Source organism: Parabacteroides leei (assembly GCF_023369805.1).
GTDB lineage: Bacteria > Bacteroidota > Bacteroidia > Bacteroidales > Tannerellaceae > Parabacteroides > Parabacteroides leei.
Genome location: NZ_JAMBQG010000025.1, coordinates 1 through 57,671, shown reverse-complemented (window position 1 = coordinate 57,671; position 57,671 = coordinate 1). Strand labels below are relative to the sequence as shown.

57 protein-coding genes (1 of these 57 running past the window's edge) are annotated in these 57,671 nt (G+C 49.6%); 14 read left to right on the top strand and 43 right to left on the bottom strand.

What is annotated here, in order from left to right; all coding sequences use genetic code 11:
- Positions 1-1,241 carry the 3' portion of an aminotransferase class I/II-fold pyridoxal phosphate-dependent enzyme gene (locus tag M1P97_RS23685; protein WP_151853715.1) on the top strand. It extends 1 nt beyond the left edge of the window, so the window shows 1,241 of its 1,242 coding nt (coding positions 2-1,242); only part of the start codon is in view: it crosses the left edge, with 2 bases visible at positions 1-2; its stop codon occupies positions 1,239-1,241.
- Positions 1,241-1,963, top strand: a complete 723-nt coding sequence (locus tag M1P97_RS23680; RefSeq protein WP_151853714.1) for a TetR/AcrR family transcriptional regulator — start codon at positions 1,241-1,243, stop codon at positions 1,961-1,963. The genes M1P97_RS23685 and M1P97_RS23680 overlap by 1 nt, the downstream gene beginning before the upstream one ends.
- Positions 1,964-2,075: 112 nt before the next feature.
- Here M1P97_RS23680 and M1P97_RS23675 read toward each other — a convergent pair whose 3' ends face one another.
- The 13 genes from M1P97_RS23675 to M1P97_RS23615 all read right to left on the bottom strand — a co-directional run bounded on the left by M1P97_RS23675 (position 2,076) and on the right by M1P97_RS23615 (position 12,193).
- Positions 2,076-2,579 (bottom strand): glycoside hydrolase family protein, encoded by a 504-nt coding sequence (locus tag M1P97_RS23675; RefSeq protein ID WP_374939043.1) that lies wholly within the window; start codon positions 2,577-2,579, stop codon positions 2,076-2,078.
- Positions 2,572-3,027: a DUF3872 domain-containing protein gene (locus M1P97_RS23670; protein WP_249390389.1), complete on the bottom strand. Its 456-nt coding sequence runs from the start codon at positions 3,025-3,027 to the stop codon at positions 2,572-2,574. The genes M1P97_RS23675 and M1P97_RS23670 overlap by 8 nt, the downstream gene beginning before the upstream one ends.
- A 22-nt stretch (positions 3,028-3,049) precedes the next feature.
- A complete protein-coding gene (locus M1P97_RS23665) occupies positions 3,050-3,628 on the bottom strand; it encodes a conjugal transfer protein TraO (protein WP_118171468.1) in 579 nt (192 codons plus the stop codon).
- Positions 3,625-4,539, bottom strand: a complete 915-nt coding sequence (gene traN / locus M1P97_RS23660; RefSeq protein ID WP_118171469.1) for a conjugative transposon protein TraN — start codon at positions 4,537-4,539, stop codon at positions 3,625-3,627. Before traN ends, M1P97_RS23665 begins: the two co-directional genes overlap by 4 nt.
- A gap of 64 nt (positions 4,540-4,603) precedes the next feature.
- Complete coding sequence (traM, locus tag M1P97_RS23655) at positions 4,604-5,890, bottom strand: conjugative transposon protein TraM (RefSeq protein ID WP_151853713.1); 1,287 nt, start codon at positions 5,888-5,890, stop codon at positions 4,604-4,606.
- Positions 5,887-6,141 carry a TraL conjugative transposon family protein gene (locus M1P97_RS23650; RefSeq protein WP_237475902.1) on the bottom strand — a complete coding sequence of 85 codons (255 nt, stop codon included), beginning with the start codon at positions 6,139-6,141 and terminating at the stop codon, positions 5,887-5,889. Before M1P97_RS23650 ends, traM begins: the two co-directional genes overlap by 4 nt.
- Complete coding sequence (gene traK, locus M1P97_RS23645) at positions 6,138-6,761, bottom strand: conjugative transposon protein TraK (RefSeq protein ID WP_118171472.1); 624 nt, start codon at positions 6,759-6,761, stop codon at positions 6,138-6,140. The genes M1P97_RS23650 and traK overlap by 4 nt, the downstream gene beginning before the upstream one ends.
- 190 nt (positions 6,762-6,951) lie before the next feature.
- Entirely contained in the window at positions 6,952-7,965 is a 1,014-nt protein-coding gene (traJ, locus tag M1P97_RS23640) for a conjugative transposon protein TraJ (protein WP_151853712.1), read from the bottom strand.
- 3 nt (positions 7,966-7,968) lie between these two features.
- A complete protein-coding gene (locus tag M1P97_RS23635; RefSeq protein WP_118171065.1) occupies positions 7,969-8,598 on the bottom strand; it encodes a DUF4141 domain-containing protein in 630 nt (209 codons plus the stop codon).
- Complete coding sequence (locus tag M1P97_RS23630) at positions 8,595-8,951, bottom strand: DUF3876 domain-containing protein (RefSeq protein WP_118171072.1); 357 nt, start codon at positions 8,949-8,951, stop codon at positions 8,595-8,597. Before M1P97_RS23630 ends, M1P97_RS23635 begins: the two co-directional genes overlap by 4 nt.
- 2 nt (positions 8,952-8,953) lie before the next feature.
- The gene (locus M1P97_RS23625; RefSeq protein ID WP_118171063.1) at positions 8,954-11,485 is read right to left on the bottom strand and encodes a TraG family conjugative transposon ATPase; all 2,532 of its coding nucleotides are present in this window, start codon (positions 11,483-11,485) and stop codon (positions 8,954-8,956) included.
- Positions 11,482-11,808, bottom strand: coding sequence for a DUF4133 domain-containing protein (locus tag M1P97_RS23620; protein WP_118171062.1), 327 nt, complete (start codon positions 11,806-11,808; stop codon positions 11,482-11,484). Before M1P97_RS23620 ends, M1P97_RS23625 begins: the two co-directional genes overlap by 4 nt.
- A 4-nt stretch (positions 11,809-11,812) precedes the next feature.
- On the bottom strand, positions 11,813-12,193 hold the full coding sequence (locus tag M1P97_RS23615) for a DUF4134 domain-containing protein (RefSeq protein ID WP_171029021.1): 381 nt from the start codon (positions 12,191-12,193) through the stop codon (positions 11,813-11,815).
- Positions 12,194-12,436: 243 nt separating this feature from the next.
- On the opposite strand from M1P97_RS23615, the gene M1P97_RS23610 reads away from it, so the two are divergent.
- The 3 genes from M1P97_RS23610 to M1P97_RS23600 are packed head-to-tail and all read left to right on the top strand — an operon-like array spanning position 12,437 to position 15,542.
- Positions 12,437-13,495, top strand: coding sequence for a DUF262 domain-containing protein (locus M1P97_RS23610; protein WP_118171060.1), 1,059 nt, complete (start codon positions 12,437-12,439; stop codon positions 13,493-13,495).
- A 6-nt stretch (positions 13,496-13,501) separates the two neighbouring features.
- Complete coding sequence (locus tag M1P97_RS23605; protein WP_118171058.1) at positions 13,502-14,626, top strand: DUF3696 domain-containing protein; 1,125 nt, start codon at positions 13,502-13,504, stop codon at positions 14,624-14,626.
- Positions 14,627-14,630: 4 nt separating this feature from the next.
- Positions 14,631-15,542, top strand: coding sequence for a hypothetical protein (locus M1P97_RS23600; RefSeq protein WP_118171057.1), 912 nt, complete (start codon positions 14,631-14,633; stop codon positions 15,540-15,542).
- Positions 15,543-15,637: 95 nt separating this feature from the next.
- Here the strand turns inward: M1P97_RS23600 and M1P97_RS23595 are convergent, their stop codons facing one another.
- From M1P97_RS23595 to M1P97_RS23565, 8 genes are all read right to left on the bottom strand, one after another.
- Positions 15,638-17,815, bottom strand: coding sequence for a peptidase domain-containing ABC transporter (locus M1P97_RS23595; RefSeq protein WP_118171055.1), 2,178 nt, complete (start codon positions 17,813-17,815; stop codon positions 15,638-15,640).
- A complete protein-coding gene (locus tag M1P97_RS23590) occupies positions 17,812-19,446 on the bottom strand; it encodes a radical SAM protein (RefSeq protein WP_151853710.1) in 1,635 nt (544 codons plus the stop codon). The genes M1P97_RS23595 and M1P97_RS23590 overlap by 4 nt, the downstream gene beginning before the upstream one ends.
- Positions 19,447-19,485: 39 nt before the next feature.
- Positions 19,486-19,680 (bottom strand): hypothetical protein, encoded by a 195-nt coding sequence (locus M1P97_RS23585; RefSeq protein ID WP_005682935.1) that lies wholly within the window; start codon positions 19,678-19,680, stop codon positions 19,486-19,488.
- A 312-nt stretch (positions 19,681-19,992) separates the two neighbouring features.
- Complete coding sequence (locus M1P97_RS26320; protein ID WP_262914231.1) at positions 19,993-20,121, bottom strand: hypothetical protein; 129 nt, start codon at positions 20,119-20,121, stop codon at positions 19,993-19,995.
- Entirely contained in the window at positions 20,103-20,768 is a 666-nt protein-coding gene (locus M1P97_RS23580) for a DUF4122 family protein (RefSeq protein WP_118171052.1), read from the bottom strand. Before M1P97_RS23580 ends, M1P97_RS26320 begins: the two co-directional genes overlap by 19 nt.
- Positions 20,756-21,208, bottom strand: a complete 453-nt coding sequence (locus M1P97_RS23575; RefSeq protein WP_118171051.1) for a DUF3408 domain-containing protein — start codon at positions 21,206-21,208, stop codon at positions 20,756-20,758. Before M1P97_RS23575 ends, M1P97_RS23580 begins: the two co-directional genes overlap by 13 nt.
- 8 nt (positions 21,209-21,216) lie before the next feature.
- On the bottom strand, positions 21,217-21,978 hold the full coding sequence (locus tag M1P97_RS23570) for a ParA family protein (protein WP_118171049.1): 762 nt from the start codon (positions 21,976-21,978) through the stop codon (positions 21,217-21,219).
- Positions 21,979-22,041: 63 nt separating this feature from the next.
- Positions 22,042-22,362: a hypothetical protein gene (locus M1P97_RS23565; RefSeq protein WP_237475903.1), complete on the bottom strand. Its 321-nt coding sequence runs from the start codon at positions 22,360-22,362 to the stop codon at positions 22,042-22,044.
- Positions 22,363-22,742: 380 nt separating this feature from the next.
- Here M1P97_RS23565 and mobA point away from each other — a divergent pair, with 380 nt between their 5' ends.
- Genes mobA through mobC form a run of 3 tightly spaced genes read left to right on the top strand, consistent with a single transcriptional unit; the run spans position 22,743 to position 26,470 of the window.
- Entirely contained in the window at positions 22,743-23,165 is a 423-nt protein-coding gene (gene mobA, locus M1P97_RS23560; protein WP_151853709.1) for a conjugal transfer protein MobA, read from the top strand.
- Positions 23,150-24,406: a conjugal transfer protein MobB gene (gene mobB, locus M1P97_RS23555; RefSeq protein ID WP_151853708.1), complete on the top strand. Its 1,257-nt coding sequence runs from the start codon at positions 23,150-23,152 to the stop codon at positions 24,404-24,406. The genes mobA and mobB overlap by 16 nt, the downstream gene beginning before the upstream one ends.
- Before the next feature lie 39 nt (positions 24,407-24,445).
- Positions 24,446-26,470, top strand: a complete 2,025-nt coding sequence (gene mobC / locus M1P97_RS23550) for a conjugal transfer protein MobC (RefSeq protein WP_237475904.1) — start codon at positions 24,446-24,448, stop codon at positions 26,468-26,470.
- 118 nt (positions 26,471-26,588) lie between these two features.
- Here the strand turns inward: mobC and M1P97_RS23545 are convergent, their stop codons facing one another.
- The 22 genes from M1P97_RS23545 to M1P97_RS23440 all read right to left on the bottom strand — a co-directional run bounded on the left by M1P97_RS23545 (position 26,589) and on the right by M1P97_RS23440 (position 47,775).
- Entirely contained in the window at positions 26,589-27,155 is a 567-nt protein-coding gene (locus M1P97_RS23545) for a hypothetical protein (RefSeq protein ID WP_151853731.1), read from the bottom strand.
- 61 nt (positions 27,156-27,216) lie between these two features.
- Positions 27,217-29,205, bottom strand: coding sequence for a DUF4209 domain-containing protein (locus M1P97_RS23540; RefSeq protein WP_151853730.1), 1,989 nt, complete (start codon positions 29,203-29,205; stop codon positions 27,217-27,219).
- Positions 29,206-29,224: 19 nt separating this feature from the next.
- Positions 29,225-29,590, bottom strand: a complete 366-nt coding sequence (locus tag M1P97_RS23535) for a hypothetical protein (protein WP_151853732.1) — start codon at positions 29,588-29,590, stop codon at positions 29,225-29,227.
- A 6-nt stretch (positions 29,591-29,596) separates the two neighbouring features.
- Positions 29,597-30,499 (bottom strand): translation initiation factor 2, encoded by a 903-nt coding sequence (locus tag M1P97_RS23530; protein WP_151853729.1) that lies wholly within the window; start codon positions 30,497-30,499, stop codon positions 29,597-29,599.
- A gap of 23 nt (positions 30,500-30,522) precedes the next feature.
- Entirely contained in the window at positions 30,523-31,116 is a 594-nt protein-coding gene (locus tag M1P97_RS23525; RefSeq protein ID WP_151853728.1) for a T6SS immunity protein Tdi1 domain-containing protein, read from the bottom strand.
- Between the two features lie 7 nt (positions 31,117-31,123).
- Positions 31,124-32,203, bottom strand: a complete 1,080-nt coding sequence (gene tssD / locus M1P97_RS23520; RefSeq protein WP_151853727.1) for a type VI secretion system tube protein TssD — start codon at positions 32,201-32,203, stop codon at positions 31,124-31,126.
- A gap of 24 nt (positions 32,204-32,227) precedes the next feature.
- Entirely contained in the window at positions 32,228-34,720 is a 2,493-nt protein-coding gene (gene tssR / locus M1P97_RS23515) for a type VI secretion system protein TssR domain-containing protein (protein WP_151853726.1), read from the bottom strand.
- Positions 34,721-34,728: 8 nt separating this feature from the next.
- On the bottom strand, positions 34,729-35,634 hold the full coding sequence (locus tag M1P97_RS23510; RefSeq protein WP_151853725.1) for a PKD domain-containing protein: 906 nt from the start codon (positions 35,632-35,634) through the stop codon (positions 34,729-34,731).
- A gap of 4 nt (positions 35,635-35,638) precedes the next feature.
- Entirely contained in the window at positions 35,639-36,151 is a 513-nt protein-coding gene (locus tag M1P97_RS23505) for a type VI secretion system transmembrane protein TssO (RefSeq protein WP_032838688.1), read from the bottom strand.
- Between the two features lie 10 nt (positions 36,152-36,161).
- A complete protein-coding gene (locus tag M1P97_RS23500; RefSeq protein ID WP_005682914.1) occupies positions 36,162-36,662 on the bottom strand; it encodes a type VI secretion system TssO in 501 nt (166 codons plus the stop codon).
- A gap of 21 nt (positions 36,663-36,683) precedes the next feature.
- Positions 36,684-37,646: a type VI secretion system baseplate subunit TssG gene (locus M1P97_RS23495; RefSeq protein ID WP_057279548.1), complete on the bottom strand. Its 963-nt coding sequence runs from the start codon at positions 37,644-37,646 to the stop codon at positions 36,684-36,686.
- A 20-nt stretch (positions 37,647-37,666) separates the two neighbouring features.
- A complete protein-coding gene (locus M1P97_RS23490; RefSeq protein WP_117741597.1) occupies positions 37,667-38,830 on the bottom strand; it encodes a hypothetical protein in 1,164 nt (387 codons plus the stop codon).
- Between the two features lie 13 nt (positions 38,831-38,843).
- The gene (locus tag M1P97_RS23485; protein ID WP_249390388.1) at positions 38,844-39,722 is read right to left on the bottom strand and encodes a TssN family type VI secretion system protein; all 879 of its coding nucleotides are present in this window, start codon (positions 39,720-39,722) and stop codon (positions 38,844-38,846) included.
- Positions 39,723-39,733: 11 nt separating this feature from the next.
- Positions 39,734-41,578, bottom strand: a complete 1,845-nt coding sequence (locus M1P97_RS23480) for a type VI secretion system baseplate subunit TssF (RefSeq protein WP_151853723.1) — start codon at positions 41,576-41,578, stop codon at positions 39,734-39,736.
- A gap of 7 nt (positions 41,579-41,585) precedes the next feature.
- Positions 41,586-42,050, bottom strand: a complete 465-nt coding sequence (locus M1P97_RS23475; RefSeq protein ID WP_005682909.1) for a GPW/gp25 family protein — start codon at positions 42,048-42,050, stop codon at positions 41,586-41,588.
- Entirely contained in the window at positions 42,041-42,484 is a 444-nt protein-coding gene (gene tssD, locus M1P97_RS23470; RefSeq protein ID WP_151853722.1) for a type VI secretion system tube protein TssD, read from the bottom strand. Before tssD (M1P97_RS23470) ends, M1P97_RS23475 begins: the two co-directional genes overlap by 10 nt.
- A gap of 4 nt (positions 42,485-42,488) precedes the next feature.
- Entirely contained in the window at positions 42,489-42,890 is a 402-nt protein-coding gene (gene tssD, locus M1P97_RS23465; protein WP_151853721.1) for a type VI secretion system tube protein TssD, read from the bottom strand.
- Positions 42,891-42,905: 15 nt separating this feature from the next.
- Entirely contained in the window at positions 42,906-43,199 is a 294-nt protein-coding gene (locus M1P97_RS23460) for a hypothetical protein (protein ID WP_135036013.1), read from the bottom strand.
- 367 nt (positions 43,200-43,566) lie between these two features.
- A complete protein-coding gene (locus tag M1P97_RS23455) occupies positions 43,567-44,442 on the bottom strand; it encodes a hypothetical protein (RefSeq protein ID WP_147341695.1) in 876 nt (291 codons plus the stop codon).
- On the bottom strand, positions 44,430-44,846 hold the full coding sequence (gene tssD / locus M1P97_RS23450) for a type VI secretion system tube protein TssD (protein WP_249390387.1): 417 nt from the start codon (positions 44,844-44,846) through the stop codon (positions 44,430-44,432). The genes M1P97_RS23455 and tssD (M1P97_RS23450) overlap by 13 nt, the downstream gene beginning before the upstream one ends.
- Positions 44,847-44,860: 14 nt before the next feature.
- Positions 44,861-45,283 (bottom strand): type VI secretion system tube protein TssD, encoded by a 423-nt coding sequence (gene tssD, locus M1P97_RS23445; RefSeq protein WP_016271573.1) that lies wholly within the window; start codon positions 45,281-45,283, stop codon positions 44,861-44,863.
- Between the two features lie 11 nt (positions 45,284-45,294).
- A complete protein-coding gene (locus tag M1P97_RS23440; RefSeq protein WP_249390386.1) occupies positions 45,295-47,775 on the bottom strand; it encodes an ATP-dependent Clp protease ATP-binding subunit in 2,481 nt (826 codons plus the stop codon).
- Positions 47,776-48,057: 282 nt separating this feature from the next.
- On the opposite strand from M1P97_RS23440, the gene tssD (M1P97_RS23435) reads away from it, so the two are divergent.
- The 6 genes from tssD (M1P97_RS23435) to M1P97_RS23410 form a co-directional block, all read left to right on the top strand.
- Positions 48,058-48,456 carry a type VI secretion system tube protein TssD gene (gene tssD, locus M1P97_RS23435; protein ID WP_117966044.1) on the top strand — a complete coding sequence of 133 codons (399 nt, stop codon included), beginning with the start codon at positions 48,058-48,060 and terminating at the stop codon, positions 48,454-48,456.
- A gap of 119 nt (positions 48,457-48,575) precedes the next feature.
- Entirely contained in the window at positions 48,576-50,384 is a 1,809-nt protein-coding gene (locus M1P97_RS23430) for a type VI secretion system Vgr family protein (protein WP_151853679.1), read from the top strand.
- An 11-nt stretch (positions 50,385-50,395) separates the two neighbouring features.
- Positions 50,396-51,754 carry a hypothetical protein gene (locus tag M1P97_RS23425; protein ID WP_151853678.1) on the top strand — a complete coding sequence of 453 codons (1,359 nt, stop codon included), beginning with the start codon at positions 50,396-50,398 and terminating at the stop codon, positions 51,752-51,754.
- A 45-nt stretch (positions 51,755-51,799) separates the two neighbouring features.
- Entirely contained in the window at positions 51,800-52,273 is a 474-nt protein-coding gene (locus M1P97_RS23420) for a hypothetical protein (protein WP_005682896.1), read from the top strand.
- An 8-nt stretch (positions 52,274-52,281) separates the two neighbouring features.
- A complete protein-coding gene (locus M1P97_RS23415) occupies positions 52,282-53,649 on the top strand; it encodes a DUF5458 family protein (RefSeq protein ID WP_054349576.1) in 1,368 nt (455 codons plus the stop codon).
- 85 nt (positions 53,650-53,734) lie between these two features.
- Positions 53,735-57,671: DUF6531 domain-containing protein (locus tag M1P97_RS23410; RefSeq protein ID WP_249390385.1), on the top strand; the 3,937-nt coding region annotated here is incomplete at its 3' end.

The window sequence follows — 57,671 nt, the reverse complement described above, 5'->3', positions numbered from 1 at the left end:
TGGAAAATGTTTATTACTCATTAAAAGACTTTGAACTTTCTTTAAAGAAGAACGCTATCGAGAGAGCTGACGACTTCCAGCAGTACATCAATCAATTAAATGAATTTGGTTGCAAAAGCTATTGGATAACTTCCCAGACAGGAGTCGGGTCAACAATGACCATTGAAGGCTTTGACCGACCTGTCACTGCATTTATCTCCAATGACTATTTGGGAATGTCACAACGAGAGGAAACTAAACAGGCTGGAATAGACGCTATTATTAAATATGGAACAGGTGCTTGTGCCGCACAGGTTATAGGTGGATATCTCGATATACATCAACAATTGGAACAAGAAATCGCATCTTTTGTAGGACAGGAGGACGCAATACTGTTTTCTTCCGGTTTCGGGGCAAATGCAGGGATATTAAGAGCCTTATTAGGTCAAAATGACATTGCGTTAGTGGATCCTTATATCCATACAAGCGCAATGGCAGGATTAAAAGGGACAAATGTAAAGCGGATAGGGCACAATGATTTGGAATATTTAGAGAAAACGCTGAAAGAAACCAAAGACCAATACCAGACCAGGCTTGTAATAATAGATGGGGTATATTCACAAGATGGGGATTTGTCCTTGCTTCCCGAAATAATTTCTCTTTGCAAAACCCATGAAGCTATGTTGATGCTGGATGATGCACACGGAATAGGTGTAATGGGAGCCAACGGTAAGGGAACGGCAGAACATTTCAATTGTTTAGGGCAAGTGGATATCATCACCGGAACATTCAGCAAATCATTTGGTTGTGTAGGAGGATTTGCTGCCGCCTCAAAAAAGATAATACAATACCTGAAATTTTATGCGGACAGCAATGTCTTCTCGGCAGCCCCTACACCACAAGTAACCGCATCCATTTTGAAAGCTTTGGAAATAATAAAGAAAGAACCGGCAATAAGAGCCAGACTTTGGGAAAATACCGATTACCTTAGGAGCCGGCTGACAACCGAAGGGTTTGACATAGGCAAATCCGTGTCACCTATTTTCCCCATTATGATAAGAGATAATAAAAAAGTTTATGAAATAGCTAAAATGTTACAGGAAAAAGGTATCTTTACAATTGGAATTGTATATCCGGCAGTAAGAACCAAAGAGGCCAGATTAAGGGTCAGTGTTCTTGCCACGCATGAACATGAACAGTTGGATGCTTTAATCAACGCTCTTAATGATATAAATAAAGATATAAAAATAAAAAAGGAATAATGAAAGAAAGGAGAAAGCGAAGAAGTGCAAAGGACATAGAAGAAAGTATACTTGATGCGGCAAATCAATTGATTGAAAATGATGGATTTTCAAAATTGACAGTTACCGGTATCATACATCTGGCAGAAATCGAACCTGTCCAATTCTACCATAGATATGAGGATTTGAACAAGTTTATTGATGAGTATGTCAAAAAATACGATTACTGGTTCAATGATATCATAAAGTCCCAGAAACAATCAAGCAATGATAAAGAATTGTACACGAACATTCTGACAGGATTGTTCCATTCTTTATCGGAGAACAAAGCAATGCAAGAGCTTCTGAAATGGGAACTGGCTAATAATAATGAAACCAGTCAGCGTACCGCCTGGTTACGAGAACTACATACATTGCCTCTATGCCAAAAATATTCAAGACTGTTCTCAGATACGGATATTGACATTGTAACCATATCCGCACTGATAATAGGCGGAATATACTATCTCATTTTGCATGATGAACTTTCTACTTTCAGTGGTATAAATTTAAAAGTGGAATCAGACAGGCAAAGAGTTATTAAAGCCATAAATAAACTGTCAGATATTCTGTTCACTCCTATACCATCTTCTCTTACCAGAGAAACCATTGATATAATAATAAAAATGAAGGAAGATAATATACCAGTGGAAAAAATAGCATATTATACGGGAATACCACAAGACATTATCATTTCAATCTAAAGCACAAATTGGAATAACCAGTCGTATATACTGATTTGAAAATGAGTAAAAATTGCAGTAAAAAAAACGTGAACATCGATCTTCCCATCGTTGTTCACGGCTTTTTTATAATCTAAGGTATATAGAAAAGCGCAAACTCAGCTTTCCTTCTCCTCTCTATGCTCGGAATTACTTTCCCCTTATAGCACCTAAAGGAAACATACTCCTCATAGATGTCACGCTCCCCTTTTTCCAGCTTCCGTATCAACCGGCTTTTCGGTATCCTGCCATGGCCCTTCAATCTGAAAATGCCCACATTATAGCTCAAAACGCCCAAAAGCAATGCATCATTGTCAAACTCCCGGAACGCATCACAACACTTCCTAAGGTCACTCCTCAGCAGCGAATCGGCCTGTGCCTTGCTCAGGTTCTCGGTCAATGTCTCCCCCGGAAGCAAGCGGTGCCCGTAACCTATGTAAGGCATCTGCCCCCGATGCCAGCCTTCCGCCCGTTTGATGAATTCCACGGCCTTGTCAAACAGCGAATCCGGCACTTCCCCCTTTCCTTGGGCAAAAGCGGAGGAGACCACAAACGCCATAAACACTCCGGCCGTCAGCCTGAGCCATGCCCTACTCATTGTCCGGAACGTTGTTTTCCGCATCATTCACATTGAAACCGTAGGTCAGTTGCCGCATATTCCCCCAGTTGTCCTCAAAATAGAGGTCGATGGTCTGCAAGTCATCCGCGCTTTGCGAAGTGTAATACAACCGGAATCTCCGTTCATTCAGCAGGTAGCGGTCATTGGGCTTCAGCACCGTGCCGTCCTCCATCTTCAGGCTGCCCTTGCCGTCCGGCTGGAAGTACCTCAGCGTATAGACCGTTCCGGCAAAGTTACCTTCCGGTCTGATTTCCAGACGGATTTCCACCGTTTCGCCGTTTGCTATACCGTCCGCTACCGGCATGGTTTCCACCGTGAACGGGTATTCCTGCCGGACATCCAGCCCGCAGTCACAAGAGACAAGACAAAAAAGGGCGGCAGCCAGGCAGCAGGCCGCCATCATACAATCAAGGATTTTTCTTTTCATGGGTATATATCTGTTTTTGAGGTTAGAAAATGTATTTTAGACCGACTCCATACTGGCAGTGGCAGCGGCCCGAGGCGCCGCCCCACACAAACCGCTCACGCAGCCGAAGCAGCAGGACAACCCTGTCCGACAAGTAACCTTCCGCCTCCAGTGTCGCCGCACCGCCGTAAATGAACGATTCACACCTGTGCAGGGCGGCACCGTCATCCAGCAATCTCTTGCCGCCGTTTACCGTCTCATACCCCAGCAGGGCCGAGACACCGAGGTTCAGGAACAGCACCTTGCCCGGCGAGGAAAAGAACGTATGGTAATAGCCGCCCTCGCCCGTGTATTGCGCCGTCGGGATATGCGTGTTCCTGTATGGGATGTTGCGCCGGAGCGTCTCCCCGCCGAACACCCACTGGTTTCCTTTTTTCGTGTAGGTGGAAACGGCCAGCGAGAAGGCGTAACCGGCATCGTGCCGGTTCGCTCCGCAGTAAAAGCCGTCCGCCATTTCCGCCGTGAGACGGACACCCTTCATTCCCGGCAGACAGCGTTGCGCATGGGCCTGCCCCGCCATAAGGGCAAGCAGCGCAAGGGTGATATACACATACCTTTTCATCGCACTTTCAGTTCATTGATGGTCTCGGCACGCACCAGGTCCTCATTCTCTATCTCAAAGGCCTGGTGGCGTCCCCCTTGTTTCTCATACATCTCCACCACCAGTTTCTTGTCATCGGGGAGGGTGAACTTGGGCAGGGCAAACACCGTTCTCCCGCTCTTTTTCCCGTCCACACGGGTCAGGTAATTGAAGGCACGCAGCGGACAGATGACCTGTTCCTGCATGGCGGTACGTTTCACTATCTTCTTGTCCACGATCTTGAAGGTCACGAAGTCCACATCGAAAGGCACGTGGGTGGAATTTCTTACCTCGGTATGGAAATAGAGCAGGTCACCGTGCGCATAGAGCCCTTTGAGCAGGTATTGCACGCCGAACCGTTTGCAACCGATGTGCTTCACTCTCCGCTTGTCCTGTCCGTGCACGGACTTCATGACCAGGCGCACCAGCCTGGGCGACTCGTTGCCCAGCTCCTGCAAATAAATCTCCATCGCGTTGTTGGGACGGTTCACCGCCTCCCCGTCGTGGATGAAGTCGCACATCTCCACATTCAGCAGCAGCGGCTCGTCGGCGTACTTGACATTGAACGTGTAAAAGTTACCGTCCTCGGTAATCACGCTCATGTTCGTCTCGTTGCGGAAATGCTTCCTCGTGGCCTTCACCCTGATCACGTTCTCCGCGCCGTCCGCCTTGCCGGCTATCAGGTTGGGGGAACCGAGGTCCACGTACTTGACGGATGAGGGGAAAATCACATGCACCGTCTTGTCGTAGGTGATTTCCAGGCCATGCGGAGGTATCATTTGGCTGAAGCCTATCTTGCGGCTCAGTCCTTCAAAATAATCTCCGCTACTCTGCTGCGCATGGGCAGCTACAAAGCCCGTCAGAAGGGCAAACATCATCAGAATCTTCTTCATGTCCGATTGTTGTTGGTTGGTTGTTGAATAATTGTGTTTTCTCTTTTTCCACCCGGACCGGTTCTTACCGCTCCGGGGTATGGAGCAGCAGCCTGTGCCCGGCCTTCAGCGTGATTTTCACCGCCCGCATCCTCTTGGTGACGTACTGTGACACGCCCTGTATCACGCCTTTCCCCACGTCCGAGGCTATCTGCGCGCCGGCGTCCGTCGAGATGCTGATGCTGCTCCCCATCGAGGTCCCCATGTTGGCGGCTATCTCACGCACGGCATCGTATTCCAGCGAGTTCGGGACAAGTATTCCCTGCCCGCCGTCGGCGTCATACACTTCCAGTTCCACCGGAATGACCGCCCCTTTGTATTCCACCGTCTCGACGAGCACGTCCAGCCGTTCCCCCCGGATACGCGTGCTTCCGGTCAGCAGGGTGCCTTTGGGTATGAGGCGGTCGTCCACCGCCATCGGTTCCAGCAGCCGGAGGCGCAAGGCCTGCCCGTCCGATACGGTCTGCGTCCCGTGCACGCAGGCGGCGATGGTATTCCTGTCTGGGGAGAGCGTCTTGCCGACAGGGGTATGGAATCCCGTATTCCGCTCTCCGGCAATCCCCTCTTCGTCATTCACCGGACGGGACAGGGAGGACACCACCTGCTGCCGCACCTGCTTCACCGGTCGGGCGGCGGTCCGTTCTTTCCGGTCGGCTGCTGGAGCGGCGGTCGTCTGCTTCCCGTTGTAGCGGGCCGCCAGCTCGTATGACTTCTCCATCAGTGCCATCTTCTCTTCCAGTGACTGCCCGCCGCCGTCAGGGTGCTCCCCGGACTGCCTCTTTTCCAGGCTCTCGATGCGCCGCAGCAGCTCCTTGTCCTGCGGATGGTCGCGCGGCTCATGGATGGTATGGAGCGAACGGTTCATGTTGCGGTAGGCCTCCGTGGACGAACGCACCGGACTGCGGGGTGTCATGGCTTCCGGTTCCGGGGGAAGCTCCACGTTCGCCCCGCCCTGCGCGACGCGCAGGGTGTCGTTCCTTTTCCGGTTGAACAGTTCCGACATTTCCTGAAAGGTGTCCTTGCGCTTTCTCTCCTTTTTTGCCAGGGCATCCCGTTCGTAGGCGCTGACTTTGTTGCCCTCCATGCGGGCCTCCTCGGGCGAGGGAATTTCCGTATTGAAGCCCAGGCCTTTTCCGGCTTCCTCCCTTTCCTTCTGTGTCGGGGCGTATATCAGCAGAATGGCCCCCGCGAACATCAGGAAAAAAAGCGGGTAGATGACAAACTTCGCACGCCGGCGTTTCTCTTCGGGTGTCAGCGGCCCGTCATCCGACAGCCCCAGCAGTTTCTTTATCTTCTGTATATCCGTTTTCATCGTAGCAGTTGTTTGGATGGATTTGTATTGTCTTCCGGCCACAAGTCGAGCCGCCGGATATGTTCTATTCTCATCGTCCCGCCGCTCTTTCCCGGACCGGAGAGCGCGGAGACAATCGTGTACAGGCAGGCGGCCAGGAACAGAAGGGAGGCGGTGATTGCCACCAGGCTCCGTTGCCTTCTTGTCAGGCGGCGGCAGAACAGCCGTATCCGGCCGTCTGCCCGTCTCAGGCAGGCATATCCTCTTTTCATCGTTCCGCGCTCCTTATGTCCTTGTTCTCCAGGATGATGAACTGCTCGATGATGAACCCGTTCGGATTGTCGTCCGAGCGCCCCGTGTTCTGGAGCGAGCAGGAGGTGACAAGGCTGCGCTCGGTCACGTTGCTCTCCCTGATAATCATCTGGCGGGCATACGTCGTTGCCTTGTAAGGATAAACGGCGAAATCACACACCACGCTGTCCACATGCACCACCTGGTTGATGTTGCCCGAAATCAGCCGGTTGTAATAACCCTTCTCGGCAAAGTCCACATAATAGTGGTAGGCGCTCTTGTCCGCCAGTTGCAGGGCGCGGTTGATGTTGTGCCCGATGGCGTCCTTCTGGGGCGAGAGCGAGAAGAACAGCTCGTGAAAGCGCCTTACGTGCTCCCTCGCCTCGGCGGGACGGTTCTGTGAAAGGTCCTGCGAGAGGGCCATCATGAGCGACTTGCCGCCGTCCAGCACGTAGATTTTCTCACGCTGCCTCTCGGCGAAGCGGTACGAGCTCCACAGCGCATAGCCGGTGACGAGCGCACAGCAGCCGGTGAAGACCGCCAGCATCAGCCGGATGCGGCGGAAGCTGCTTTCAATGTTGGTCAATGACTTGAATTCCATGTATGAATCGTTTCTTTGGATTGATTGATTTTTTCTTTCTTCCGGCGGGATACGTATGGTGCTCCTGGCGACATACGTTAGTGACGGCTCGTTACATACGTTAGTCGTGCATGGTTACTAATGTTAGTCGTATCGGGCTGCATACGTTAGTAGCCGTATGCGGCGTACGCATCCCGTAAACCGGTCTCTGTTATTTTCCTCTCAGTCGTCCTCCGATATTCCCCAGTACGGAACCGCCCACCCCGGCAGCAAAACTGCCCGCTTTCGTGGCGGTCCGGTTCAGGTTGCGGCTGAAATTCCCGGCACCGCCCGCCTGTACGATCCAGCCCGCCACCGTCGGAACGGTGAAGTACCCGATAATCCCTATTAGCATAAAAATTATGTACACGCTGTTGGAGTTGTCTATCGAGTAGTCGGGATTGCCCTGCAACTCCTGGATGTCGTTCCGGAGCATCAGCACCTGGAGCTTGGCGAGCAGGGTGCTGAACAGGTCGCTCACCGGAAGCCACAGATAGACGGAGATATAGCGCGTGAACCACTGCCCGAGCGTGGACTGGAAGCCGTCCCACACGCTGAAGGCGAACGCCACAGGGCCCAGTATGGAGAGCACGACCAGGAAAAAGGTCCTCACAGTATCTATCAGCAGCGATGCCGCCGCGAATATCAGCTCCAGCAGGCTGCGGAACGCATCACGGATTTTTTTCTCCAGATTGTACATCCCTACCTCAACGTACATGCCCAGCCGCGAGGCGGCGTCCGTGGGTGACCAGCCCAGCTCGTCCAGCTGCCGGTCAAACTCCTCGTCACTCACCAGATGGGCGGTCTCGGGATTGCGCAGCATGGCTTCCCGTTCCAGCTCCTCCTTCTGGGCACGGTACTGTTCCATGTCCATCGTCTGCCCCTCAAGCATCTTGTGCGTGCCCTGCACGATGGGGCTGAGCACACTGTTCAGCGTGCCGAGCACCAGTGTGGGAAAGAGCAGGATGCAGATGCCGATGGCGAAGGGACGGAGCAGCGGATACACGTCCACCGGCTCGGCGCGCGCCATCGACTGCCACACGCGGACGGCGACATAGAAGAGCGCCCCCAGCCCGGCAAGCCCCTTGCCCACGTCCATCATGTCCTTGCAGAGGGGCATCATTTCTCCATACAGGGTTTCCAGTATGGTATGCAGGTTGGCGAAATCTATCGACAAAAGTACCATAGGCTACCAGTATTTGGAGGTTTCATCCCCGTAGAGCCGCATCACGCGCTCCAGGTCGTTCTTCTTCCTGGCCCTGAGATAGCTCACGGCGATGTTCTTGTTCGTATAGTAGCTCACCAGGTTGCGGTAGCGGCGCATCTCGTAGTAGCAGCGGTCCACCACGTCCATACGGTCCTTGTCGGTCATGGAGAGCGTGCTCACGTTGATGACCTGCCTGAGGTCCTGCAACACGCCGTTGCTCTCCTCCAGCAGCCGGGCGTAACCGAAGGCGATGGCGTCCAGCTCGCGGGGCGAGAAGTTCCCGTCGTTCATCATCTTCCCGAAGTTGGTCACGTAGATGTCCGACACGTCGCCCACCATCAGGATGATGTCGCGCACCTTGCGGGCGTCCTGTATCAGGTTGTTCACCGCTTTGAGCTGGTCGTAATACCTCTTCGCCTGCTCGTAGATTTTCACCGTCTCGGCGAAGCTCTCGGCCGTATTCACGGCGGTCTTGGAGGTGTGGGCGATGTTGTCCGACATGTTGATGATGCTCTGGGCAAGGTTGCCGGGGTCGGTCACCACCCATTGGGCGTCCACAGCGGTACCGCACAAGGCGAGCACGGTTCCTATCAGGAGTGACTTCGCTCTCATGGGCGTTCCTCCTTGCGTACATAGTCCCCGTTGGGGGAGAAAGTCAGTACGTCTGTCGCCTCGTTGTAGGACACATCGATGCGGTAGCCCGTGTTGATAAACAGGTTGCCGTTCTCTTCCACCAGCAGGTAGGTCTTCGGTTTCAGCACACGCATCCTGCCGCTACGGGCAAATACCGTCACCTTGTAGGCTTCTCCTTCCTTATATACCAGCACGTCCGGCTTGCCTTCCACGCTGGTCCACGAGCCGCAGAGCTTGTCACGGTCAATACCGCTCTCCGAGCAGCTCTGCAATATCAGGGCGGCCATGCTTATCAGGCACACCGCCAGTTTCACAAAGGGTCTGTTTCTCATAATCATTCTTGTTTGAAGGTTGATGTTTGTCTCTGTTCTTCCCGTCTCTTCTCCGCCATCCGCCTGACGGCAGCCTCCAGGTCTCCTCCGGATTCTTCTGCCAGCCGTTGCACTTCCAGCTTCTCGGACTCTTCCGTCGAGAACGTGAAATACTCTTCCTCGCTCACTTCCGTGGCATATACCGCCGAATGGGTGCCGCCCAGCCCGATCCACACCTCCCGGTAGGAACGTCCGGGATGGTTCGCCTGGTTGATGGAGAGAATCTGCCCCTTCTCCTTGTCGGTCAGGCCGAGCAGCCGTTGGATGTGCTCGAACTTGTTCATGTATTTCCGCTGGTCCAGCAGTATCTTGCAGTCGGAGTTGTTGATGATGGCCTCCTTCACGATCGGGGACGAGATGATGTCGTCCACCTCCTGCGTCACCACCACCGCCTCGCCGAAATATTTCCGGACGGTCTTGAAAAGGTACTTGATATACTCGCTCATGTTGGCGGACATCAGCGCTTTCCAGCATTCTTCTATCAGTATCATCTTACGGACACCTTTCAGCCTGCGCATCTTGGCGATGAAGGTTTCCATGATGATCAGCGTCACCACCGGAAGCAGCACCTTGTTACTGCCGATGTTGTCCAGCTCGAACACGATGAACCGCTTGTTTGTCAGGTCCAGCTCCTTGTCGGAGTTCAGCAGGAAGTCGTAGTCGCCTCCCCGGTAGAAAGGTTCCAGCACGTTCAGGAAGCCGTCAATGTCGAAATCCTTCTCACGCACCCTCTTCCCCTCAATCATCCGGCGGTAGTCAACCGACACGAACTCGTAGAACCCGTTGAAGTCCGGCCTGACGCTCCGGTCCCCCGATATTTTCCGGATATAGGCGTTCACCGCGCCCGACAGCGCCACCTCCTCCGCACGTGTGGGAGCCTCGTCCTCCCGTTTCCACAAGGTCAGTATCAGGGTCTTGATGCTCTCGCGCTTCTCCACGTCGAACTGCCCGGAGTCGGTGTAGAACGGGTTGAAGGATATCGGGTTGTCCTCCTCGTACGTGATGTATATCCCGTCCTCTCCCCGGGTGCGGTCATGGATCATGCGGCACAGCCCCTGGTAGCTGTTTCCTGTGTCCACCAGCAGGATATGCGTGCCCTGCTCGTAATAGTTGCGCACCAGGTGGTTGGTAAAAAAGGACTTGCCGCTGCCGCTTGGCCCCAGGATAAATTTGTTGCGGTTGGTGATGATGCCGCGCTTCATCGGAAGGTCGGAAATGTCCACATGCACCGGGATGCCGTTCTGCCGGTCCGCCATGCGGATACCGAACGGGCTGGGCGAGTTCCGGTAATTGGTCTCCCCGGCAAAGAGGCAGACCGCCTGCTCCAGAAAGGTGTAGAACGACTCTTCGGCGGGAAAGTCGCCCGCATTGCCGGGGATGCCCGCCCAGTAGAGCACCGGGGTATCGACGGTGTTGTACCTCGGCGTGCATTCCATCATGGCGAGCTGGCTGCCCGTATCGTTCCTGATACGGCGGAACTCGTCCGCATCCTCGGCCCAGGCGATGACGTTGCAGTGGCACCTGACGGGCAGCAGCCCTTTGGCGTGCGCCTCATCCAGGTACATTTCCGTCCACTCCTGGTTCACCGCGTTGCTCCGGCTGTATTTCGACAGCGAGAGCATGTTGCGCGAGTTCTTCTCCATCATTTGCAGGATCTCCTGCGCGCTGTCGATGAACACATATTGCGAATAGATATGGTTGCACGACAGCAGCAGCCCCACGGGGGCGGCAAAGGACAGCCGGCAGTCGCTCCGGTCCGTGGACATACGCTCGTAGCGCATGTCGGTGGAGAGCTTGCCCGGCAGGTCCTCCGTGTCCGAAAGTGTGTGCAGGCAGAGCCGCTTGTCACCGATACGCATCCGTCCGGGTTTGAGGCAGATGTCCTGGAGCACGGCGGTCCCATCCTCCAGCGAGAGGGAGAAATACTTCTCCACCAGTCCGGGATGTTCTTTCGTCCCGGTCACCTCGTCCGTATCCAGGCGGCGCAGCCTTACGTGCCCGGAGTCGTTCATGATGCGTTCGAACTGTTCCACCGCTTCAAGGAAACGCTCCGCCGTCTCCTTGTCGGTTATCTCCCTGGGCAGCAGGAAGCCGCGGCAGAGGGTGCTGAAGTCACTCTGCCGGCGGTTGCGCTCACGGGTGGTCTTCGTCAGGTACAGGTAGCATCTGTGGTTCAGGAAGGGCCTTTCGTTGAAGTGCCGCTCATAGCTGCGCGCAAGGAAGCTCTGTTCCTCCCCGCCGGTTTTCGGGCGGTAGGTCTCCTTGACGAACCAGTCCTGTTTGCACACGATGCTGTGTTCGGGCAGTACCTTTATGGCTTTTATCCAGGAGGCGTGCATGGCCTCGTACTCGTCCGTCGTCACCGTGTACAGTTCGGGCAACTCCACCTCGAAAGCCACGGTCAGGTCGGCATCCTTGCTCACGATGCAGCCGTTCTCCACCGACAGCAGGGGGAACTTGCGTTCCAGCGTTTCCGCTTTCAATACATTTCTCATGGTTGTTTCCTCTTTCTTTTCGTGAATAATCTGAAAACTCTTTTGCGGTGAATCAGGTAGCGCGGGTGCCGTTTTCCGGCCAGCAGCTTCATCAGCCCGTGTTCACCGTAACGGGCGTTCAGCCGGAACGTCACCCATACCAGCAGGCTGCCGGATATGACTCCCGAGAGAATGCATACCCACTGGCCCGCACCTGCCAGATAGAGGATGACCACCGCAAGGAGCACTGCCGTCAGCCCGCCCGCGAAGACGAACAGGTATTGCGACTTGAGCCCCTTGAACTCGACGGAATTGCCCGCGCCTTTGTTTACCGGATACTCCATGCCTTTAGAGGAAGAAGGAACGCAGGATGGTGGCGGCCACGATCAGGAAGATACACGCGAAGAACCAGCTGGCGGCGGTCTTCGAGGTGTCGGGGTCTCCGCTGGAGAACTTGCCGTAGGTCTTGATACCTCCCACCAGTCCCAGCACGGCACCGATGGCGTAACACAACTTGGTGGCGGGGTCGAAATACGAGGTCATGAGGCTGGTCGCCTCGTTGATACCGGCAAGGCCCTGGCCCTGCGCGAAAGCGTGGGCGGCAATCACCGCGCACACCATGGAAAAAAGGATTCTTCTCTTCATTGTCGAATCGTTTGGGTAAGACATAAATTTGAATTCGACGGCGAAGATAAACGGAGTTAACAGACTATGGTTCAGAGGTTTCATCAGATGGCGCTATATGTCATCAGATGTCATAGCAATAACATATTTGCCTAATTCATACTACATTTTGTATGATACAAGATTTATCTGCGTGATTGCTCACTTTTCTTTGAAAATTAAGAAGACTAATGTTCTTACCTTTGCAAATAAAATCAGAATATTACCAAGACAAGGTGGCAATCATGATTTTTTGTTGTATTTTTGCCCGGACAGGTATATATAGGCTAATTGATAATTAGGATTATAATGAAAATGGAGTATGTTTTCCCGCAATTGTTCAGCCCTGATGACGTAGATATCAGGTTGCAATACATATCCGTCAGTCAACTGGAAAAAATGATTGAAACGGGTAAACTATGTATACCTGAAACGGAGGAACTGCAAAGAATGTCAAATGCCTGGAATGACAAAGAAAGAAGTTCGTTTATAGAATCCGTTATGGCAAATTTACCCATCCAGTTAATATACCTGGATGGAAGCAAAACCCCATGGACAGTAATCGATGGGGTACAGCGGATCAGTTCACTCCATAAGTTCCTCCAAAATGAATTCGTGTTAGAGGGATTGGAATATTTCAGCAAAGAATGCGAGGGAATGTCTTTTTCCTCCATCCCCTTTTACTTACGAAGCCGGATTGAATCAACAAACATAGTAGCTTATGTTATCAACCCCGGCACTCCAGATGCTGTAAAGTTCAATATTTTCAAGAGAATAAACAAGATAGGGAAACAACGCAACAGGGAGGAGCTAAGAAATGCTTTCTTTCAAGGTTCCGTGTCAAAGTGCATTGCCGAATTGGCGGAATCTCACGAATTTCTGCAAGCCACCCATAAAATGATGAGCAAAAAAGGGATGCCCGACCGGGAACTTGTATGCAGATATTTCGCCTTCAGGCTTCTTCGGCCATTCTTTGATACCACAGAAACCATGGACGATTTCCTGGATAAAGGGATGGATGCTCTTTCCGCATTGCCTGAAAATGATTTTGAGAGGGAGACAGCCCGGTTTAAAACTGTAATGCAACGCTGCTACGACGTACTGGGAGACATTACATTCATCAATATCAAAGCCACACGGAAGCGGATAAACAAGAATTTATTTGACGCCTTTTCTTATACAATATCCCGGTTGGATGATAATGAATATCAGAGTTTGCTTCGGCAGTCGGATCGGTTTGAAGAGGAATACAAACGGCTATTTGAGGAAAAAGGATTTTTATGCGGAAAGGAACTGCGGAAGACTTCAACAGAAGCCGTCCGCAAACGATTTGATACAATGGATAGATTTATCAGGAAATTTACTTAGTTTAGTATGATAAAGGAAATAAGACTTAAGAACTTTAAGGTTTTTGAAGAGGAATCTTTCAACATAAAACCTCTGACTTTGATAACAGGTGTCAATGGCATGGGGAAATCCACCCTTATACAGTCATTGCTGTTCCTCAAACAGAACTATGAATTGGGGTATTTATCCAACCCGAAGAAAAAATTACGTTTGAAGCATGACTTTGTCAACCTGGAATCTGCCGGAGATATATGTTACACATTCGCCGAAGAAAAAAGTGTATGCATATCCATCAAAGAAGACAACGGGAACGAATATCAATGGGTACTGGACACCAGTGAAGCCGGAAGCGAGGAAGTCGGCTATACATATACCGGCAGCGATATTCACGGGCTTTCTTTATTTGATGACAGATTCATATTTCTGGAAGCGGAGCGGTGGGGACCCAAAGCCCAATATAACAAATCGGAGGCCAGGGCATACAATACCTCATTAGGCATACAGGGGGAACTTACACCGGCTTACCTGAACAACGCCCTGTCGGTTAATGAGGAGATCGGCATAAAAGGAATGAGACATCCCAACCTGAAAGAAGAGCGGATACAACTGACGGAAAATGTGAATGCATGGATGGCCCAAATCATGCAGGTTCCTTCGTTGAAAGCAAATACGACTGAAATAGACAAAGATAAAATCAGGCTTGAATATGGCATGGCGGGAACCAAAGGCAAGAAGTACTCGGCTTTACAAGTCGGTTTTGGCTTCACCTATTGCTTGCCTGTCATTGTAGCCCTGCTCAGGGCAAAGGCGGGCGACCTGCTTGTTTTTGAGAATCCGGAAGCACACCTGCATCCGGCTGCACAAGTGGAACTGGGCAAACTGATGGCACTGGCTGCCGGCAAGGGGGTACAGATCATAATAGAATCACACAGTGACCATATATTGAACAGTTTAAGGCTGGCAAGGAAAGAAAAAGTCATTTCACAGGAGGATTTGAATGTTATCTTTGTCCAAAGAGACTTTGGAGCAGGCGATGATATGGAGGTTACCTATATTGATGAAATTCAAATCACGGATGAAGGGAAATTGAACAAGCGTCCTAAAAATTTCTTTGACAGTTGGGATGATGTACTGACCAGGCTAATTGACTGAAAACATGGAAGCATATCTTAATGAATTGAGTGTAAAAGCATTCTCAAACAACAAGGACGCCCAAGACGCTTTCTCGTTATTGGGCAGATGCTTGTCTAAAATGTCGGAATTAGGCGTTTCAAACGTGCGTATGACAAATGAAGCAATGGGAAAAGGAATGCTTCCCGGACAGACATGGAACAGGATCCTGAATAATGAAACTGTGATTGACAAGGATTTAAAATCCGTATTGATTGCCAAATTGTGCACTTTAGAGCCTGTTGACAGCCTTGAAGACAAGTACAACGTATTGGGTTTCTCTTATAATGGGATACCATGTAAAGGTTTGGGATGGGCCTCGGAAGCAATGGAAAATACGCTTGCTTTAGGATTCAGGCAAAAAGACGCTTGGGACAATGGAAGTTACGACGTGGATATAAGCCTGCTGGATGAGGATGGAAATGAACTGCCGCTCACATCCGGATGTAAGCATGTGGTTTCTCCGGATGGAGTCGAAACGCATAGGGATTTTCTCCTAAAGAAGATTAATATACCAACCAACGGGAAGGTATTGGCGAAACGATCTGCCAAATTGTTTCCGCATCTTAGATTTGCAGAACAGGCATCGAATCAGCTCGATAAAATCAAAGATCCGGCTGTTGTACAACAAATCTATTGGAGATTATCGGATTTGGAAAGAGTGGCGGCTAACTCCACCTCACCTGTCTCACCGGAAAAGTTCAAATATAAAACGACACCGGAATCAGAGACACGCAGCAGGTTGCCACAATTGAAAATCTTATTTTCGGATGGAGAGACCAGGCTCTGCTCCTGGCATTCACGCTTTACACCCGGTGCGGGACGAATACATTTCTGTCCAAATGAATCTGAACAGATCTTTTATATAGGATATATCGGCGAGAAAATCGCAGACTAAAACCGCCGGAAGCTTGTTCAGGTTGGAAAGTGACGGACTATAATCGGTATATTGTGTCTGTTGATCGTATTCCGCCCGTTGATAAAAATGCAATTTCACCCCATAGCAATCAACTGATTATTAATCAACTCATAATAATACCCATGGCGGGCGCACAATTCGTCATGGGTACCCTCTTCGACAATCCTGCCTTTATGCAGAACGACTATCTTGTCAGCATGACGGATGGTGCTTAACCGGTGGGCCACTATCAGGACTGTCCTTCCTTTGCAAAAATCCAGCAGATTCCCGGTAATGATTCTCTCATTGTTGGCATCCAGCGAGTTGGTAGCCTCATCAAGAAACACGAACGAAGGGTCCTTATAGAGCGCACGGGCGATAAAGATACGCTGCTCCTGTCCCCGGCTCAGCCCCACGCCTTCAGCCCCCACCATCGTCTGGTATTTCAAGGGCAGTTTCTCTATGAACTCTTCCAGGTTGGACTGGCGGGCGGCAATCCGGAGACGTGTACGGTCTATATGCTTGTCCTCCACCGCTATATTCCTTGCCAGAGATTCGGAAAACACATGGCTGTCTTGCAGCACTACGCCGCAGCTATGCCTCCACGATGTCATATCATAATCCTGCAAGGGAGTGTCTCCCAGAAAGATATTTCCGCTTGTAGGAGCAAAATAGCCCAGCAACAGTTTGACAAGGGTGGTCTTTCCGCTTCCGCTTGCGCCCACGATGGCGGTGGTACGTTGTGCCGGAATGGTCAGCGTCATGTCATCCAGCACCTTGGCTTTGCCATGCAGGTTATATTTAAAATCCAGGTGTTCAATCCGGATATCCTTTCGGGAAATCTCCGGCTGTTCCGGTATCTTTTTCCCCGTTCTTTCCTCCGCCTTCCCATGAATCGCGCTGATACGCTCGATGCTTAGCCGCACATTCTGGAAATTATAGATAAACTGCATCAGCTGTTCAATCGGGATGTTCAACTGCCCGATGATGAATTGCACGGCAAGCAGCATACCCAAAGTCATCTCCCCTTCAATGACAGAAACGGCGGCAATGACCGTCACAACCAGGTTCTTGGACTGGCTGATAAATATCCCGCCCGTCTGCTGGAACTGTTGCAGGCTCAAAGACCTCATCTGGATGTCAAGAAGCTCCTTTTGCAACGCCTCCCATTCCCCGGCGCGCCTTCCCTCGCCGCCTTGCAGCTTTATCTCCTGCATGAAAGTAAGGAGCTGGTATACCTTGTTGTTGCTGGCCGACTGTTTCTCGAAAATCATATAGTCGAACAACTTGCGCTTATGCAGGAAACACAGGGTCCACAGGCCGTAGCCGACACTTCCCGCCAGAAAGACAAGGAACAGGAAGCTGTTATATGAAAACAGGACTCCCATGAATATGCACAAGACCATTACCGAGAACAAGACGGAGAGAACCTGTCCGGTAAGAAAATCCTGCACCCTGCGGTGATCGACGATACGCTGCAAAAGATCCCCGGTGGTCCTTGTCTCGAAGAATGAAATCGGCAGGCGGAACAGTTTGGCGAAGAAGTCGGTTATCAATGATATATTGACATGCATCCCCACAAACAGCAGAAGACGGTTGCGGACAAACTCCATGGCGGCAGAACCAAGCACAAGCACCAGCTGGCCGCCGAGAATCAGATAGACAAGCGGGATATTTTTATGACCGATACCTTTGTCGACCATCATTTGCGCAAGCAGCGGAAGCACCAGCTGTACGAGACTGCCGACAAGCAGGGTCAAGGCGACCGATGCAAATGCTTTTTTATAAGAAGCTATGTACCTCCATAAAAAACGGAAAGGGGACGGGACTTTTGGTTCCATGCCCGAAGAGAAGTCATAAAAAGCCTGTGTGGGTTCAAGCAACAAGGCGATTCCCTGTTCCCCGTCTCCCGCCCAACGCTTCAGGAAATCTTCTTTCCGGTATATGACCGTCCCTTTGGCCGGATCGGCAACATGATACTTATCCTTATGAATCCTGTACAGGACGACAAAGTGATTATGCTCCCAATGAAGGATACAGGGACACCATCCGGCCTGCAATTCGGACAGACCGACCGATACGGCGAATGTCCGGAATCCCAGGTCCTCCGCCGTCTCGCGGATGGCCTGCAAGGAAACCCCGTCAATCATGCAGCCGCATTGCTCGGAAAGGAAGTCAAGGGCATATTCCTTTCCGTAATGCTTGCAGACCATCCGGAGACACGCCGCACCGCACTGCATGGAGTCATGCTGGTAGGACACCCTGAACCTCATGGGGCGACGTCGTGTTGTTCCTTGACATAGGCATGGAAAGCACCGAGCGTTATGTCATTCGCCTGGAAATACATACGTTCCATCTGTTCCAGAATTTCCGGATAATACTCCTTGATATACAGCAAGTCCTCTATCTGTTTCTCCTGTGCGTGCCGCAAGCTCCTGCAAATGGAACGGTCAGGTTCCTGAACCGCACCGTTCTTGATAAGCGCGGCGGTGCAGAGGGTACAGAAGCGGCCGGCCCAGCAGGAACGGCAGGACGGACTGTCTGTCTTCTCAAAAAAATCACGGTACATTTGCCGGATGGCGGTACGGTTGATGCCCGAGTTCACCTCACCGACAGGCATGGAGAAATCCGACCGTTCGCAGAGATGCAGGTTGCCGTATGTGTCAAGCAACAGATTGGTACGCCCGATATAGCATGAATTGAAATATCTGGCTTTGTGCGAGGGTGCGTCACCGACCTTGGTCAGAATGGCGTACACATACCGCAGCCACGCGCTGATCAGGGGGTCACGAAGAATATACTGGTACCGTTCCTCCGGAGAGAGGTCCTTTTCATAAAGTTCCTTGATCCGCTCCCGGATATTGAACTGCGCCAGTTGCTTGTCCGTCTTCTTGCTTTCACTGTAATCACTGAATTCCAGGTAGGAAAACTGGCGGACCCCGCCATAACAACCGTTCAGGCTACGTCCCTCAAAGTATCTGCCGACCTTGTCATGATCATATTCGGGAGCCAGCACGGCCTGTATGTGTACATGGTTCAGCAGGTACTCTTCCGAAACTTCACGGATCATGTCAAGGGCACGCTCCACAACCGTTCCCGTACCCTGCCCGTTTTTGAACACGCGGTACTTGTCATTCTCCTCCGGCGGACCGTCGAAGCTGATGGCGAGGGTGAAATGATACCGTATAAAGAATTCCACCATCTCCCGTGTCAGCAGGGTGGCATTGGTCGTTATGTGGAATACGACCTTCTCCGCAGGTATATGGTGTTCCTCCCAAGGAAGCGAGAGTACATATTTCACCAACGGTTCCAGCAGTGAAAAACGCAGAAGCGCCTCTCCACCGTAGAAACTGACGGCGGGAGGATTCCGTTTCAGGAACAGCGTCCTGTGTTCCGGTTCCACCTTGCGGAAAACACGTGTGTATTCATGGAAATAATCCGAAATGGCTTTCCGGGCATCCTCCTCTTTCAAGTGATGGGAGGCGTGCATTTTTCCTTGGCCGCGTTGCTCGTTGATTGTATAGGGGCAATACCTGCAACGCAGATTGCAGGTATTGGTCATTTCCAGTGTCAGTTTTTTAGGAATGGCTTCCTCCTCCCATTGTTGCCATAACTCTTCCTCACCGCGCATTCCGGAAGGCGTCCTCGCTTCCAGGGGTCCCGGAAGCAGGATGCCGTTTCCGTTAAGACGGGCGATGAAAGCGGCGGCATCGGAAGGGAAGGAGGCCGGGCAAGGCTCTCCTTCAGAAGTTCCATACGACGCCATGTATTCACAGACAAGGTTCTTCTCAGTCTCGGACAGCGACAGGAACATGTTCGCTCTGCCGTCATATAAATAACAGGACGCCCCGTCAACTGTGAACAATTTGACCAGGGGAAACTTATTTGCTTTTTGTTTTTCCATAGTGGCTATCTGTTTACAAAGCATCGTATAATGCAGGAATCAATCCCAGTCTCTTGACCACCAGTTGAAATCTACACCGAAAGCGGAGTCATCGGTATAGCAACCGCAGTAGCATACACACTCTTCAGACCCGGCGGCTTTCCCGCCTTTCGTCTTTTCCAACTGTTCCGAAGTGACCGTCTTGTCTTTCAGGTCTTCCGGACGGATACCTAGTTTGGCAATCTGTTTTCCCATAGCCTTTAAAATTGGAGTTAGTTCATACTTGCAACATTTCACTCCTTTAAAATATTGCAATGCCGATATGGCTTACCGGTTATTCAAATCCCACAGCCGCGATACATACATTCGTTTTTCCTGATAAATCACAGCTCTATAATTCATTTTTGCAATCTGTTTTCAAATATACAGATTCCATTCAAGAATACAATATTTTTCTTAAAAAAAGATAGGATAAACGTAATGAATTATTTTTCATTAACATCTTCGCCTCTATATAATTCCGGAAAGGAATCTGCCACTAACCACATAATCAAAATATCTGTACATTTAAAGTGCCAGGTATGACAAAGAAACCGGGAACAGGCAACCATGATAGCGGTACAAGGCAAGTTCTTCCAAAGCCTCTTCCTTTCGTATCGGACCGACTGCCGCCGGGTTCAGAGAAACTGTCTCCAAGCATGTTCCGGCTGTCCTTCGTTTTTCTTTCTTTTCACCGGCAATACATTTCCGTCATTACCGATATATTGGTCTATCAGCTCCTCAATCAGGTTTTTATTCTCCACCTGGGATGAAATCAGTTCAAACATGTCCGTTTCCCGGATGGCATGCAAGGTGACGGCAGCCCGGCGTTTTTTCTCCTCGTTCATTTGGGCGCCATCCAGATTAAGCAGCACATCGCCGGCATTGAGCAGGTCATCGGACGTGATTACCGGAGCGATACCTTCCGTGCCGGGAGTCTGTTCATCCAGTCTTTCCTGTTCCTCTTTCAACAGTCTCATCTCTTCCAGGGGAAGCCCGCACTCCACCTCATTCTCCGGCACCGCCTCTTCTTCTCCGAGATAATCGTTCCCGGTTTCCAACGGTTGGCTCATGTAGGGAGCCGCAAACATGCCCGCGTTTTCGTCCAGATAGACAAATCGGGTAGCTCCCATCACATCGCCAGGTCCTGTACCGCACGATGTTCCCTCTTCCTCCTTCTCTTTTTTCCCGGGGGTATAGAGCAGCCCGCAGATTTTACGGACCCGTTTTTTCTGATTCCATAACTTGTATAACAAGTAGCCGGCACAGCCGATCCTTACTGACAAATAAACTATTTCTTCCATTCCAAAGGGTTTTGATTTGCTTCCTGGTTATATATTTCATTGATAACATCCTGATATCTTTCCAGGTGGTCCGACAGGACACTGCCTAAAAACATGGGAACTGACATGTCCGGTGCAATGACAGGCAATAATTTGGCAACAGTCCTGTACAAAGCATCGTGAATATAGGTCTGCCTTCTTGAACCGGACAGTCTCTCTTTCAGAAACCGTCGCCGGTATTCATCCGGGCCGGATGCCTCATCCGTGGATTTTCTTACCTGCTGTTTGGGAGAACCGGCAGAGTTCTTCTCCTGCTTCTCTTGGGAAGGGGCAGGCCGGCTTTTTGTTTCCGGAGCCTCAGCGGGGGAAGCCATTTTGTCCAATGCTGTTACATCCCCGGCCATCATACGTTTCAGTGCCTCCTCATCCACCTGGTAATCCGTTCTTCTTTTGGTAGCCATGATTGTTCTTATTGAAGTTTCAGTATGGTTTCTATCTCTGTTGCCAGCAAGTCCAGATTGCTGCCCCTCAATGCGGAAGGGGTTGGAGGGAACAAGGTGCTGCGAAAGAAAAATCCCTTTATCCCGAAGTCTTTATTGTAGCGTTCCGCACTGGGAATGACGGTTTCCATCGCCGGCAATTTCAGCGAACGGAAAATTTCAGTGTAGCTGTTATACAGGTCTTTGGACACACGTTTGTCCATCCGGTTCCAGAACATATAGATGCCACGCAAGGGCACATCCTTATGACGGTGCATGTATTCCCGGATGGCAAGGACAAAAGCCATGCTGCTCCGCATAACCATTCTTTCCTGTGTGACGGGAGTGAATACATAGTCCATATTGATTACGGACCGGAAGACACCGGGCACATTCACAGTTCCGGGGAGGTCAAAAAGGACAAGGTCATAGTCCAGTCCCGATTTTTCAAGGAAACGGCCGGCAGTTTCCCGGGCTTCCTCCGGAGTGGAGTTCAGGATGCTGTAGGCTTTCCTTCCGCTTGTCCCGAACTGTTCCACCAGCTGGTTTTGCAGATGCACGTTCTTTTCAATGGCCCCCACTTCCCAGTCCCGCATGGTGCTGATACTATGCTGCGGATAATCGCAATCCACCACAAGCACGTTATATCCCTTCAGGTAATGGAAGTAACTGGCGAGCAATACGGTGAACGTGGATTTTCCCACACCGCCCTTCTGGTTGCTCAAAGCGACAAATAAAGGTTCTTTCTTCATAGGCTTGAATTTAGAGTGTATAATTTGGTTTCATATCTGTCCGGATATGTTTTTTCTGTTTCATTACATGACAATGCATCCGTCGGTACATGGCAATGACGCACTGCCTGCCTGCTTGCATGAATACATTGCGTACCCTATTGCACCAACGTCTTGCCGGTTACCAGAGGGTATTGCCATATAAGGTGCATTGCATTCATATAATACGGAGTCCAATGTAACCCGTACTGTATTGCATTCATGCAATGTATCCCGCCATGCAGGAATGCAATGCAACATATATGGCATTGCACCTACAGGGATGATATCGCATCCGTGCCATGTACCGCCTGTGGCAGGCAAGTAATACACCTTGCAGGACAATGTTCCAATGTATGCCCTCATGCACTGTGCCAAAAGTAGCGGCTATTTTTGAGACTTCCGCCAACATTTCCCCGACCTGACATCAGATGTCGTCAGATGTCATCAAATATCATATAAAATACTATTTACCAAACGGTTAGCTGTATCTAATTTTGCAAAATCAAAATCCGTCAATGGAGAGGAACACGCTTCGCCGGACCACAGCACGCCGTGAACGTTGCGCAGCAATCCGACGAAGGAGGATTCTCTGTTCAAGCGAACAGAGCAAGTTGTGTCCTTGTCCGACAAAAAGTCTTTTGTCCGACAAGGACCAACTTGCCCGCCCCTGGGGCGGGGGAATCCGCTCCAAAGTCGCGGATTCTGGAAAAGAAAAAAAGTACAAACCAACAATCTCATGCATTATGGAGAAAACAACAGGGACAAGGACAGGCAGGAAACCCAAGAATGACCCGGCGGACCGCAAGTACAGCTTCCGCCTGAACGCCGAGGAGAACACCAGATTTGAAAGGTTGCTGGCGGATTCCGGGGCCAGGGACCGCACGCTGTTCATCAAGAAATCCATCTTCTCGGGACAGATAAAGGTAGTGAGAATCGACAAGGCGACCATGGATTACTACATCAAGCTGACCGAATTCCACAAGCAGTTCCAGGCAATAGGCAACAACTACAACCAGATGGTGCGTGCCTTGAAGAACAACTTCGGGGAGAAACGGGCGATGTCACTGCTCTACAAGCTGGAGAAACTGAGCGTCGAGCTGATGCTTCTCTGCAAGAAAATCACGGCACTCACCCAGGAATACGAGCGGAAATGGTTGCAAAGATAAGTCATGGCGCCAGTCTGTACGGGGCACTGGCCTACAACCATAACAAGGTGGCGACCGGAGCGGCGGGGATTCTTTCGGGGAACCGCATGATTTCCGACCGGCTGGGATTGCCAAGCGAAGACATGCGCCTGGCATTGCTCTCTTTCGAGAACTACCTGCTGGCAAACCGCAACACGGAGAAGCCCGTCCTGCATATCTCGCTCTCCCCGGCACCGGAAGACAGGCTGACCGACGACCAACTGGCGGTACTGGCTGACCTATATATGCGGAAGATGGGTTATGGAGACCAGCCTTATATCGCCTACAAACATGGTGATACCCACAATGCCCATATCCATATTGTCAGTGTCTGTGTGGACGAACAAGGGAAAAAAATCAGTGACTCCTACGAGCACCGCCGTTCCATGACCGCCTGCCGGGAGCTGGAAGCGGACTTCGGCCTGCGCAACGGTGCGGACACGGAGGAACGGAATCCGAAAGCGGAACTGAAAAAAGTGGATGCTTCCCTGGGGGATGTCCGCCATCAGATTGGCAACACCCTCAAGGCGGTGCTGGAAAGCTACCGTTTCCAGACCTTCGGGGAGTATAGCGCCCTGCTTTCCACCTTCAATATCGAGGCGAAACAGGTCAGGGGAGAATACCACGGCGTGCCTTACACTGGCATTGTCTATGCGGCCACGGATGATGCCGGCAAGGTGGTCAGCCCTCCGTTCAAGAGCTCCCGCTTTGGAAAACGCTTTGGCAACGAACAGCTGGAAAAACGGATGCTTCTCAACCTGAAGGCGCTCAAGGAAGGGAAATGGGCTCCCTCCATACAAGCGAACATTGCCCGCGCCTTGCAACAGGCTGACTCACGGCAACGGTTTGTGGAACTGCTCGGACAGAAACGTATCGGCGTGGTGTTCCGTGAGAATGAGCAGGGACGAATCTACGGCGTCACCTTCATTGACCACGACCGCAGGGAGGTGTTCAACGGCTCACGCATGGGCAAGGAGTTTTCCGCAAACGTGTTCAACGACTATTTCAGGTGGCTGGACGGCATCCCCGAAAACGACCGGAACGGACATACGGCAACGGAACTCTGGCAGCATCACCGGCACAAGGCGGGTCCGGAAAGCGCGCTCGAACAGGCGGCAGGTATTCTCTCCCTGGAAACCAACCCGAGGGATTACGAGGAGGAGGCTTTCGCACGCCGTATGAAGAAAAAGAAGAAAGCCAAACGCAAGTCGCGCGGCATTTAAACGGAAGACAATTTTCAAAACCCATTTATCCCCATCCCTATGCAACAGGAAGACGATTTGAGGGCACTTGCCAAAATCATGGAATTTGGCAGGGCAGTGAGTATTTTTCTTTTGGTGGTGCACGTCTATGTGTACTGCTATCCGAGTATCACCGCATGGAACCTGAACCTGGAGGTGACAGACCGGATTCTGGTGAATTTCAACAACACGACCGGCATTTTCAACTGCATCCTCTGGACCAAGCTGCTGGCTGTGACCTTACTGGCAATATCCTGCCTGGGTACACATGGAGTCAAGGGTGAAAAAATCACCTGGCCCAAAATCTACGCGGCGCTGGTAGCCGGATGCGTGCTGTTTTTTCTGAACTGGTGGCTACTTGACCTGTCCTTGCCCCACATGACAAGCACCATACTGTACGTCATAACACTTACCGCAGGTTACCTCGGCCTGCTGATGGCGGGGTTGTGGATGAGCCGGCTTTACAGACATAACCTGATGGATGATGTGTTCAATATCGAAAACGAATCCTTCCGGCAGGAAACCCGGTTGTTGGAGAACGAGTATTCCGTCAACCTACCCACCAGTTTCCGCTTTCAGGGAAAACAGCATGACGGATGGATCAACGTGGTAAATCCCTTCCGTGCCACCATCGTGCTGGGCACGCCCGGTTCGGGCAAGTCGTATGCCGTGGTAAACAATTACATACGCCAGATGATTTCCAAAGGATACAGTTGTTACATCTACGATTACAAGTTCGACGACCTCTCCACCATCGCTTACAACACATTGTTGAACAACATGGACAAGTACAAGGTCAAGCCCCGGTTCTATGTCATCAATTTCGACGATCCGCGCAGGTCACACCGCTGCAATCCCATCAATCCGGAATTCATGACGGATATCTCCGATGCGTATGAGGCGAGTTACACGATAATGCTCAACCTCAATCGCACCTGGATTGAAAAGCAGGGCGATTTCTTCGTGGAGTCACCCATTATTTTGCTTGCTGCAATCATCTGGTACCTAAAGATTTACAAAAACGGCATTTATTGTTCCTTTCCGCACGCGGTAGAGCTGCTCAACAAGCCTTATTCGGATTTGTTTACCATCCTGACCTCGTATCCGGAGCTGGAAAACTACCTTTCCCCCTTCATGGATGCCTGGAAAGGGGGCGCCCAGGACCAGCTCCAAGGCCAGATCGCTTCGGCAAAAATCCCCCTTACGCGCATGATTTCCCCACAGTTGTATTGGGTGATGACAGGTAACGATTTTTCGTTGGACATAAACAACCCGAAAGAGCCCAAGCTGCTTTGCGTGGGCAACAATCCGGACAGGCAGAACATCTACTCGGCGGCACTCGGGTTATACAATTCCCGCATCGTCAAACTTATCAACAAGAAAGGACAGCTTAAGAGCACTGTCATCATAGACGAGCTGCCGACCATCTATTTCCGTGGATTGGACAACCTCATCGCTACCGCCCGAAGCAACAAGGTGGCGGTCTGTCTCGGCTTTCAGGATTTCAGTCAGTTGAACCGCGATTACGGTGAAAAAGAGTCGAAGGTCATCCAAAATACGGTAGGCAATATTTTCAGCGGCCAAGTGGTTGGAGAAACCGCGAAGACGCTTTCCGAACGTTTCGGCAAAGTGCTCCAGCAGCGGCAGTCCGTTTCCATCAACCGCCAGGATGTATCCACTTCCATCAGCACACAGCTTGACTCGCTCATCCCGGCTTCCAAGATTGCCAACCTGTCCCAGGGCACATTTGTCGGAGCCGTTTCCGACAATTTTGGTGAAAAGATAGACCAGAAAATATTCCATGCTGAAATCATTGTGGATCATGCCAAAGTCAGCGAGGAGGAAAAGGCTTACCGGAAAATCCCTGTCATCAACGAGTTCAAGGACAAGGAGGGTAACGATATCATGATGCAGCAGATACAGCGCAACTACGACCAGATTAAATTGGATGCTCAAGCAATTATCAATGAGGAAATGAACCGGATCAAAAGTAATCCGGAATTATGTGAAAGGTTGGGGTTGAAAGATGATGCCTCACACAAGTAAAATCTATCTAATTCAAAATAAACATAACATCTGAAAAGATTATTCTCCTTTAAGTACTGTTGTTCTTCTTTTCAGATGTTAGTATACCTTTCTTTATGACAATGATATTAGGATATTTCTAAGGTTTATTAATATCCCTGATGCGATTTTCTCGATCAATCAATTTATTAATATCAATATCTTGAATATTAATTATGGTTATAAGTCCAAACATAGAAATGCTTTCGTTACGTACAAACTCATTCAATTTCTTAGCCTCTTGATAAACTTTATCTATCCAATGATATGACGCTATTGTCTCATAATATTTACTCCCCAATGAGCCGTTTTCTCTGAATTTAATATTGGCTTCAAGAGTATAACGAACCCCCACGGATATATCATCTAAATTTTCATCAAGGATAAAACTAGCAATATCTTGAAATTTAGCTGTGTCTATTTTTGACAAGAGATTGCTTAAATTGTGAGTCCGAATAATTTTATACGTTGATTTTTCATCATAATTACTTCTCAAAAAAATCAGAGATTTCAAACTACACTCAAAAGAAAATAATAAATCCACCAATATTTTGCTACGTGTACTTATATTTGTAAACACATTTATTAAAGCCCTGTATCGTGCTAAATAGTCAGAGCTATCTGTCAAGAAAAAATCTGATATTTCTTTTCTTAAATCATCGTCCATAATCAAAATATTAAATCAGTTAATCCGTATTAATAAATTGCACTTTATTCCTTTTGCGATTTTAACTTTCACGTTGTTCTATAAACACATATTTGCTCAATTTAAGAATTAAGCAGAACAAGACAACAATTTTGTCTAACGAATAATCTTCGATTTGAAGTAAAGAATGTGCTACTTCATTTCTCAAATTCCAGCCTATTTTCTCTGACATTACATACTTGAGCATGGTAAGATGATCTTTGACAAAACTAGAAGGTTTCTCTGGAGTTCCCTTAAGATCTGCAATAATATCATCAAAAAGTTTTTCCATTATGACATCTCCATCTTTTGAACGTCTCTTGGCAAAAGTGGGTATTTTAAGTTTCTCAATAAAAAATCTCAAAAGACCTTCTATCTTAAGTGTTAAGCTATCTACAATAGTAACATAATCAGGAATATAATTTTCATCTGTTTGTTTAAGTTCATCAAATATCCTCTTTAATCCAGGCTTGACAGTATCTAAAGGAACAACACGAACTTTCTTACCATTATAGTTTCTCTCAACAGGTTCATTTAACCATGTCTTTTCCAAATAGGTTAAAACTAAATCGTATGATAACTTTTGAGATTCAATGGCTAACATAAATAGTTTGAACATTTTTAATGTACCAAAATTGAAGAAGAAACTATATGTGGACCAAAATTTTCCTTCTGCCGGTGTGTATGTTTTAACGGTGTTGCCATATCTGTCAAAGCATGACAAAGGAAGGGTACCTATAAGTCCATTGTCCACAGCATCAGATAAGGCTTGGATAGAATCATCTGTTTCATACCAAGGAGTCCCTGCAAATTGATCTAACAACTCATCTACAGAACAAGTTTCTATAGTCCGTTTTACAGCTTCATCAATTGTTTTTATATAATCATCTGGAATTGGAATGGAAGTTTCTGTCAATTGGAAAGTATTTCTCTTTTCAGAGTATAACTCTTCCATCTCTTTTATTTTTCCATCGTCCTTTATTTTAAGATAAATATCCAAAGCTAATTTTATAAAATGCATTGAAGCTATATCTTCCTGCCTGCTCTTGGCAATCTGTTCATATACCTCAGCTCTCTGTCTTAAAGAATCTTCTATCGAAAGATTTATTTTTTGTTTTAACTTATCCGTAAATTCAATAGCATCTGCAGCCATATAAAGATTATCTTTTTCTATCAAGCTGATAGCATATTTATTACGCTCTATAACTTTTTCAAAGTCTATGTATTTTTTACAAATGCTATAATGCTCTAACATGAACCTTGAATAATTTAAAGGAACATGTTTTGTGTTATCATTTACACTCCAATATTGCTGTATATCAAAAACTTGTTCAATGATTGCCTTTTGACAATCTTCAAACTTACTATTTATTGCAATTTGTAAAGCCAATTCCAAACGATTAAGAACATATCCCAATTTGAAATATTCTCCTTTTTGAGCTTCACCATAATATTCTTGAGCTAAGGAGATTAATTCGTTGCATAACTGAAACTTGAAACTGTTATTTTTCGACCAGTCTGTTTTTTGTCCGAAATATACCATCAAACCATATTCGGTTTTTGCATAGAGATTATTCGTTTTTTTATAACGCTGCTCAAAGAACTCGAAGTTTTCTTTAGTAAGATTTCTAACATCAGGCCAATAAAAAGGTATTTTGTCTCCATTTGCCATATCTTGTGTTCCTGCCATTTGCCACGATAATCCTTTAATTGTCCCCTTTGTTTCATCATCTTGAAACTCAAAAGACTTTCTTATTAAAAAAACTTGTCGATCTAATTCTGCTTGCAAAGCAACATTAATCATATCTTTTTCACAAAGTTCACTTATTACTTTTTGAAATTCATTATTAATTATAGATGAGTCCTTATTCTTATAATTTACAGAATCAAAATTCTTTAAGAACTCTTCATATATACCACATTCACTCTTATTTTCCATCTTTCCAGTATTTAATTGTTTTTTTTGAGAATACTTCCGTGGAGAACGCATAAATCGCTTTCCTTTCTTTGTTCTACTGTCACCTTTTCCCATATTAACATTTACAATGTTATCATCCAAATTTCACTACAATCTCCACAACCTCTCCACGCACCCTCCGCACATCCAACACCCGTGCAGGAATCCCATGTCCGAAGCAGCATTGGATAAACTCCATCCCGATAAACACTCCCATATCTGAGTTTCCGGTATTATGTTTTTCCTTATTACTAAACGTGACGGTTCCTTTCATCTCCTCATTCCTTCGTTTACGGTATTGCATCTCCTTTTGGAACATCATAGTAACTTCGCCTCTGACGATTTGCACCTGTTGCCCTCCGGTTTGTAAGAATTGCAAATAACTCTCCAGCAAATCTTCTGGACATCCGCTATGAGACAACACGTTTTTTACACTATGTATCAGAATCAAATTTTCCATCATTTTTTATTTGGCAATGATTACTTTTTTATCCTTGATAACAAGCGTATCCTTTCCACCATTATTCATCAAATTAACATTCTTCAAGTCTATTCGGCTATTAGAAATGGAGAACTCCTGATGAATCGTATCATTCCGCAAAAAGTGAATGTCCTGCTTATACAGGTTCGGAATGGAAAAGAACAGGGTGATAATTCCGATGAAACACAGCACCATCAATACCGTAAAGGTCACAAACCACCGCTGATATTTACGGTCTTCCACAACCTTCACTTCAATGGGCAATGGAGATTCCTGATAGCTCACCCGTTTCTGTTTCCATGTTACTCTGCAACGTAGGTTCGGGAATTCATGCAGGCTGAACAACTCCGGCAGCTCCTGCAAGAAATGCAGGTATTGTTTGGTTTCCATCAGTACTTCCAATTCCACGGTTACACGGATAACACTTCGTTTCATTATCTTGGGTTTTCCCGATGCACCTGTAGGTTTGGCTACATTGACAGGACGGATATCCGAAGCCCCGTTATCCATGCTCATGGCAAGTTCCACTCCGGTACTACCCAAAGAAGGAGCGTCCGTAGGATGATTGCCGAAAGGTGAAGAACTATTTCGTTCTCCTTCTATCCCCTCATATTCTGCTATCAAGTCCGCTATCTCCCGTACTTCGGTCACAGCTACGTTCTTTGCCTCTGCATTGGCAAAGGTTCCCACTTTAGCTTTGACCATATCAGTCAAAAAAGCTTTTATTTTCTCTTCGCTTTTTTTATGGATAAGGTAGCTGGGATACTTCTTGGTGAAGTTCCGAGCTACGTTTTCCATATAATCCATTGCATAGTCATAATTATGCCTAATAGATAAAAGGAACACGAATGACAAAGTAAAATGATTTATATTTTGCTTTTCGCTCATATAAAATATATTTTTATTTCAAGTTAGAATTTATCAGCTCGTTCGAATACATCTATCATTTGAACATTCATATCAATATAAGGAATCATTTTTACAATGCTAATATTATCTATACTTTCATTGCCCCCCATTGATAATGTAGGGAAATATCCATAACATTCATCAAAATCTATTTCGCCAATTTTTTCTTTTACAAAGGCATAGTTCTCTAAATCAAACCATCCTTTTAAAAAACTTTGATTGGGAATTACCTTATTAAAAATAGCTACAAAATTGTCAGGAATAATCAAAGATGTCCCATATCTAATATTTAAAAATACTACATAGTTCCCAAATCTTTTATTCTTAACATAAGCAAAAACATCACCGAAAGCAGTACACATAAAAGGCAATAAGGATTCATCATCATCCATTATATAACATTGATTTATTATATCTTTTAAATCATCAGGTTCTATAATTTTAAAAAGTCCATTATAATAGCTACCCAATCCTACCTCTTTCCACAAAGAATTTAATTGTTCACAGCTATAGTCACTATATTTCAAAATGAATTCTTCATTCACATTCTGTGTTATCTTTGAATTAACACTATTAAATAAAAACATTTCATACATAACTTTATTATTTTATGATTTCTAAATCTTCTGCAAAAATAACATTCATCTTTATATATTTCTGTTGTTCTTCATCTATTTTAGGAGGACCTTCTAATACCTTTAGTAATTCATCTTCTAAATTTTGGGCTCGTCCCTTGTCTTTAGTACCCCATTGAGAACCAATAGATGAATTTATTCTTTTATCTCCCATTTCAGTCACATCATCAAAATTTCCACCCGCAATTTGATCTGGATTATGCAAAGCTGCTAATGAACTTAATTCATCTTCAACTTTCTTTGTAATTTCATCATATTTAAAATTTTCAGCTGATAACAACATATAATCAAACATTTTACGTCTTTTATATGCATCTCGAGCATCATTTTGAGCAGTTTGACTAGACAAACGTCCTTTTTCTTTAAATGTCTTTCGATTAGTTAACCATTCAAAAACTGTCAGTTTATTAATCCCATCTTCTTGCATTTTTAGTTGTCTCCTCATTTCTTTTTCATAATGAGGATTATTTTGGAATTTCCTTTTCAATTTAAACGGAGGTTTCACATGTATAACAGAAAGTGTAAAAATTGTTACAGAAGATGAAGATTTTTCTGATATATAATCATTTTCTTCTTGTATAGAAGAGGAATTTCCATTAGAAACATCCGACACCTTCCAAACCTTCTCCCTCACCTCCAGATTATTCCTCTTGATAATCCCCGGCGACAAATACACCACCATCATCATCGGAGCGTTCCCGACACTCATGTATTCCTCTATTTTCACGCAATAGCAATCCCAGAACCGCAAAATATCCGCAACCTCCACCTCATTATAGATAAAATGGATTTCCCCGTCCTGCATCGTTCCTCCATTCAGCCAGTCATAAAAAAACGCCTCGTCTCCGCTGCATTCAAACGCAAGCGTAATCAAATCCCCCTCGACCGGCAGATTCTCCCTGTTTCCGATTTCTTCACAAACTTGTATATGCAACTGAATAATTCTTCTCAGGTTCGAATCATCATGGTGTTGGATATGGCAGCGATAATTGTAATAAAGTATCGGAATTTCTTTGCCACGAATTTTCAATATAGCTTGATAAATCATGATAATAAAATTTCAAGTAAGCAACTATGGTAATAAATCACGACTAATCCAATAATAAGTCTGTCCGTTGGACCGGAACGCCTTGCCGGCAGCCTCATCCAGCAGTTTTTTCTTTTCCTTGAAATACTCAATCAGCCCGTCCAGTTCCACATCCGTAATCATCTCCTTTTTCCGCAAGTCCTTGACCCGGTAAACCTCGAAGAACGGATAATCCACAGGACACGACGTGAACCGTTGCAACGCTTCCGACAGAGGCATGTTCAGGAAATCCCTTCTTCCCGTCTTGCAGTACTTGTCCCTGTTGCGTTCCGAAAGCAGATGCCTTACCAGTTGCCTTCTCACACGGCGCGTCGGGGCATATTCCGGTATGTTCAGGCTGTCCGTCTTCACACGTATGGTAGCCTCCTCTGTATCTGCCGGCAGATAATCGTCCGGACAGTTGCAGATATCCGTCTTCGCCTGCTTTTTCTTTCTGACCGCCTCATATTTATAGTCCAGGACCAGTTTGGCGGGCACTTCCACATACTTTCTCAGCCGCTTGAACTCCTCTTCATTGACGAGCAGGTAATAGTCCGTTACGGACGAAAGCGAGTCGGGCAATACGACAGGCTCTGCCGGCAGTTTCCATCCCGGTTCGATACCCGGCAGGACAGACAATATCGGTTGCACGCCTGACCTGCGGATATGATAGTAGTCCACCAGCGTCGAGTCAAGTTTATACCGGTGGGTTCCCACCTCCTCAAACGCCCTTGTCAGGCTGTTGCCCAACAGCGTATTGTCAAACTTCACCTGCAACAGCATGGAGTCCACGGCGGTAGTCAGCCCCTCCAGCTCCAGCGACTCGTTTTTCTGCGGAAAGACAAGCCATCCCAGTGTCATGCTCCGGTTCGGAAAGTCCAGGCAATACGTATTGTGGTTCACCTCCGCATATTCGTTTCCGTTCCGCAGCTGTTCGGGATACACAATCAGTTCCCGTTTCTTCCGGCTGATGCGTGGAGCCGAGCAGTCTATCATGTTCCCGATTTGCAGCACGAAATTGTTGAAGTTGTCCGGTTCTCCTCCGTAAAGCTGGAATCCCAGCAACCGGCAGTTGTTTTCCACCAGTCGGTCCACCAGAGTGGAATCCGCCCATTCGCTGTTGAACCCCTTGTCACCTACCACCACCAGGACATTGCTCTCGTCCCGGCATTTGTTGAACAGTTCCACCCCTGTGCGGACACCCGACCAACTGCCGAATCTACCGTACACAGGTTTCAGTTTTTCCGCATTCCGTGCCTTGTCCGACAAAAAGTCCAGAAATTCCATATAGTCGGGAGTCAGTTTGCAGATGGGATCTTCTTGGCTGTCCGGCTCGTTGAAAGTGAGCACGGCGCCGAACTTGAAGGAGAAACTCTCATCGTTCGCCAGCTGGGACTGCAACCCTTGGATGGCATTCACCACGGCAGGAAACTGTTCGATGGCCTTATCCTTTCCTTCCAGGACAAACACGAGGTTTATTTTTTGCAGGTCCTTTTCTATCTTGTTCTTGAAGGTTCCGTAATAAATCGGATGGCCGTTCACGTTCAGCACATAGCTTTCCCGTTTGTCAATGACCGGCATCGGCACATGCGTTCTGAAACAGAACGCCATATCATTGTGCCGGTAAGACAACACCGGACTGTACCGGATAACGGGATGCCGCCCGGCAAACTCCCGTACCTGCCGCATATCATCGGATGCCAGCGTCAGGGTATCCTTTCGTTCGCTGTCCTTAAACAGCAGTGCGCTGTCGGGCAGCGAGGCGATATCCACATGCAGTTGCTGCCCTATTTCGGTCAGCAGCCGCCGGTCTATCCACCCGACAGGCATCCCCCCGATACTGTCGGCGTCGAGTTTGGGCCGGTCCGCCACAAGCACGCATTCTTTGTCCGCCGATGCCTGATAAGGATACACAATGCCGTAGAACGGGATTCTGCCCGCTTCCTGTGTCAGGTCGGTATCTTTGAACAGTTTTACGGAATCATGGACGAAATACGTTTCCGGTTCAGCCAGTGCCGCGCTGTCGGCCGGCATCACCACCTGCTTGTTCTTGAAGCCCGTAGCTATGTCGGTCACACCGCTTCGGGTCAGCAACAGGTTGTCCCGGTTGATCCATCCGCAATACCGGGCCTGCTTCCACTCTTTCAGTCTTCCGTTTTTCAGGATAGCGGGGTCATACTGGATTACCTGAAGCCAGTCGCCTTTGCGCTTGATGACCAGAAACGCATCCATATAGTTCACGGGGCGCATTTCATTCTTCCCGCTCGGGCTCAGGTAGGTTGTCCCCGGCTCGTTGGCAAAGACAATCCACGGGTCATGCTTGAACAGCGACAGGCTGCGGGGGACTTTCACGCCTTCGACGGAATAGTTCCGTACATATTCGCGGGGGACATTCTTCACGCGTGTAAAACGGTGTACCGGTCCGCAGGCCGCCAGACAGATAATGCTTCCGCAAATCCATCCTCTTTTCAACAGGATTGACAAACAGTTCTTTTTCATGCCTCACATTACTTTTTTGATTCGGAAAAACGTTCGTGCTGCGTCACCATCAGTTGCATCACGCATTCATTGTTCAGGTTGTCACCCATATCCACAAACACCTCGTCAATGAGGGTCTTCCGACGGGCAATGATTTTCAAACCCTGGCAATAGGAGTAGAAGTCATTCTTTTTGTTATTGTTGACCGTCACCGCAATGTCCGGATTTCCGCAGAGATACTTCTTGAGGATATAATTGTAATGGACATTGAACGGCTTTCCGTCCACGATGGCCTGCAAATGCTCGCGGATGTCGTTGCCGATAACGACAAGCACGTCCGTCGAGTCGTTCTCCGCATACTGCGGAAGAACCTCAATGGTGTGCCGGACCGGATACTGGGTCTCTTCCGTGGTCAGCAGCACCTCGTACCTGCCCGGCTCGGAGTAGGCATAGAGCGGATTCTGCTCCCGTGAATCCACAATGCCCGATTCGCCGAACTGCCAGCGCCATTCCCTCGACGGTCCGTACCCCTTGAATGAAATGATTTCACCCTGGAAGGCGGTCGCCGGCGCCTCTATCTTGACCAGCTGGTCGCTTCCGTAATTATTGGCCCGTCTGTTCACCTTGACGATTTGCTTCTTCTCCAGCGAATGGTCCACCTGAAGGCGGACCTGGTAACGCCCCGGTTCCTTGAACACGTACTGGCCGCTCCGTTCATGCGAGACATCCCCGTTGCCGAACTCCCACAGCCAGGAACCCGCGTTGCGGGTGCTGTCCGCATAATGAACGGCTTCCCCGACTTCCACCTCGATGGGCGTCAGGGTCATCCGTACGATACGGTTGGAAAAAAACAGCCGGATCAGCACGGCGACAAGCACACACAGCAGCATCGCTGCAACTACAAACAGAATCTTTCTGGTACGAATCTTTCCCATGGCGTCATTTGTTTTTAGTTCCCGAGCGCAGGTCTTCCTCTTTCTTCCGCAAGCCTATCTCGCACTCCTCCAGATTGGCTTTGAACAGGCGTATGTTTTGTTCGATGCTCCACAGCTGTTTCTTGTCCGACAGCCACATGGCATAAAAATCGGCGATATGCATGAACAGCTTGTACCGTTTGTCCCAGCTGTTCCTTTCGTAGGTGTTCCGCAGGTTGTTTATCAGGTAGTGGATGTCGTCCTCCTCGTATTGGGCATACACGCCGGGCTGGAAAGCCTCTATCTTCCGGAACAGGGAGTCCACGGGCATCTGGCTTTCGGCCTGTTCCTGCTGGAAGTCCTTGATACGGTTCATCTTGATTTTCACAAACTCCTTCTGCTCGAACATCCTGAAGTCCGAATTCCACATGAAGATGGCAAGGCAGCACGCCACGGTTGTCAGGAAAAAAAACAGGAATACGTATGCGTGTCCCATAAGGATTTCCCGTTTGTTCAGTGTTTTTCTGTTATTGTCCATCATAGCGTTCTCATTGTTTGTTATTGGGTCCCACACTCAGGCTGCGCCGTGTCTTCCAGTTGTCCTGGATGCACTGCATCAGGTCTTTTTTTACCATCTCCTCCTGAATGTTCAACAGGCGGATGGAATCCTTCACCCCGAGGAATATGTTGATATTTCCCAGCAGCCGGCTGTAAAGCCTGCAATCCCTGGCATCCATGCCCTGGATATCCTTCAGCAGGTTCATCTTGCGTGTGCTGACCACACTTTGCAAAAGCACGTCGTTGATTTTCGGGGAGGTGTTCATCAGTTTCATGTATTGGTACACGGAATCCACGCTGTTTGCCAAGGCGAGCTCCCTGGCATAGACATGGTCGTATTCCAGCGTCTGCTCCGTAATCCGTTTCACCTCCGTGCCGGAGGTTTTGAGGAAACAGGCAAAGATGGTTACCGCAAGCACGATACAGCTTGTCAGGTAGCCGGAGAACCTCAGATAGGCCTTTCTCACTTCGGTGTTATTTTTCGGTTTCATGTCGGATGATGTTTTGTTTCTTTATAAATAAGTACTGATTCCCAGATACGCGCACTGTCCGTCCGGTGTCCCCAGCCGGAAACGGGCGTCCTCCTGTTGGATGATATAGCGGACTTGTATCTCCTTGTCCGATGGCAGGAACAGCTCCATGAGGGCGTTCAATATCCGGTTGTTGGCGGCTCCCGGGAAAAAGGTCTCCATTTTCCGGGCGGACAGGGGGCCGATTTCCAGCAGCAGCCGGTATGTGCCGTCGGCAAAACGGTTCCCCGCCACCATCGTGTCGCCCAAAAGGCACCGGCCTAACCGGGGGACAAGACCGGGAGGTGCCTCTGTCACGCATTTGTCGCCTCTCTTCAGGCGGACAGGCACCCCGGTCAGGATGCTCATGCACTCGCCCGTCTTCGCAAGGCTGGCGGTAATCTGTTCCAGATAGGGCAGCAGATGGACCAGCATGACCGCCAGATGGAGCGGAAGCAGCTTGAGCACCGGCCACTGTCCGGAGAAGATGCTCACAAAGTCGGCGTGCACGTTCATCTCGTCGATACGGCGCTCCTTGTTCTGGAAGGCGACCAGCAGATGGTCCAGCGAGATTTCAAAAGGCTTGAAAAAACGCCGGGCGAAGAATTCCTCCTCGCGGTGGATGCGGATTTCATCCAGTACCTGTTCTTTCGACACTTTCCCCGACTGATGGAGATTCTTATGGAAGATGCCTTCCGGAAGGGCGTCGTAAATGCTGCGCCTGTTCACGTGGAGATACAGATAATCTGTCAGGTCGTAATGGGAGTATTCCGAGCGTATTTCCTGGATGTCCTTCGAGAAGCCGCGACGCATGTCGCCCCGCCTGGAGATAAGGGTGCGTTCCGCGTCATACCCGCCCTCCTTCAGCCCGCTGGCCACCACTTCCGCCTTGAAGTCGGTATCCGGCTGGTTGAACAGATGGGGGCGTTCCTCAAAACATACGATTTTGTCTGTCTCTTCTGCCATGGTTGTTCTTGTATGAATGATCAGTCCAATATGTTCCAGCGTGACTCGTTCGTCTCCTTCGGTTGTCTGGAGCGTTCGGCAACCACGATGTTTTCCTTGTGTTTGCCGATGTATTCCAGCCGGCTGAGCGTGGTCCACAGGTCATTGAACTGGTACAGGAAACGCTCCGCGGTTATCATCAGCGGACGGATGTTCTGGTGGTTGTACAACAGGCCGCTGTTTTCCCTCAACAGCCCCTCGTAAGCGCCGGGATTGATGCCGTTCCACTCGTTGAAATATTTCAGCAGGTCCTCCTTCTCCTCCTTGTTCATAAATCCCAGGCAGACATACAGGCGGTGTGCCAGCGTGGAGAATACGTTCAGGAAACGGAGGGGCGGATAGTACTGCCCTTCGTTACGGTAGGAGAAATAGATGTCGGATATGAACAGCATGACATGGCGGCACAGCATGCCGATGTTCACGGCAAGCGGGGTCTGCTTCTCCGCGTTTTCCACCTTGGCGAGAATATCCGACGAGGCTTTCTCGATGGAATCGACCAGCTGCCCGAATTTCAGATAGTAGTTTTTCAGGTCCGGATGGCTGGACATGCTGGTACAGGGAGGGATGAAGTTCCCGTCCACCTCGCAGCGGTTCCCGTTTTTGCGCAGGCGGCCGATTACCAGGAAGTGCCTTCCCAGGTTGTTGCCGTCAATCTGCCCCGTCGGAACGACGCTCAACGCGTAGTCAGGCAGCGCGTCAGGCTGGCGGGGGCTGGTCTCCTTTTCGTCCGGGACGCCCGAAGGCAGACGCTCGAAAGGGTCTGCCATCAGAATGACATCCCACCGCTGGTCCTTATCCTCCGTCTCGTCAATGGCGATATGGAAACTGGCGGTCAGCTCGTCGTCTCCCCCCGCGTCATAGTCTATCAGGTAACCGCCGGCGGTAAGGGCGAGGCAGCGTTTCAAACGGACTTCCAGAGTGCCCGTGACAAGTTCCGTGATGCTGAAATCACCGGAAACGGCTTCTCCTTTCCTGAAGGGGAGCAGCCCGTAATTGGCACGGTTCAGCTGGAATGACTGGTATTCGCACAGCCGGTCCGTGAAATGGTCCTCCAGCTGGATAAAATGCTTCTTGTTGACCGGCATTCCGTCCGCCCAGTTTACCAGCGGATATCTCTTTCCCGGTTTCTGTTTTCCTGTATTCATCATGTCTGTTTTTTTAACATTCCTTGTAATTCACTATTTCGTTCGCCACGCGCTTGGCTATGATCACATCATGGCTTTTCAGCCGGTTCTCGGCAAGCGTGACGTCCGGGTCTATATAGAACCTTCTCTTGAAAAAGGAGGATTTGGTATAGAACACCCATTCGTAATAGGCGCCGCCGTCATTCTGATAGACAATCGGGGAGGACGGCGATTTGAGGTTGCAGTCGTCAATCATGCGCTGGAACCAATGCCCGAAGATGACATCTTCGGACGCCTTGCCGGTAATACGCTCCGCGGCGGAATCGTCCACCTTGCGGAATATTTCCACATCCACCACGATGCTCCGCTCACGGTTGATGTACAAGGAGTCCGAATCATACTCTTCCGAATACTTCCAGACCTTGTATATTTCAAGGGGTATGTCAAAATAGCTGTTTACCGTCTGGGAGTACAGGAGCGGAAAGGCGAAAGGCAGCAGGCAGGTGGAGGCCCAGATGCCGTACTGGAGTTCGTTGCAGAGGTTGAACACTACGGAGAAGAGTCCCGCGCCCAGCAGCACGACCGTAACCGTCAGCAGGCACCGGATACCGAAAGAGGGTGTCTCCTTTCCCGAGGCGAACACTTTCCGCAGCAGGAACCGGTTGTAATACCCGGCGGTCCAGTACAGGATGGCAAGCAGGACATAGATGTAGGGCATGAAGTTGTAGTCCATGAATCCCGACAGGCCGGGCAGGGCAAGTACAATGCCGCACAGCAGCAGATAGACAATCAGTTTCTTATTGTTGAGCAGTTTGTTTTTCCGTGCGATAAAATAGGCTGCAATCCCGAAAATCACAGTCAGCACGGGCATCAGCAGGTACGATGAAATCAGATGTTGGGTGACAGGGTCCATAAGTTCTATGTTTATGCGTTATTGTATTCGATGAATATGCGGTAATTGAATGTGTCCGGCGAGCAGGCGGACAGTCTGGTGTGCAGGCTGTCCTTCATCTGTTTTTCCTGCGACGGTCCGTCCAGCTTCGTTCCCAGGACCAGATGCACTTCTTTGGTGCGTATCAGCCCTTCGGTGGGCACCGGGCTGATTTCCACCCCGTTGCGGATTTCTGTCCGCAACAGAAGCTCGCCAAGCTCTTTCTTGCAGAAGCTGGCTATGTCGTTTTGCGTCAGCACACGCCCGTGTGAAATGATCCCGTATTTGTAGATATCGATCAGTTCCCGGTTCTTGGGGGCTTGCTTCCCGCCGTAGGTGGTACTGACAAGCGCGAGTGTCTTCGGGTCCAGATAGGTGGTGGCGTATGGCGACAGCTCCACACCGGCCTGTATTTGGTTGCCTGTCTCGCAGTGGGTGGTCCAGTATTTCACGGTGACCTGCCCTTTGCCGGACATTTGGTCGATCATCAGGTAATAGGGTGTCTCCCTGTATTCGTTCATGTTGTCGGTCGCCTGTTTCAGTTGTGCCGTCAGTTGCTCCATCTGGCTGGCGAGCGCTTGCAGCTTGACACTCGAAACGGCATGGAAGGCGTGGGTCTCGTCATCCAGCAGGTCCAGCAGATAGCCGAGCAGTTCCTTGGCGGAGCGGGAGTCAAAACGCTCGCAGCCTCCCTTGCGGATGGAATAAGTGTCGTAACTCTCCGTGGAGCCGGGTACCGGATACTGGAGCTCATGATAGCTCTTTCCGTCCGAATCCTTCACGCTGTGCACGGACAGCAGGGACTCGTAATTGCCGGTACGCAGGGGAATCACCCTGAACGTGTCTTCGAGGGAGGTGGTCTGTTCGTGCAGCAGCTTGTTTTCCACAGGCACGATGTTGATGCCCGCATGAAGCTCCTCCAGGATTTCCGGAGTGAAATGGGCGGGGAATACGATTTTCACCCACACCAGCTTTTCCTGCATCTTTTCCCGCACACGCTCCCCGAAACAGGAAGACAAGGCTTTCGGCAGGGGCTCCTTGTCAACCTCATCGAGGGGGACCGGTTGCGAAACCCGCAGGAAATGCTTGTTGTAGAGTTCCATCACCTCCTTGTCTATGACGGACATCACATCATAGTTCCGGAAGAAGGCACGGGTGGATTCCTCCGGCAACCGGCTTTTCTCATAGATGCCCGGCTCCATCCGGATGGGGTTTCCACCGGCGGACCATTCCGTGCACGGAAGCAGGAACAGGTATTCATAGCTTTCGGTAAGGTTGGGGAAGTCAAGATAGAAAGATATGTTTTCCAGGTCTGTCAGCGAGTCGTCCACCGCCAGGCCGAGCCACACCGTGCGTGCGGGCGTCCTTGTTTCCGTACGGGCAATCATGGTTTTCGACAGGGTATGGTCCACCTGATAGAGTATATCGTCACACACCATGTATTTCACATCGGCTTTGTGCAGCAGGGTGTCACAGGCCGGATAAAAGGAAATGCTTCCGGCGGACAGTTTCTGGGTCAGCAGGTCATTCTCATAATACATGCCCGACTCTTTCGTAATCAGGTAGCCGGGTTCGATGGGAGAGGCATGCACGACACCATGTGCGGGAAGTGCCGAGGTCAGTATGTCCGGTGTCAGAATGCGGGCGGTTTTTTCCAGCAGCCGCGTCTCGATGGCCGTAAAGTCTTCCCCCAGCATATACAGCTCGTTGGACAGCGCCTCCAGCATCAGCTTGACGACAGGGTCAAAATTTTCCGCTTTTTTGATTCCCCAGAACGCCGCCGCGTATTTCAGCATACGGTTCCTGATCTGCTCCTTGTTATATTTCTCCATACTCATACGCTTGTCATCGGGTTGAAATGGGTCCTAAATAAATCACATAGTAAAAGCAACGCTTCTCTCCGGTATGCACCAGATTGCCATAGACATATACCTGTACGCGCTTTTTTATGGTCGAAGCCTCGAACACATTGTCCTGCCGGGTGGTATCGTCGATAATGACCCGGACGTTCACATTCGTAAGACGCTTCTCGTACCGGGTGATGGCTTGGGTGATATAATCGGAAAACTGCCCTTCCCAGCGGGTATGCGAAATGATACTCTCAAAATCAAGATAAAAAATCTCGCAGCCGAACTCCTTGTCAAAGGCGTGCTCCCCGGGAGCCGTGTCAATCAGCATCTCGATGAACTGGTCGATGGACTCTATTTCCGTACAGGACGCGAGGCGGCTGTTTTCCACATCCTCGCTGAGCAAGGCTCCAAAATCCAGAGGCAGTTTGCAAAATTTCGTTTCCATACTTGTCAGCGCCATTCGTTATTCTCAAATTCGTCGTCACTGAATTGCAATATCCTTGCGGCAAACAGGAGTATGATGCTGCTTTTTTGGTTCATACGGTCAACCTTACGCTGCAAACGGATGCAGTTCCCTTCCACGAAACGCAGGACGAATACGGCTTCCTGGTCCGGTTTGTCTTTCCGGTAAACCCGCAGGTCACCGTCCTCGCATGGTTGGCTGTAGGCACCCCACCGCAGCAGGCCGTCACCCGGCATACCAGTAAGGGTACAGGTAACGAAACCGCCGTATGCCTCACCTTCCGGCAATCCGTCACGGTTAGTATTCCGTTTGAATTGCAGGTCAAATTCTTCTACCGTGTATGTCTCGTGACATACGGACAGCTTCATCGCATAACGGTCATTCACCGTTCCGGGCTCTTTCCGTTTAAACAAGGCAGCAAACCAGTTCATAATCTCATTTCAAATTTAGGTGACACGAATCGCCGGCTTCCATTTCCCCGAAATGGATAAGCAGCGAGGTACAACTCTCTTTCACGGTCGAATGCACATGGAAATCCAGACATTGGGCTCCCTTGAACCGGATGGTTTCCTTCGGTGTCCCCAGCTTTCCCGAGGTGTTCATCACCTCCCCGCTTTTCAGGATGCGTGAATTGAACATCCATTCCAGCAATTCCTTCGAGGGAAATCCGGCTATGCTTACCTGCATCTGTCCCCCGGTGGTCTTTCCGACCGCTTGCCCGCATGGGGTCGTCGGCTTCCGGAAGTCATATTCATAACTCAACAGGTCGTAAGCCTGCACCTCATCATGTTCCGAGGGCTCGGCGGTCCAAAGTTTGATATACGATTGTGCACTCATAATATCCGTAATCTTTTATTCGTCCTCACTCATCAGATTAGTTTGCAGCATGGCAGTCAGGGTCCGTTCCGGATTCATGCGTGACTCCACGAACAATACTGTGTCCTGACTGTCCAGATGCTTGCGCGAATAGGCTCGCAGGTAGGCTTTGAATGCTTGTACCTTCGTGCGGTATTCGTCTAAGGGAAGTGCGAAGATGTCTTGCTCTCCCAATCGCTCCAGCCCGTATTTTCCCAATTCATCCTCAAATGATTTTTTTGACAAACCATTAGAAATGATATAAATAATTAATACCTTATACTGCGCCATATCTCTAATCAACTTAACTTAAGAATAAAAATACGTGTTATTATGAATCCTAAATACATACCTATCAAGATTAAGTAAAAAGGAAATATGTACACATTATACAATATATCCTTATTTAAAAACACTATAAAAAAACAGAGAAACATCACCAGTAAAAACATATAATTCAATCTTGATAAAGAACGGAAAATCCAACTATCATTCTTTGCTTGTTTCAATTTTTGATATGTATAAAAACTGGCAATAGCACCTAGTAATAAAAATGTGCGATACCAAACTCCTGTAAAAGTATATGGATACAATAAATTTAAAGAAATCAGAATCACGACAAACATATTACTTAAATCATTATATAATATACTATTTTTCATTCAGATTTTTTCTTTTGAAATATCGGTTCAACATGTTCTTTTCGCACAACATTAGTATTATCTTTAGGCAATACTAATGTTTTTGAATATAATTGTTCTATTATCCTAGCTATTTTGAATTTATTAATAATCGAAGGCTTTACAACTTTTTGTGGCTTAGGGTTAAAATAAAAATATTCACTTTTAAACTTTTGTTGTTCATTATATCTATAATTATGCTCAACAGAATGTTCTATAAAAGTATTTTTAACAGTATCTACAGAAGTTACTTGATAATAATCCTGTATTGCATAAGCTAATCCTGGCAAAAAATAATTACCTCCTCCATTCGAAAAATTATCAGGATTTGGCATTGCAATAGGTTCTCTCATCGTATAGTGCGTTTTAGGTATTTGGGTTTCAGACCATGGTCCTGGATAATGAGAATTTCCATTACCTACATTTTTGTAATATATAACAGCGGCAATATAACACAAACAACCACCAGCCCAAACAAATGGAAGTAAAATATCATCCGCAACTCCTATTCCTGTAACATCATCTACCATAATTGATAAAGACAAAGCAGAAGTTGCTTTTAGAACATTTTCAGGAGTAAACCATGAATCATCATATTGTTCTAAATGTGTGTTACAAATTTTAGAACTAGCTCTATATGCTTTAGGAGAAATATCTAATTTACATACATTATATGAATCATAGATAAGCGTAGTTTTATTAATACTAGTAGATACAGGGATATTTTCATAAAATGCATAACCGCAATTCTCAACATATCCTTCATATAAGTCACCAGAACTTAATAAATTGGTATATAAATCCAACGAAATAATATTTGATTCATTTCTTCCTTGCATAACTATTTCACCCACCGATTATCAAATTCAATACCATTCACGCTTACACTTTCAGGAGACAAAATCAAGGTAGTTGACAAGCCTTGTCCCAAAGATTCAATAACCCGTTTCAAGTTGACGCAATATGCATTCGTGAACGCCACCTCAAATATCACCCCGGACGTACCGGTCTTGAACAGCACCGCCCCGCTCTTTTTCATCCACGGTTTCACGGCCCATCCGTAGATGTTGTTCTTCACTGTTTGCGAAATGGTTATCATGATGCGTCCGCCGCGCACTTCCCCTTCCGGCTGGTTCTTTATGCCATCGACAGGCTGGTGAAAACCGATTTTGAACTGTTCCACTGCATACTCGTCACCGTCAACACTGAATATGACATTCACATTGCTGTCCACTTGCGGAAAACTAAAGAGTCCCATAGCATTGTTGTTTTTTAAAATACCCACTGATTTTCAAATTCCTCCGACCCGAACGTCAGCTTCTGAGCCTGCACGGTCAGCTTGGTTGCGATATAGCTCTTCCCCTGCCGGATATAGCTGATTTCCATATCCACACAGGTCGCTTTCTCAAAAAGTATCTTTTCGAGCGTGGAACCCTGGTTGTCATGGACCACGATGGCTCCGTTCTGATACTTGCGGGCATCCAGCATCCACTGGATCATGTCACGGTTGGGAAGATGGGGGTAAGTCACATAGAACGTACCGCCTTTCACTTCGGTCTGGGCCTGTCCTTTGATGTCTATCCCCTGGGCGAACCCGAACTCACAGCCGATAAGCTGGTAACTGTCCTTATACATATCGACCAGTGAGGAAGCGGCAAGATTGCCGATCTTTAAGAATACTGTATATCCAAACATACTGTACTTGATTATTGGTGAATATTCCAGGTTAATTCATTCTGTTCGTCCAGACCCACCTCCAGATTTTTTCCTTTGCACAGCTCTTCATTGATGATAAGCCGCGAAATCGGTCTGCGCAGGTAGTTGCGGATAACCCCGGCAACCTGGCGGGCGCCGTATTTGGGAGTGAATCCTTTGTGGGCAAGCATTTTACGGGCATCGTCACTGATGGTAATACCGATACCTTGCTTGTCCAGCAGTTTCCTGACACTGTTGAACTGTATATCGAATATCTTCAACAGGATGTCTTCGCGGATAGGAGAGAACGGAACGATTTCCGACAGACGCGCCAGGAACTCCGGACGGAAATACTGCCCCATCACCTCCATAATCTGGGTGGTAGCCGGCACATTGCCCGATTCCAACTGCTTCGTCAGCCATTCGCTGCCCACATTGGAGGTGAACAGCACGATGGAGTTGGAGAAGTCCCCTTCCTTGCCCAGACGGTCATGCAGTTTCCCTTCATCCATGATTTGCAGGAAAATATCATAGACGGACGGATGCGCTTTCTCTATCTCGTCAAAGAGGACCACCGCGTAGGGTTGCTGGCGGATTTTATTCACCAGCATACCGCCCTCCTCATAGCCCACATATCCCGGAGGCGCCCCGTAAAGCAGGGCGGCGGAGTGCTCCTCCTTGAATTCGGACATATCAAAACGGATCATGGACTTTTCATCGTTGAACAGCGCCTCCGCCAGTGCCTTGGCAAGTTCGGTCTTGCCGGTGCCGGTAGGCCCCAGCAGGAAGAAGGAGCCGATGGGCTGGCCCGGCTTGTTCATACCGCTGCGGGATTCAAGAATGGCATCGGTCAGTGTTTTCAGCGCCTGGTCTTGACCGACAACCCGACGGCGCAGGTAGTCTTCCATGTTGAGCAGGCGTTCCTTCTCCTGCGACTGTATCTTACCGATAGGAATACCCGTCTTGCTGGCGACAACGGCGGCAACCTCATAAATTCCTACCTCCTCTATGCTCTTTTCCGCAAATGACAGAATGGCGGCCAGTGCGCTCCGCAGGTAAGCCGCCAGCTCTTCATACTCCTGCAATTCATGGATATCCGCCTCATCGGAAACCACGCCCAAAAGGATGGGGCTTAATTTGTTGTGCATCAGGAAAAGCAGCGTTTTCAACTCTTCCGCCTTTTCTTGAGGAGTTTTTTCCTCCTTTTCTATCTCGTCCAGTCGGGCAAGCAAGGCTTCTGTATCCTTCTTTCCTGTTTCATTGACCATCTTGATGGCCGAAAGTGTCATGTCCAGCAGGCCGATGGCGGAGTCGGGCAAACGGCGGTCTTTCACATACCGCTTGGCAAGGCGAACGCACTCCGCCACGGCATCGTCGCTGATTCCCACCCGGTGGTACTCCACGTATGATTGCCGGACGGAATGCAGCATCTGTATGGCGGACTTCAAGTCCGGCTCATTGACCTGCACCACCTCAAAACGGCGGTTGAACGCATGGTCAGGCTCTATAATCTTACGGTATTCGTCAATGGTGGTGGCACCGATAACGGTCAGGTCGCCGTGCGACAATTCGGGCTTCAGCACATTGCCGGCACCGGAATTGCCCTGCCGGCTGTCCAGCAGGATATGAATCTCGTCAATGAACAGGATGGCGTTGTCAATGCCGCGCAACTCTTTCACGATGTTTTTCAAACGGTCCTCTATCTCCCCCTTGTAGGTGGCGCCTGCTATGAGCGAGGCATTGTCAAGCTCAAACACACGGGCTCCCTCCAGGAACGAAGGCACCTTATGGTTGACTATATTCCATGCAAGCCCGTACACAAGGGCTGTTTTCCCCACCCCGGCATCACCGACAATCAGCACGTTCGATTTACTGCGGCTGCCCAGCACCTCCATGACCATGCGGTTCTCCCGGTCACGGTTGATGGTCGGGTAAAGCCTGTCTGCCGCGGTGGCGGTAAGGTCCACGCAATACTTGGCAAGAAAGGAAGTGGAAGAGGAAACGGAGCTTTGAATGAAACTCTCCGGCACGTTGCCGGAGACTCCCGCCGATTCGTTGCCTGTATATATGGAATGGATATCTTTCTCCAGGATAGGGAAAGACCTGAGCTGGTCACTGGAAAAGGCGATGCCCGGTTTCGTCAGTGCCAGCAACACGCAGATGGGATTGATGTCAAACAGCCCCATCTGTATCCGAGCGTCGTCGGCGGCACGGAAAACGGCGTCGATCTTCTCCGACGGCTTGATTTCGGCGAACCGGGTGGATTTCGGACATTGTTCGATATGGACATCCGCCCATTCCTCCAGATACCCCAAATCCTTACCTATACTTATTATAAAATCTCTTAGCCCTACATCTTTATGAAGTAGAGCTTTCAACAAATGCGAGGGAGTGTAACACTCGTTCGCATTTTCACGAGCCACTGCAAGTGCTATGTTAAGCGCAATTTTTACAGAATCATCAAGATTAATGAAACCAACTCCTGTATCCATAATCAATAAGATTTAAAAATTGCGCAGGAGAACATTGCAAATATAAGGCAAAAAAATAAGTCCACCACTTTTCAGGGCAGATTTTTTTATGTTAACGAACATAATTTTTGAAAAAACCAAAAAATATCGCAAAAAATTTCCCGAAAAACTTTTGTAATTTTCAGAAAGCTCCATATATTAGCCCCCGGAAATTGAAAGCCAAAGGCGGGGAGGCGCCGAACCGCCGGTAGCCGGAAATTCCGTAATCAACTTTTTTTTTACAAACTTTAAAACTTTGAGAATATGGCATTTAAAGCGTCATTTAAGTTTTCAGACTCAAGAGAGTTTGATGTATTGAGATGGGATGTCAAGTTCAATCGCGATGTGGATCCCAAAGGCCGTCCGGCATCTGACATCTATGGTGGTAAAATCTATGTGGAGGTTGAATCTACTCCGGACACCATTGTGTTGGACAAGATGTTCAAACAGTATCAGCCCGTAAACGGAAACATCGTCTTCAAGAAAGCGGATGAGGATGCCAAGATGAAGGAATTGGTATTTGAGAACGGTTACGTGGTGGAATACGAGGAGGCACTGAATGTGGCCAACCCCTATCCGATGACAATCAAGTTCGCCATTTCCGCACAGACAGTGAAGATGGACGAGGCTACATTTGTACAGGATTGGCCGGAAAACAACTAACGGTTGTTTTCTAATCAAAGTTTTTAAGGTGCCGGAATATACCAATTCCGGTTATTTCGGCACCAAAAAACATACCGACTGGTCGGATTGATTAATTAATTTTCATAGCAAAAGATAGTATGGGAGCAAGTTTTCTGAATTTGGTAACTACCAAGGTGACAGTGAAAGGAGAGGAACAGAAGTTCGTTTCACTGCGGCTTCATCAGCGGTTTAACCGGCATCACGCCTTTACTGTAATTGTGAATTACCTCTCGCCCGGCAATACGTTCAAGCAGACACCTGAAAAATTCATCAATTACGTCGGGGAGACTGTCAGCATCTCGTTCGCCCACAAGCAGACGGGCGAAAGTTATGACTTCGAAGGGGTTGTCACACAGGTGGAAATGGTCGGAAGCATGGGTGAGGCGGGCGGAGTGGCCATTCACGGAGCAAGCCCCACGATATTGTATGAGAACAACGGGACGCTTGACTCGTGGATGGACCAGACCCTCTCCGCCATCATAAAGGAGGCGACACAGGAATACGGGAAGGTCCCGCTGGCTTCCAATCCCAAATACTCCGCCAAAATCCCTTACATGGCGCAGTACAACGAGAGCGTCTTCGACTTTATGAACCGGCTCTCCGCCCAATACGGCGAGTGGTTCTATTACGACGGGAAAAAAGTCTATTTCGGCAAACCCGACAAGGACAACACGGAAAAGATCATGTACGATGTGGACCTGGAAGAGGTACGTCTGGTGGCAAATCTGGTGCCGGGCAAATCTGCAAGATACGATTATGTAGCGCAGGAGAACAAACAACATAATGCAGACACGCCCGCCAAACCCGATGGCATGAATGACCTCCAGTCCATTGCGCATGACTGTTCCGAAAAGGCGTATGGGGCCAAGACGACTGCCGCCGCCAATCCGCACATCGCCGACAAGGCGGGACTGGACGGGCAGATGAAGGTCCTCAAAAATGAGTCCGGTGCCAATTTGTTGAACATAAGGGGCATAGGAAAGACATGCCGGATCCGGATAGGCGAAGTCATTGAGGTCTCTTTCCCCGGTGACATGAACCTGCCGCCTCTGGGAAAATTCCGCATCACCGAAATCACGCACGAGGTGCGCCGTGACGGGCATTATGCCAACACCTTTGCCGGGATTCCTGACGGAACGGTAAACATCCCTGTCCCCGACGCAAAACTCCCGCTGGCACTGCCCGAGCTTGCGACGGTGAAGAAAAATGACGACGAAAAGGAACAGGGACGGGTGAAAGTGAGTTTCGACTGGCAGAAAAACGGGAAAACAACCAACTGGGTCAGGGTGCAGAGCCCCAATGCGGGAGTAAGCGACGCCGTATCCAAAAACCGCGGATGGGTGTTTGTTCCCGAAGTCGGTGACCAGGTCATGGTGGGGTACGAACACGGCAATCCGGACCGCCCCTATGTGACCGGAGCCATGTTCCATTCCGCTTCAGGAAAGGGAGGGGACAAGAACAACAAGACCAAGAGCATTATCACGCGCAGCGGAAGCGCCATCGTTTTCGACGATGAGACGGGAAGCATTGTCATCACCGACCAGACGGGAAAACAACTGATCCTGCTGGACGGGAAGGACGCCATTACGATTATGGCGAAAAAGAGCGTAGTCATCACCAACGAGGACAAGTCCGTTATCGTAATGGACGAAAAGTCCATAGGTATGCAGGCGGAAACGATTTCCATCGAAGGAAAGAAAAACATTACATTGGTTTCGGGCAACGAAAGTATGGTGTTCAGCAGCGAAAAAAACATCATCAACGGCAGTGCCACCAACATCAAGCTGGAGGCGACAAAGGAATATGACTTGAATACACAGACCGGAACCATGAAAGGCACGAACCTCACCGTGGAGGGAACGGCAAACATGACCGTAACGGGAGGCATTGTGAAAATTAATTCATAAACGGATTGGATATGGGAGCATCAGCATCTGTAATACAGGAATACTACAAGGCGGTCGATTACTGGGCGGACATAGCCGGAAAGAAAGACTGGAAACTGGCGATATGGATTGTCGGAAGGAACGATGTGGACCTGGTGGACAAGTTCCTGGAGATAGAGCGTTCCCCTGTAGGACAGTTCGATGACATATTTTTCCGTTTCGACACGCCCTACAGAGGCGATGACGACGAATATGCCGCACAACTCTGGCAGGAATATGCCGGGTGGTTTGAAGAGCAGGCGGAAGAGAAGGATGACATGCTCAAGGCGTTGCGGCACGACGGGCTGCTCAAGACGGAGTACCGCCCCGACACGTCGGCCGAGCCCACGGCGGCAAACCTGTGGAAGGAGATGTTGCGCTTCAAGGAGTGCATATCCCGTTTGGAGAATGCCTTCTTCTGCATCTATTTTCCTCCGGAACAATCCGGGGAGTTTCCCAGGACGGAATGGTTCGGACAGGTACTGAAAGAGGGTGTCCCGCAGGGCATCCGTCTGACAACCATTGATTTGAAAAAGAACAGGAGTGTCGCTTTGGACGAATCGCCGGAGGTGGTCCACATACGCCCACGCTTTGAAATGGCGGCGGCATTGCATAACCGGATGGCACGGGCGGATGCCGGCAACGACTTGATTGCGCCCGAAAACCGGTTCAAACAGCAGGTGACGGCGGTCATGGACTGCACGCGGAAACAGGATTTGAAACCGCTGGAAAAGGAAATAAGGAAGCTCCTGGATATCGCCGGGGAACTGAAGGATGCGAATATTCGGATATCCGCTCTCTTCATTGCTTCCGAAGCCTGCTATGCTATCCGCGAATACAAAAGCAGCATGAAATACAGTGACAAGACCATCCGCGAGGCGGAAAAGGCGATGAAGGATGGCGAGGCGGCGGGATACAGCTACTGGAAGATGGCTGTTTCCATGAAGGCGGCAATCCTGACGGCCGAAAAAAAACGCGAGGAGGCGGTGGCTTTATACGAGGGGATAGCCGGGAAAGCTGTCGAACGGAAGGACCCCTATTATGTCATGGAGGGCTACCGGATGTGCGGTTTCCTGCGGTACGAGGAGGGAAAGCTGGAACAGGCGTTCGAATATTTTCTGCTGGCATTGGCGGGAGGAAGCTATCTTTCCGAAGACATCAGACGGAGCTCCACCTTCACCTACGCGGCACACCTGGCGCTCCATACGGGCAGGCAGGTGCGTGCGCCGATTGACATCGAGGTGCTGGAACGCCAGCTTCACGAATGGCTGGGCGAGGACTGGAAGGAACTGGTGGAGAACCCCTCCATGCGGCAGGCAAAAGCCAGAAGAAAAGGGGGCATTTTCAACTGAAAGAGAATTTAATCAACATATAGTTTAAACTTAAATATCGAATTTATGGATCTTGGAAATTACGGAATCGGCGGAAACGAAGTGAAGATTGACGCCTCCGAAGGCATTGCGGAAATTCCACAAAACCGGACATTATTGGTGGAGCAGTTGACTAAAGACGAACCGGTGGCTCCCGAAGTAATCACGGGGCTGACCAATATCGACCAGGTCTTCGCGCATTTCTTACCGGAGATAGATATTGAGTTCACCGATGCGGAAGGTGCTCCCGTGGAGGAAAACTTCCGTTTTCACAATGTGGGGGACTTTTCTGTCAAGAAAATGACGGAGCAAAGTCATTTCCTGTCAGGACTGAATACGGAAAAGCAGTTCGCCGACAGGATGGAGAAGTCGTTGCGCTCCAACAAGGTGCTGCAACGGGTATTGGAAAATCCGGCGACACGCGAGGCATTCGTCAATTCGCTTTCTGCCATGCTGGACGATTTAAAGAAAAACGAGAAGTCTAACCCTGCAAATGAATGACAACAGCTATGAGTGAACAGAACACACACAGGGAGGCAGCCGTACAACAACAGCAGGCTGCGGCACAGCCCAGAAACCTGAACGCGGAGCTACAGGTCCTGGCTAAGTTTGGTGGTTTCAATGTCCTGGAGTCCTCTGTGGACGGCATACAGAACCTGAATCCGGAGCGCAAGGCGCGCCGTAACATTTTCCTTACAGACCCCGAACGGGCATCTGAACGCAAGGAGCTGGAGAAACGGCTCGAAATGTGGGTGGACATGCTGCAAGGCAACAAGTCCATCAGCGAAATGATCGAACTGTGTCAGAAGAAATCGGCGGCCGTCTCCGACCTGCTTTCCCAGAACCAGCTGAAGGCGGTGGAAGAGGTGAAACAATTGGAGAAGTCATACCGTACGGTCATGCTTTTCTACAAGAATACGGACTCCGACAAAATTAAGAACATTTCCATTGTCAATGCTTCCATGGAGCAGCTCACCGACCTGGACAACTCTTTCTTCATCGATGCCATTGCGGACGAGCTGCGTGCCAACTACGACCGTCTGGACCTGCGTACCAACTATTCCTTGCTGGTCATCCCCGGCTACCTGGGTTCCAACAAGGTGATTGAGAAATGGGCGAAGATAGCGCATGACAACAAGGTGATGATTTATACCGACTTCGCCGACCTTGAAAAACCGGACGATGTCATCGAAATGTTCTTCGACTCCAACCTGTCGGGAGGCGATGTGTACAAGTCCAACGTATGTATGGCCTGCAACTACCTGGTCGGACGTGGACGTTATGCCGAACTGGGCGAGACGGAGGACTTGCTGATTCCGCCTTCCGCAGCACTGGCGGGCAGCGTGTACAAGACGGTGATGGCACAGGTCACCGCCGGCAAGAAATACGGTTCCATGAGCGAGGTGGACGGAGTGGCTTTCAACCTGAAGAAGAGCGAGATTTCCGAACTGGAGAAGATTGGCCTGATTCCCATGGTGAAGGAATACGGCAAGGTGATGGCGTTCTCCGCCAAGACGTTGTTCAACGGCGATAACCTGGGCTTGCAGACCTATTCGGTGGTACGTGTGTTCGACTGGGTGACCAAGGTATTGATGGACTTCCTCAACCGACGCGCCTTCGAGAACTGGAACAGCAAGGCAGAGAGGGATTTGCGCGGACAAATCAGCAAGTTCCTGGACAGCATCCAGGGTCCCGGACGCCTGATTGAAAAGTTCAAGATTCTCCGCTTCGAGCGTGACCCGAAGCAGAAAGACCGCATTTTCCTCGACATTCACCTGACTCCTTACTTCCCGGCAAAGAGTTTTGTCATCAAGCTGGAAGGCACCAAGGGGGATGACGAGAATGACTGGAACAGCGATTATGCACAGGATGCATAAGCAATCCCTTTTCTGAAACAGCCGGACAACTCCGGTTAACCTCTCCGGCTGTTTCCTTTCTTTACTTTTCTAAACCGTTCTCACTATGTCAGATGTGTTGAAAAATATAGCTGATGCCGTTGACAACAACAGCACCAGACGGGGATTCTCCGACCTTTTCGCCGACTCAAAGGCTGCCCTGGACAAGCTCCAGGCAGGACTGGGCGGACTGCTCCCATCCATGCCGGGCATGCCCGTAGCCAAGTTCGGCGACCTTGCCATAGGGATAGACATGCACCCTACGGTCACACCGCCGTCACCCGTCATGCCCGTGCCGCATGTGGGGAAAGTATATGACCTCATGGCGGACCTCATGGCAGGCATCGCTGCCGCCATGCCGCCCGTTACCGAAGGGGTGGCGGGAGTGGCGTGCAGCATTCTCAAGGGGATGGCGCCCACGGTGAAGGTGCATAACCAATGGATTGCGCAGGCGGGCATAGGCATCGTGCACCTGCCTGCATTCGTCCTGCACCCGGCACCGCTGGTCAGCGGCATGTCCGAGTCGGAAATGTGGATGGGCAGCGCGACCGTGCTGGCGGACGGTGCCCCCTGCTCCACGCTGACACATCCGGCGCTCTCCTGCAACCTGGTCGGCATCCCGACCATTCCCCGCAAGGGGAAGCCCAAGAAGGTGAGCAAGGCGTTGCTGGCACCCACATCCATGCTCTCCACCATCACTTCCGTAGGCAAGCCGGTGCTCGTGGGCGGACCGCCCACCATCGACATGTTCGCGCTGGCAATGAAGTTCGGGCTCAAGGGGCTGGGAAAAATGTGGAAGAAACTGGGCGACAAGTTCCAGGACCTGATTGACAGACTGAGAAAGAAAGGAAAGAACCGGCTGGCGGACATTCTCCAGCCCATCAAATGTAAGACATTCGGCGAGCCGATCGATGCGGCAACAGGCAGGGTGTACCACACCAACGTGGATTTCGAGCTGCCCGGCCCCATCCCCATCGTTTGGGAACGCACTTATTACAGCGATGCCGCCGTGGATGGCCCGTTGGGTTACAACTGGCACCACAGTTACAACCTGGGCATCCGGCGGCTGGAAGAAGGGGCTTTCCTCTTCCGCCATGCCGACGGACGGGAGTCTTTCCTGCCCGTGCTGGAACCGGGAGACTCCTATTTTGACCGCAAGGAACAATTGCACTGGGCGCTTGACGGGCAGGGTTATCTGCTGACCGACATCCGGGGACTACAATATCGGTTCGACGGACCGGAGAACCGCTCCGGCTACCGCATGGTGTCGGACATATCCACCAAAGACGGGTTCCGCATCCGTTTCGAATACGCTCCGGCTGGAAAACTGGCGGAAATCGTATCTTCTCGGGGGGAACGCTTGAAAGTGGAAACCGACGGATTGGGACGGGTATGCTGTGTGTCCATGAGACAGGACGGTGAGGAGACCAGGCTTGTCCGCTATCGTTATGACGACCGGGGCGACATGGTGGAGACCACCGACGCGCTGGATGTCAGCAAGCATTTTGTCTATACCGACGGGCACCTGCTGGTACAGTTGACCAACCAGGGAGGCATGGCCTTCCATTGGGAATACGAGGGCAAAGGTGAGAACGTCCGTTGTGTGCATACATGGGGGGACGGCGGCGTCATGGAGTACTTCATCCGTTACGGCAAAGGCTACACCCATATCCGTAACGGAGAGGGTGCCGAAACCGAATACCATTACGGGGAGGACAAGCTCATCTACAAGATAGTGGATGCCAATGGGGGAATCACGCGCCAGCAGTACAACGGATATCAGGAACTGGAGGTCACGGTCAACCCCGAAGGTTATACCCGCAAGACTTCCTACAACGAGTCCGGTCAACCCGTCCGGATAACGGACGAGAACGGCGAGGATACGTTCCTGAGCTACGACGGAAACCGCAACCTGGTCCTGCTCTGCACGCCGGGAGGGAAACAACTTTCTTGGGATTACGACGGGATGGGCCGTGTCGTCAGCCGCACCACCCTCAGCGGGGAGACCGTGAAATACACTTACGAGGGAGGCGTATTGCATACCATTACCGATGGGCAGGGACGCGTCTATACCCTCACCTTCAACGACCGCTACGACCTCGAACTGCTACGGTTCCCCAACGGCTTGTTCCGCAGGTGGGAATACGATGGCAGGGGCAGGCTTATACAGGCAGTGGATGTCAAAGGCAATGCCACCCGGTACGCCTATGACCGGGCGGACAACCTGATACGGCTGGAAGAACCGGACGGCAACGTGCACCGGTTCGAGTACGACGCCATGGGAAACATGGTACATGCCACGGACAACATCCGTGAGGTGAAGTTCACCTATGGGGCATTGGGGGTATTGAAAAGCCGTGAACAGGAGCGCCACCGGATTACATTCGGCTACAACAGCGAGTTGCAGCTCCGGCGCATCGGCAACGAGGCGGGCGACAACTATTTCTTCGAGCTGGACGGGCTGGGACAAGTCGTTACGGAAATCGGTTTCGACGGGCTGCGCCGCGAGTATGAGCGCGACGGTGCCGGACGTGTCACACGGGTAAACCGCCCCGGGGACAAATGGACGGAATACTTGTATGACGGGCTGGACAACATCCTGAAGGAAGAACAGTACGACGGCGAGGTATCCCTCTACGCGTATGACAAGGACGGTATGCTTGTCAAGGCGGAAAACAGCGAGAACCTGCTGGAGTTCACCCGTGACAGGAAGACGGGACAGATTATTGAAGAGAAACAGGGAGAATATACCGTCAACCGCACGTACGACAGCGAGGGCAACTGTACCCGCATCACCAGCAGCCTGGGAGCGGACATCCGTCATACGTACGACCGGGAAGGCAACTTGCAGACCATGCAGGCGGGCGAGAGCTGGCAAGCGTCATGGGTACGTGACAATACCGGGCTGGAGGTGCAGCGCACCTTTTCCGGCGGTGTGACTGTCAGGACGGAACGCGACTGTTTCGGCAGGGAGGTACACAAGTCGGTACGGTCGGGAGGCATGGAGAAAGGTGCCTACCGCTACCAATGGGGCATCGCCAACCGCCTGCTCTCCAAGGAGAATGAGCTGACGGGCACCGTCACACGGTACGACTACGACCGTTTCGATTTCCTTATCCGGCAGGAAACTATGCAAGGTTCGGAAACGGATGTGATTTACCGGACACCGGACTTCGTGGGCAACCTCTTTGAGACACCGGACAAGAAAGACCGCAAATACGGTGCCGGTGGAAAACTTTTGGAGGACCCGGATTGTTTCTATCACTACGATGACGAGGGGAACCTCATTTTCCGTGAGTTCAAGCAGTTGCTGGAAACGGGTGTAAGGTTCGACCGCAAGCGCATGGAGAAGGAACAGGGTATCCGTTGCCTAGCAACGGGAACGGGGTGGCTTTACGAGTGGAGTTCCAACGGGATGCTGAAGAAAGTTATACGTCCGGACGGAAGACCGGTGGAGTTCCGGTATGATGCGTTGGGACGACGCACGGCTAAGCAGTATTTCGGAAAGGTCACACGTTGGGTATGGGACGGGAATGTGCCCATACATGAGTGGAGCTACAAAGTCACCGATAGGCAATCAAATGAGGAGGAAGGTTCTTTGCTCAAAGAACCGACAGAGGATATTACCACCTGGGTATTCGAGGCTGGCACGTTTGTGCCAACAGCAAAGATACAGGAAGGTAAGCAATATTCCATTGTGTCCGACTATTTGGGTACTCCCATTCAGATGTACGATGAACAAGGAAACAAAACTTGGGATTGTACATTGAATATTTGTGGGATAGTGACCACATTTGATGGATGCTCTTTGAATGATTGTCCTTTCAAGTTTCAGGGGCAATATGCAGATGAAGAAACGGGATTGTATTACAATCGTTTCAGATACTACTCGCCTGAAATGGGGATATATATTTCTTCTGACCCGATTGGGCTGGCGGGCGGATTTAATACATACGCTTATGTGAAAGATACTAATACTTGGGTTGATGTTTTAGGTCTAAGTG

Coding starts and splice junctions, on each gene's coding strand:
- M1P97_RS23680 (WP_151853714.1), top strand. CDS start 1,241: ATGAAAGAAAGGAGAAAGCGAAGAAGTGCAAAGGACATAGAAGAAAGT.
- M1P97_RS23675 (WP_374939043.1), bottom strand. CDS start 2,579: ATGAGTAGGGCATGGCTCAGGCTGACGGCCGGAGTGTTTATGGCGTTT.
- M1P97_RS23670 (WP_249390389.1), bottom strand. CDS start 3,027: ATGAAAAGAAAAATCCTTGATTGTATGATGGCGGCCTGCTGCCTGGCT.
- M1P97_RS23665 (WP_118171468.1), bottom strand. CDS start 3,628: ATGAAAAGGTATGTGTATATCACCCTTGCGCTGCTTGCCCTTATGGCG.
- traN (WP_118171469.1), bottom strand. CDS start 4,539: ATGAAGAAGATTCTGATGATGTTTGCCCTTCTGACGGGCTTTGTAGCT.
- traM (WP_151853713.1), bottom strand. CDS start 5,890: ATGAAAACGGATATACAGAAGATAAAGAAACTGCTGGGGCTGTCGGAT.
- M1P97_RS23650 (WP_237475902.1), bottom strand. CDS start 6,141: ATGAAAAGAGGATATGCCTGCCTGAGACGGGCAGACGGCCGGATACGG.
- traK (WP_118171472.1), bottom strand. CDS start 6,761: ATGGAATTCAAGTCATTGACCAACATTGAAAGCAGCTTCCGCCGCATC.
- traJ (WP_151853712.1), bottom strand. CDS start 7,965: ATGGTACTTTTGTCGATAGATTTCGCCAACCTGCATACCATACTGGAA.
- M1P97_RS23635 (WP_118171065.1), bottom strand. CDS start 8,598: ATGAGAGCGAAGTCACTCCTGATAGGAACCGTGCTCGCCTTGTGCGGT.
- M1P97_RS23630 (WP_118171072.1), bottom strand. CDS start 8,951: ATGAGAAACAGACCCTTTGTGAAACTGGCGGTGTGCCTGATAAGCATG.
- M1P97_RS23625 (WP_118171063.1), bottom strand. CDS start 11,485: ATGAGAAATGTATTGAAAGCGGAAACGCTGGAACGCAAGTTCCCCCTG.
- M1P97_RS23620 (WP_118171062.1), bottom strand. CDS start 11,808: ATGGAGTATCCGGTAAACAAAGGCGCGGGCAATTCCGTCGAGTTCAAG.
- M1P97_RS23615 (WP_171029021.1), bottom strand. CDS start 12,193: ATGAAACCTCTGAACCATAGTCTGTTAACTCCGTTTATCTTCGCCGTC.
- M1P97_RS23610 (WP_118171060.1), top strand. CDS start 12,437: ATGAAAATGGAGTATGTTTTCCCGCAATTGTTCAGCCCTGATGACGTA.
- M1P97_RS23605 (WP_118171058.1), top strand. CDS start 13,502: ATGATAAAGGAAATAAGACTTAAGAACTTTAAGGTTTTTGAAGAGGAA.
- M1P97_RS23600 (WP_118171057.1), top strand. CDS start 14,631: ATGGAAGCATATCTTAATGAATTGAGTGTAAAAGCATTCTCAAACAAC.
- M1P97_RS23595 (WP_118171055.1), bottom strand. CDS start 17,815: ATGAGGTTCAGGGTGTCCTACCAGCATGACTCCATGCAGTGCGGTGCG.
- M1P97_RS23590 (WP_151853710.1), bottom strand. CDS start 19,446: ATGGAAAAACAAAAAGCAAATAAGTTTCCCCTGGTCAAATTGTTCACA.
- M1P97_RS23585 (WP_005682935.1), bottom strand. CDS start 19,680: ATGGGAAAACAGATTGCCAAACTAGGTATCCGTCCGGAAGACCTGAAA.
- M1P97_RS23580 (WP_118171052.1), bottom strand. CDS start 20,768: ATGGAAGAAATAGTTTATTTGTCAGTAAGGATCGGCTGTGCCGGCTAC.
- M1P97_RS23575 (WP_118171051.1), bottom strand. CDS start 21,208: ATGGCTACCAAAAGAAGAACGGATTACCAGGTGGATGAGGAGGCACTG.
- M1P97_RS23570 (WP_118171049.1), bottom strand. CDS start 21,978: ATGAAGAAAGAACCTTTATTTGTCGCTTTGAGCAACCAGAAGGGCGGT.
- M1P97_RS23565 (WP_237475903.1), bottom strand. CDS start 22,362: ATGAGGGCATACATTGGAACATTGTCCTGCAAGGTGTATTACTTGCCT.
- mobA (WP_151853709.1), top strand. CDS start 22,743: ATGGAGAAAACAACAGGGACAAGGACAGGCAGGAAACCCAAGAATGAC.
- mobB (WP_151853708.1), top strand. CDS start 23,150: ATGGTTGCAAAGATAAGTCATGGCGCCAGTCTGTACGGGGCACTGGCC.
- mobC (WP_237475904.1), top strand. CDS start 24,446: ATGCAACAGGAAGACGATTTGAGGGCACTTGCCAAAATCATGGAATTT.
- M1P97_RS23545 (WP_151853731.1), bottom strand. CDS start 27,155: ATGGACGATGATTTAAGAAAAGAAATATCAGATTTTTTCTTGACAGAT.
- M1P97_RS23540 (WP_151853730.1), bottom strand. CDS start 29,205: ATGGGAAAAGGTGACAGTAGAACAAAGAAAGGAAAGCGATTTATGCGT.
- M1P97_RS23535 (WP_151853732.1), bottom strand. CDS start 29,590: ATGGAAAATTTGATTCTGATACATAGTGTAAAAAACGTGTTGTCTCAT.
- M1P97_RS23530 (WP_151853729.1), bottom strand. CDS start 30,499: ATGAGCGAAAAGCAAAATATAAATCATTTTACTTTGTCATTCGTGTTC.
- M1P97_RS23525 (WP_151853728.1), bottom strand. CDS start 31,116: ATGTATGAAATGTTTTTATTTAATAGTGTTAATTCAAAGATAACACAG.
- tssD (WP_151853727.1), bottom strand. CDS start 32,203: ATGATTTATCAAGCTATATTGAAAATTCGTGGCAAAGAAATTCCGATA.
- tssR (WP_151853726.1), bottom strand. CDS start 34,720: ATGAAAAAGAACTGTTTGTCAATCCTGTTGAAAAGAGGATGGATTTGC.
- M1P97_RS23510 (WP_151853725.1), bottom strand. CDS start 35,634: ATGGGAAAGATTCGTACCAGAAAGATTCTGTTTGTAGTTGCAGCGATG.
- M1P97_RS23505 (WP_032838688.1), bottom strand. CDS start 36,151: ATGGACAATAACAGAAAAACACTGAACAAACGGGAAATCCTTATGGGA.
- M1P97_RS23500 (WP_005682914.1), bottom strand. CDS start 36,662: ATGAAACCGAAAAATAACACCGAAGTGAGAAAGGCCTATCTGAGGTTC.
- M1P97_RS23495 (WP_057279548.1), bottom strand. CDS start 37,646: ATGGCAGAAGAGACAGACAAAATCGTATGTTTTGAGGAACGCCCCCAT.
- M1P97_RS23490 (WP_117741597.1), bottom strand. CDS start 38,830: ATGAATACAGGAAAACAGAAACCGGGAAAGAGATATCCGCTGGTAAAC.
- M1P97_RS23485 (WP_249390388.1), bottom strand. CDS start 39,722: ATGGACCCTGTCACCCAACATCTGATTTCATCGTACCTGCTGATGCCC.
- M1P97_RS23480 (WP_151853723.1), bottom strand. CDS start 41,578: ATGAGTATGGAGAAATATAACAAGGAGCAGATCAGGAACCGTATGCTG.
- M1P97_RS23475 (WP_005682909.1), bottom strand. CDS start 42,050: ATGGCGCTGACAAGTATGGAAACGAAATTTTGCAAACTGCCTCTGGAT.
- tssD (WP_151853722.1), bottom strand. CDS start 42,484: ATGAACTGGTTTGCTGCCTTGTTTAAACGGAAAGAGCCCGGAACGGTG.
- tssD (WP_151853721.1), bottom strand. CDS start 42,890: ATGAGTGCACAATCGTATATCAAACTTTGGACCGCCGAGCCCTCGGAA.
- M1P97_RS23460 (WP_135036013.1), bottom strand. CDS start 43,199: ATGGCGCAGTATAAGGTATTAATTATTTATATCATTTCTAATGGTTTG.
- tssD (WP_249390387.1), bottom strand. CDS start 44,846: ATGGGACTCTTTAGTTTTCCGCAAGTGGACAGCAATGTGAATGTCATA.
- tssD (WP_016271573.1), bottom strand. CDS start 45,283: ATGTTTGGATATACAGTATTCTTAAAGATCGGCAATCTTGCCGCTTCC.
- M1P97_RS23440 (WP_249390386.1), bottom strand. CDS start 47,775: ATGGATACAGGAGTTGGTTTCATTAATCTTGATGATTCTGTAAAAATT.
- tssD (WP_117966044.1), top strand. CDS start 48,058: ATGGCATTTAAAGCGTCATTTAAGTTTTCAGACTCAAGAGAGTTTGAT.
- M1P97_RS23430 (WP_151853679.1), top strand. CDS start 48,576: ATGGGAGCAAGTTTTCTGAATTTGGTAACTACCAAGGTGACAGTGAAA.
- M1P97_RS23425 (WP_151853678.1), top strand. CDS start 50,396: ATGGGAGCATCAGCATCTGTAATACAGGAATACTACAAGGCGGTCGAT.
- M1P97_RS23420 (WP_005682896.1), top strand. CDS start 51,800: ATGGATCTTGGAAATTACGGAATCGGCGGAAACGAAGTGAAGATTGAC.
- M1P97_RS23415 (WP_054349576.1), top strand. CDS start 52,282: ATGAGTGAACAGAACACACACAGGGAGGCAGCCGTACAACAACAGCAG.